Annotated in this window: 49 protein-coding genes (1 of these 49 running past the window's edge); 18 read left to right on the forward strand and 31 right to left on the reverse strand. The window is 57.7% G+C overall.

Features of this window, described 5'->3' with window-relative positions:
* Positions 1-259 (forward strand): helix-turn-helix domain-containing protein (locus QMG28_RS19590; RefSeq protein ID WP_281843930.1); only part of this gene is annotated, 259 nt, incomplete at its 5' end.
* Between the two features lie 18 nt (positions 260-277).
* Here the strand turns inward: QMG28_RS19590 and QMG28_RS19595 are convergent.
* From QMG28_RS19595 to QMG28_RS19635, 9 genes are all read right to left on the reverse strand, one after another.
* Complete coding sequence (locus tag QMG28_RS19595) at positions 278-784, reverse strand: hypothetical protein (protein ID WP_281843931.1); 507 nt, start codon at positions 782-784, stop codon at positions 278-280.
* A gap of 1 nt (position 785) precedes the next feature.
* A complete protein-coding gene (locus QMG28_RS19600) occupies positions 786-3,332 on the reverse strand; it encodes a DEAD/DEAH box helicase family protein (RefSeq protein ID WP_281843932.1) in 2,547 nt (848 codons plus the stop codon).
* A 1-nt stretch (position 3,333) separates the two neighbouring features.
* A complete protein-coding gene (locus QMG28_RS19605) occupies positions 3,334-5,133 on the reverse strand; it encodes a phospholipase D-like domain-containing protein (RefSeq protein WP_281843933.1) in 1,800 nt (599 codons plus the stop codon).
* Complete coding sequence (locus QMG28_RS19610) at positions 5,130-6,341, reverse strand: hypothetical protein (RefSeq protein ID WP_281843934.1); 1,212 nt, start codon at positions 6,339-6,341, stop codon at positions 5,130-5,132. Before QMG28_RS19610 ends, QMG28_RS19605 begins: the two co-directional genes overlap by 4 nt.
* Positions 6,341-9,541: a UvrD-helicase domain-containing protein gene (locus QMG28_RS19615; RefSeq protein WP_281843935.1), complete on the reverse strand. Its 3,201-nt coding sequence runs from the start codon at positions 9,539-9,541 to the stop codon at positions 6,341-6,343. Before QMG28_RS19615 ends, QMG28_RS19610 begins: the two co-directional genes overlap by 1 nt.
* Positions 9,542-9,543: 2 nt before the next feature.
* Entirely contained in the window at positions 9,544-12,090 is a 2,547-nt protein-coding gene (locus tag QMG28_RS19620) for a PD-(D/E)XK nuclease family protein (RefSeq protein WP_281843936.1), read from the reverse strand.
* Between the two features lie 126 nt (positions 12,091-12,216).
* A complete protein-coding gene (locus tag QMG28_RS19625) occupies positions 12,217-13,743 on the reverse strand; it encodes an ADP-ribosylglycohydrolase family protein (protein WP_281843937.1) in 1,527 nt (508 codons plus the stop codon).
* A gap of 75 nt (positions 13,744-13,818) precedes the next feature.
* Positions 13,819-14,805 (reverse strand): helix-turn-helix transcriptional regulator, encoded by a 987-nt coding sequence (locus QMG28_RS19630; RefSeq protein WP_281843938.1) that lies wholly within the window; start codon positions 14,803-14,805, stop codon positions 13,819-13,821.
* Positions 14,806-14,854: 49 nt separating this feature from the next.
* Positions 14,855-16,858 (reverse strand): AAA family ATPase, encoded by a 2,004-nt coding sequence (locus QMG28_RS19635; RefSeq protein ID WP_281843939.1) that lies wholly within the window; start codon positions 16,856-16,858, stop codon positions 14,855-14,857.
* 599 nt (positions 16,859-17,457) lie between these two features.
* Between QMG28_RS19635 and QMG28_RS19640 the strand changes: the two genes are divergently transcribed.
* Both QMG28_RS19640 and QMG28_RS19645 read left to right on the forward strand, forming a co-directional pair.
* The gene (locus QMG28_RS19640) at positions 17,458-18,165 is read left to right on the forward strand and encodes a hypothetical protein (RefSeq protein ID WP_281843940.1); all 708 of its coding nucleotides are present in this window, start codon (positions 17,458-17,460) and stop codon (positions 18,163-18,165) included.
* 104 nt (positions 18,166-18,269) lie between these two features.
* Complete coding sequence (locus QMG28_RS19645) at positions 18,270-18,965, forward strand: hypothetical protein (protein ID WP_281843941.1); 696 nt, start codon at positions 18,270-18,272, stop codon at positions 18,963-18,965.
* A gap of 120 nt (positions 18,966-19,085) precedes the next feature.
* Here QMG28_RS19645 and QMG28_RS19650 read toward each other — a convergent pair whose 3' ends face one another.
* The 3 genes from QMG28_RS19650 to QMG28_RS19660 all read right to left on the reverse strand — a co-directional run bounded on the left by QMG28_RS19650 (position 19,086) and on the right by QMG28_RS19660 (position 20,114).
* Positions 19,086-19,316 carry a hypothetical protein gene (locus tag QMG28_RS19650; protein ID WP_434784459.1) on the reverse strand — a complete coding sequence of 77 codons (231 nt, stop codon included), beginning with the start codon at positions 19,314-19,316 and terminating at the stop codon, positions 19,086-19,088.
* Between the two features lie 164 nt (positions 19,317-19,480).
* Positions 19,481-19,738, reverse strand: coding sequence for a helix-turn-helix domain-containing protein (locus QMG28_RS19655; RefSeq protein WP_281843942.1), 258 nt, complete (start codon positions 19,736-19,738; stop codon positions 19,481-19,483).
* Between the two features lie 124 nt (positions 19,739-19,862).
* On the reverse strand, positions 19,863-20,114 hold the full coding sequence (locus QMG28_RS19660; RefSeq protein ID WP_317963157.1) for a hypothetical protein: 252 nt from the start codon (positions 20,112-20,114) through the stop codon (positions 19,863-19,865).
* Between the two features lie 210 nt (positions 20,115-20,324).
* Here QMG28_RS19660 and QMG28_RS19665 point away from each other — a divergent pair, with 210 nt between their 5' ends.
* The 15 genes from QMG28_RS19665 to QMG28_RS19735 all read left to right on the forward strand — a co-directional run bounded on the left by QMG28_RS19665 (position 20,325) and on the right by QMG28_RS19735 (position 31,790).
* Positions 20,325-20,693, forward strand: coding sequence for a hypothetical protein (locus QMG28_RS19665; RefSeq protein WP_093363101.1), 369 nt, complete (start codon positions 20,325-20,327; stop codon positions 20,691-20,693).
* Positions 20,694-20,736: 43 nt separating this feature from the next.
* Positions 20,737-21,351: a lytic transglycosylase domain-containing protein gene (locus QMG28_RS19670; RefSeq protein WP_281843943.1), complete on the forward strand. Its 615-nt coding sequence runs from the start codon at positions 20,737-20,739 to the stop codon at positions 21,349-21,351.
* Positions 21,348-21,641, forward strand: a complete 294-nt coding sequence (locus QMG28_RS19675; RefSeq protein ID WP_012187323.1) for a TrbC/VirB2 family protein — start codon at positions 21,348-21,350, stop codon at positions 21,639-21,641. The genes QMG28_RS19670 and QMG28_RS19675 overlap by 4 nt, the downstream gene beginning before the upstream one ends.
* Positions 21,634-21,912 carry a VirB3 family type IV secretion system protein gene (locus QMG28_RS19680; RefSeq protein ID WP_281843944.1) on the forward strand — a complete coding sequence of 93 codons (279 nt, stop codon included), beginning with the start codon at positions 21,634-21,636 and terminating at the stop codon, positions 21,910-21,912. Before QMG28_RS19675 ends, QMG28_RS19680 begins: the two co-directional genes overlap by 8 nt.
* Positions 21,902-24,265: a VirB4 family type IV secretion/conjugal transfer ATPase gene (locus QMG28_RS19685; protein WP_281843945.1), complete on the forward strand. Its 2,364-nt coding sequence runs from the start codon at positions 21,902-21,904 to the stop codon at positions 24,263-24,265. The genes QMG28_RS19680 and QMG28_RS19685 overlap by 11 nt, the downstream gene beginning before the upstream one ends.
* A complete protein-coding gene (locus QMG28_RS19690; RefSeq protein WP_165198600.1) occupies positions 24,262-24,429 on the forward strand; it encodes a hypothetical protein in 168 nt (55 codons plus the stop codon). Before QMG28_RS19685 ends, QMG28_RS19690 begins: the two co-directional genes overlap by 4 nt.
* Positions 24,419-25,573 carry a lytic transglycosylase domain-containing protein gene (locus QMG28_RS19695; RefSeq protein WP_281843946.1) on the forward strand — a complete coding sequence of 385 codons (1,155 nt, stop codon included), beginning with the start codon at positions 24,419-24,421 and terminating at the stop codon, positions 25,571-25,573. Before QMG28_RS19690 ends, QMG28_RS19695 begins: the two co-directional genes overlap by 11 nt.
* Positions 25,573-26,382, forward strand: a complete 810-nt coding sequence (locus QMG28_RS19700) for a type IV secretion system protein (protein WP_281843947.1) — start codon at positions 25,573-25,575, stop codon at positions 26,380-26,382. The genes QMG28_RS19695 and QMG28_RS19700 overlap by 1 nt, the downstream gene beginning before the upstream one ends.
* A 14-nt stretch (positions 26,383-26,396) precedes the next feature.
* On the forward strand, positions 26,397-27,053 hold the full coding sequence (locus QMG28_RS19705; protein ID WP_075777193.1) for a VirB8 family type IV secretion system protein: 657 nt from the start codon (positions 26,397-26,399) through the stop codon (positions 27,051-27,053).
* Between the two features lie 2 nt (positions 27,054-27,055).
* Entirely contained in the window at positions 27,056-27,751 is a 696-nt protein-coding gene (locus tag QMG28_RS19710) for a TrbG/VirB9 family P-type conjugative transfer protein (protein WP_281843948.1), read from the forward strand.
* The gene (locus QMG28_RS19715) at positions 27,748-29,127 is read left to right on the forward strand and encodes a TraB/TrbI/VirB10 family type IV secretion system protein (RefSeq protein ID WP_281843949.1); all 1,380 of its coding nucleotides are present in this window, start codon (positions 27,748-27,750) and stop codon (positions 29,125-29,127) included. The genes QMG28_RS19710 and QMG28_RS19715 overlap by 4 nt, the downstream gene beginning before the upstream one ends.
* A gap of 4 nt (positions 29,128-29,131) precedes the next feature.
* Positions 29,132-30,115 carry an ATPase, T2SS/T4P/T4SS family gene (locus QMG28_RS19720; RefSeq protein WP_281843950.1) on the forward strand — a complete coding sequence of 328 codons (984 nt, stop codon included), beginning with the start codon at positions 29,132-29,134 and terminating at the stop codon, positions 30,113-30,115.
* Positions 30,115-30,303 carry a hypothetical protein gene (locus QMG28_RS19725; RefSeq protein WP_258095906.1) on the forward strand — a complete coding sequence of 63 codons (189 nt, stop codon included), beginning with the start codon at positions 30,115-30,117 and terminating at the stop codon, positions 30,301-30,303. The genes QMG28_RS19720 and QMG28_RS19725 overlap by 1 nt, the downstream gene beginning before the upstream one ends.
* Before the next feature lie 131 nt (positions 30,304-30,434).
* Positions 30,435-30,704: a hypothetical protein gene (locus QMG28_RS19730; RefSeq protein WP_281843951.1), complete on the forward strand. Its 270-nt coding sequence runs from the start codon at positions 30,435-30,437 to the stop codon at positions 30,702-30,704.
* Positions 30,705-30,710: 6 nt separating this feature from the next.
* Positions 30,711-31,790 carry a TrbL/VirB6 family protein gene (locus tag QMG28_RS19735; RefSeq protein ID WP_281843952.1) on the forward strand — a complete coding sequence of 360 codons (1,080 nt, stop codon included), beginning with the start codon at positions 30,711-30,713 and terminating at the stop codon, positions 31,788-31,790.
* 204 nt (positions 31,791-31,994) lie between these two features.
* On the opposite strand, the gene QMG28_RS19740 is transcribed toward QMG28_RS19735, so the two are convergent.
* The 19 genes from QMG28_RS19740 to QMG28_RS19830 all read right to left on the reverse strand — a co-directional run.
* Positions 31,995-33,224 carry a DNA phosphorothioation-associated DGQHR protein 1 gene (locus QMG28_RS19740; RefSeq protein WP_197918491.1) on the reverse strand — a complete coding sequence of 410 codons (1,230 nt, stop codon included), beginning with the start codon at positions 33,222-33,224 and terminating at the stop codon, positions 31,995-31,997.
* Entirely contained in the window at positions 33,224-33,766 is a 543-nt protein-coding gene (locus QMG28_RS19745) for a hypothetical protein (protein WP_197918489.1), read from the reverse strand. Before QMG28_RS19745 ends, QMG28_RS19740 begins: the two co-directional genes overlap by 1 nt.
* Before the next feature lie 125 nt (positions 33,767-33,891).
* Entirely contained in the window at positions 33,892-34,323 is a 432-nt protein-coding gene (locus QMG28_RS19750; RefSeq protein WP_281843953.1) for a DNA phosphorothioation-associated protein 4, read from the reverse strand.
* On the reverse strand, positions 34,313-36,364 hold the full coding sequence (locus QMG28_RS19755) for an AAA family ATPase (RefSeq protein ID WP_281843954.1): 2,052 nt from the start codon (positions 36,362-36,364) through the stop codon (positions 34,313-34,315). Before QMG28_RS19755 ends, QMG28_RS19750 begins: the two co-directional genes overlap by 11 nt.
* A complete protein-coding gene (locus QMG28_RS19760; protein WP_281843955.1) occupies positions 36,361-36,585 on the reverse strand; it encodes a hypothetical protein in 225 nt (74 codons plus the stop codon). Before QMG28_RS19760 ends, QMG28_RS19755 begins: the two co-directional genes overlap by 4 nt.
* 5 nt (positions 36,586-36,590) lie before the next feature.
* Positions 36,591-38,675, reverse strand: coding sequence for a DNA phosphorothioation system restriction enzyme (locus QMG28_RS19765; protein ID WP_281843956.1), 2,085 nt, complete (start codon positions 38,673-38,675; stop codon positions 36,591-36,593).
* The gene (locus QMG28_RS19770; RefSeq protein ID WP_281843957.1) at positions 38,675-41,686 is read right to left on the reverse strand and encodes a sigma factor-like helix-turn-helix DNA-binding protein; all 3,012 of its coding nucleotides are present in this window, start codon (positions 41,684-41,686) and stop codon (positions 38,675-38,677) included. Before QMG28_RS19770 ends, QMG28_RS19765 begins: the two co-directional genes overlap by 1 nt.
* 148 nt (positions 41,687-41,834) lie before the next feature.
* Complete coding sequence (locus QMG28_RS19775) at positions 41,835-43,838, reverse strand: hypothetical protein (RefSeq protein ID WP_281843958.1); 2,004 nt, start codon at positions 43,836-43,838, stop codon at positions 41,835-41,837.
* Positions 43,839-43,904: 66 nt separating this feature from the next.
* Positions 43,905-45,068: a cysteine desulfurase family protein gene (locus QMG28_RS19780; RefSeq protein ID WP_197918473.1), complete on the reverse strand. Its 1,164-nt coding sequence runs from the start codon at positions 45,066-45,068 to the stop codon at positions 43,905-43,907.
* Between the two features lie 4 nt (positions 45,069-45,072).
* Positions 45,073-45,447, reverse strand: a complete 375-nt coding sequence (gene dndE, locus QMG28_RS19785; RefSeq protein WP_258093605.1) for a DNA sulfur modification protein DndE — start codon at positions 45,445-45,447, stop codon at positions 45,073-45,075.
* Positions 45,437-47,389: a DNA sulfur modification protein DndD gene (gene dndD, locus QMG28_RS19790; RefSeq protein WP_258093604.1), complete on the reverse strand. Its 1,953-nt coding sequence runs from the start codon at positions 47,387-47,389 to the stop codon at positions 45,437-45,439. The genes dndE and dndD overlap by 11 nt, the downstream gene beginning before the upstream one ends.
* Positions 47,386-48,849 (reverse strand): DNA phosphorothioation system sulfurtransferase DndC, encoded by a 1,464-nt coding sequence (gene dndC, locus QMG28_RS19795; RefSeq protein WP_258093603.1) that lies wholly within the window; start codon positions 48,847-48,849, stop codon positions 47,386-47,388. Before dndC ends, dndD begins: the two co-directional genes overlap by 4 nt.
* Positions 48,846-49,952 carry a DNA sulfur modification protein DndB gene (gene dndB, locus QMG28_RS19800; protein WP_281843959.1) on the reverse strand — a complete coding sequence of 369 codons (1,107 nt, stop codon included), beginning with the start codon at positions 49,950-49,952 and terminating at the stop codon, positions 48,846-48,848. Before dndB ends, dndC begins: the two co-directional genes overlap by 4 nt.
* 289 nt (positions 49,953-50,241) lie before the next feature.
* Entirely contained in the window at positions 50,242-52,221 is a 1,980-nt protein-coding gene (locus tag QMG28_RS19805) for a type IV secretory system conjugative DNA transfer family protein (protein WP_281843985.1), read from the reverse strand.
* Between the two features lie 8 nt (positions 52,222-52,229).
* Positions 52,230-54,563, reverse strand: a complete 2,334-nt coding sequence (locus QMG28_RS19810) for a relaxase/mobilization nuclease domain-containing protein (protein ID WP_281843960.1) — start codon at positions 54,561-54,563, stop codon at positions 52,230-52,232.
* On the reverse strand, positions 54,550-55,143 hold the full coding sequence (locus QMG28_RS19815; RefSeq protein ID WP_281843961.1) for a helix-turn-helix domain-containing protein: 594 nt from the start codon (positions 55,141-55,143) through the stop codon (positions 54,550-54,552). Before QMG28_RS19815 ends, QMG28_RS19810 begins: the two co-directional genes overlap by 14 nt.
* A 562-nt stretch (positions 55,144-55,705) precedes the next feature.
* Positions 55,706-55,912 carry a hypothetical protein gene (locus tag QMG28_RS19820; protein WP_007120662.1) on the reverse strand — a complete coding sequence of 69 codons (207 nt, stop codon included), beginning with the start codon at positions 55,910-55,912 and terminating at the stop codon, positions 55,706-55,708.
* A gap of 539 nt (positions 55,913-56,451) precedes the next feature.
* Positions 56,452-57,468, reverse strand: a complete 1,017-nt coding sequence (locus tag QMG28_RS19825; protein ID WP_258093599.1) for a nucleotidyltransferase family protein — start codon at positions 57,466-57,468, stop codon at positions 56,452-56,454.
* Between the two features lie 132 nt (positions 57,469-57,600).
* Positions 57,601-57,671, reverse strand: the final stretch of a protein-coding gene (locus tag QMG28_RS19830) for a DUF2493 domain-containing protein (RefSeq protein WP_281843962.1). 859 nt of this gene lie beyond the right edge of the window; 71 of the gene's 930 nt are visible here — the last part of the coding sequence; its start codon lies off the right edge, out of view; it ends in the stop codon at positions 57,601-57,603.

The raw sequence follows: 57,671 nt of genomic DNA on the forward strand, positions 1-57,671 counted from the left end.
GACTTATGGGCTACGCGACAGCTGGCCTCTGGTCTCAGTACAGATGGCCGAGAAACTGACAGGCACGCATCGGGCAACGGTTCAGCGCAACATCGACTGGATGGACGAGCAGGGCCTCATTCGGGAGGTTACGGGGCAGGGACGATACCGAATGTGGCGGATCGTCGAGCCGCGCTCAACTGAGGCAAATTCGATGCCCGAAAGGCATGATGAGCTGCTGGCTGAAGATTTCTTCGATGTGCTGGCCGCGCGCCAGTGATCCCCGGATATTTTCCCTTCAGGCTTCCGCGTCCCGCAGCTCTCGCAGAGCAGCCAGATAGCGGTTCATGCGGCGCATGTCCTTTTCGGTCAGTGCCGACAGTCGCGAAGCGTTCAGGTTGTCGAGGATGTCGGCCGTTTTGACCCGGCGCGCGATCTTGTTGCCCTTGGCGCGTCGGACGAAGGCCACGTAGACGGCCTCGCTGTCGCCTTCGTCCTCGGGCCTCTTCGTGACAAGGCGTAAGGCGTCGAGCACAGTCGGCGAGAAACCTTCTTCCTCAAGGCGCTCGAATGTCCAGCCAGGGCCGTCTTCGACCACGTCATGCAGTACGCCTACGATCCGTTCGTCGTCGGTCTCCAATGACATCATCACCCGGAGCGGATGTAGCAGATACGGCGCGCCGGCCTTGTCGGTTTGTCCCCGATGGGCTTCCGCAGCGATTTCGATGGCGCGTTGAAGGTTCAATAGCTTCTCCTGGTGTATGAATTTGATCGTGACCATCCGTTGATGTTTTTGGAACTTCACATCACTCCCATGGCGCAAAGCTTGGCGTGGCTACTATGATACGGTTCCTAAGAGCTTCGAGTTCTGGGGAAATTGCCGCGTGGGTTCCCTGATGCGGCAAAACTTCCCCGTGTAATTGTGCACGCAGCTCCATCCAACGTTCCTTCAGGACCTGCCAGTTGTGATCATCATAGGTTCCGCTGACAACGACAGGATGGATGCGTATACGTGGGGGGTCGCCCTCGGCGTGCTCATGCCAATTATCCAAGTCTTTCAGCCAACAGCTACCCTTGCGGTCCACGCGACCGATCTGTTGTTCGACAATACCCGGGTTCCATTCTGCATGCAGTATGACCACGGTGCGGCAGGCTTCATGCAGGTTTAACCCCTCTCGCCCAACGCGGGACTGAGCGAGGAGTACCATTGGCCAGCTGGAGGCGCGGTTGAATGCGGACTGCAACAAGCGGCGTGTTTGAGGTAGGGTCGCGCCAGACATCATACGGGCAAAATTGCCCTCGCGCCCGGAAAAGTCCTGAAGATACGAGGCCAGCCTGGACTGCAAAACACTGTCGTTTTCTTGCTCTTCATCGGTTGATAATTCATCCAGCAGCCCTTTGAACAGCGCTAGCATTTCGTTGCCGGACCACGGTGCGTCAGCGCTCGCACGCCTGTCGCCAAGCGCCTCCAGTAGTGCCCCGATATCGCCTTGCAGCTCTTCACCATCGTCATCTTGGCGCAAATAGCCAACCAACAGCGCGGCGGTATCATCCTGCGGTGCTAGGGCTTCGATTTCACGATGCAGCCTTGCAAGCTCTGTTCGGCGCGCACTGGACCATTTTCGATATCGCTCGGTCAGTATCTGGTTGATCGAAGTGATACCGCCTGTCGTCACACAGAGATCAGGGTCATTCATGGCGGCAAGAACGGCGGGTTCGCTCTCGTCCCGTACCTTTGAGGCCGGCCAGTGCCGTCCATCTCTGAGCCGCCGGAGCATTTCGCGCGCGTCCAATAGGCGGGTCAGCGCATCCATCGGAGCTATGAAACGCCCGAAAACGAGAACCTTTTCGTGCCGTTCGACATAAGACTCGATCAGTCGAACCGCGGCTAGTATCGCAGGATGGGTGTAGATATCCGCGGGCTGGCCACGGAAGGCATCGAACCAGAATGACTGCGGGCCTTCTAACTCATCGTCCTGCGGCAGCTGTTCAGCAGTTTCGGATTCGGGCGCGAGACCAAAACCGTATCCTTGGGCGACCGAAAGTCTTACACGCTTCACGCGATGGTCATCCTGCGGCAGGATAGAAAGCGCTTCAGCGGCACAAAACCGACGCAGCCAGTCGCGCGTGAACCCCTCCGTTGCGGGAGATACTTTCAAGTCTTCGACGATGCGATAATCTCCATACGCTTCTTGAAATGCGCGAATCTGTGGGTCGTGGCGCTTGTCACGCCGCAGGACAAACGGGCGCAGGGCGTGCTGGAATCGCGAGGAAGTGCTCTCGAAACCTTCGGTCAACGGGTTATCCAGTTCCTCGATCTGGATGCGTTTGACCATGTCGACATAGCCGCTGATCCATTCGGCGAGTTCGGCGAGCGAAGTAACATCCTCGCCGTCGTCCCGACCGCTGATCCGGCCCAGTGTGTCAATCCATTGAGCAGAATCCAGTTCAACAGGCGTGGCCGTCATCCCGAGGCGGAATGGATCATCGGACTCCCAACTGACTGGCCCGAGAATGCGCGAAAGGCTGGAATCCTCCCCACGGGCCTTGTGGGCTTCATCAACGACGATCAGGTCGAACCGACCCAGGCCGTACCCTATGAGTGGAAGGATCTTGCGCTTGTATTCATCGGCCGCAAGCCATCGGTGGTCGCCGGCCAAATCATCGAGCACGCTCCGACACAAACCGTGTTCAATGATAGTGTCGGCAATCGTGCGGGCGGCGCGGCGGGTGGCATGGACCTGGCTGACCTCACCACGGTGAAAGCTGTTGCGCATGAAATTGCGCCGTTGCCCGGCCAGCAATCGCGCAACATTCGGAAGCAATTCACGCCGCCATCCACCTGCCGGACCGTCGCCTGCGTTCGGAAAGCGCATGGCTGCAAATGTGTGCGAGATCATCAGGACTTCTTCATTGGCCCAGCCATTTTTCGGCAATTCCCGCTGCTGTCTGCGATCCTTAAGCCAGTCCGCGTGTTTGATTTTACGTTTTTGGCTTCCTTCGGCATCTTCCTCGGTGAGGAAACCCGCGATAAATCCGTCATAGCTGCGCAATGGCAGCAGGGTCTGGTCATCAGGGTGAAATAACCTCAGTTCCTTCTGCCACTGCACGCCCAACCCAGCCGGAAGCACAATCGCAGCTCTTCCGCCCGCGTTGCGAACTGCTGAAATGAGTGCAACCGCTATTCGGGTTTTGCCCATCCCGACTTCGTCGGCCAGCAAAGCGGCCCGCTGACCGGATCTGATCCGCGCGGCAAGTTGCGCAATAGATGCGCGCTGTCCAGCGTCAAGCTTTTCATCCGTCTGTTGCGACGCGAGTTGCTCCAGATAATCGGCGGCCACAATCCAATCCATGTCAGATGCCCTCTTCGGCCCAAAGCGAGGGAAGGTCATCGATCTTCCATTCCCGAGCTACAGCTTTCAACGATTGTGCAAGCAGGGTCAGGTCGACATCCTCAGGACACATCCGCGGGTCCATTAGTGCCGGCAAGGGATTTGCCTTCGCATCGCGAAAAAAGCCAATCATCGGCTGCTCCTGCTTGCAGATCGCGCGCAAGGTGTGACGCAGTTCTCGACACCAACGCTGCCAATCTCGCGGGTCAAGTCTTGCCTGGGTCTCGCCAAGCCGCACCAGAAGGCTCATCATCCGGCGAATAGCATAGGTTGCGGGTGGCAAATCCGGGGTATCCGAGGCTTCCACCATTGGCTCACCGCCTTCGGGTCCGTCATCGGGCTGATCTGCGTCCAAGGGTTCTGGGAACGCCCGCAGGCCGGCCAAGACGTCTTCCACTGTCAACTCGGATGGCCGTGGCACAACAAGCACGCCCTCCGCGATCACGGGAACGCGCCAGCCACCATGTGTCAGCGTGACAACGGCTGGAGCAGGTGCAGGCCAGATGCAGGGCGTGGGGCACGATGCACCGTCCGGACCTATGACATCCAGAACAATCCCGCCTGGCGCACAAAGCGTATCATCCTTCCAGTTCAACCAAGACGCTGGCGGCAGGGTTTCAGGCTCTTCGGGGGGCACAAACCCGCTGCCAGACTGTAGTTTCGAAGGCTCGACGGTCTCGTTGAACTGGATTGGCAACAGGGTCGCAAAACCTTGCTTGCTGTTCTTTCGGCTGCGCCATTTCAAGCCTTTGGGAAGATCGACGACAACGCCCGCCTCAAGATTGCCACCCGCGCTGGCGGCCTTTTCAAATCCGTTCCGGCTGAGATTCCCCGACCCTAAATAGACGCGCCCAACGGCCTCGTCGTGACCTGCGCCGAGCAATACAAACTTAGCGTGAAGTCGCCCGTCCTCGCCATGCATAGCGGAAATCGGGCACCGGAGATTCCAACCGACCGCGGTCAGGGCCGGGCCACGCATGGCCAGACCTTGACAGGACATCGGGTTCAGAAACAGGTCCAAAGTCGCAGATTTCTTCAAGAGCTTTTCTTCGACCAGCTTCTTGCGAAACCTCTCAGGCAGCCCCGCGCCACCATCGCCTTCTGCTTCAAAATAACCGGATCCAAGGATTAGGCGATCTGCCTTTTTTCCTATTCCCAGTCGATCGACGACCTGAGGAAGCAAAGCCTTAGACCGGCTGTCGATGAAGCGTGGCTGCAAGGTAGAGGCCGGAAGGCGCTCAATCTCGTCCTCCAGCTGCGCATAGGGTAGTGCGCCGTCATATTCCCGTTCGATCAGCGTGCAATCCCCACGCTGGCGCAGCCATTCGAACATGTTCCAGGCCGCCCGAATATCTGCGATATCCTGATCTCTCGGATCATCGGTCTGAAGGTCAATTGACCAGAACAGGTCAATGCTGTCCGTCAACGGGTCTTGCGTCCAGTTTCCCGTGCTGACCGCGAGCCTGATGATATATCCATCTTCATCGCGCTTGCGAAATCCCAGCAAGGCAACCTTGGCGTGCAAGAGGTTGTAACCTCGATCCTGCGGCCGCATCCACATCCAGGCTAGACCCGATATGTCCGAAATTGCGTTCATTGTCGGGTGAATGAACGCGGCTAGTACGGGGCGCGCCATTTCGCCAGTAAAGCTGCGCCGGATCTGCCCCATCACCTTGGGCGTTGCCGTAAAACCGCAGAAGAAACCGAAATCCCCGAAACAATCCTTGGGCGGCATGAAGAGGGTGATAAGCGTTGTGTTCATGATGCCGGTTCTTCACCTGCTGAGACCCGACATCCCGGGTTCACATCGCCGTTCAGTTCGGTCGCAAGGCAATGAAGATTGAAAAGTCGGAATAACTGAGGCGCGAACTCGGCATCATTGACGGATTCGTCTGCATCGATGCTTGGCATCTCGCCGGCCGCTGGTCCCAGACCGATACGATCGTCTCGCCACCTGATCACCGTTCCATCGCGATCGGCCAGCTTTTGAAGAAGCTGTTGGTCGGGCAAATCCCGGACCTCTGAAAGGAATTTTCGGCTGCTTGACTCATCTGCTGCGTCAATTCTGGCGCCCAGCTGGCGGGCGCATTGGCGAAGCGCCGCGAGGGGCTCGCCCACGGTTTTATTGGCCTCGTCCAAGGGCAGCCAAGCAGCCTCATTGGCATCGCGAAGCTGAAGCAGACTTTCTTCCAAGCGATACAACACCGCCAGTGCGGCACTGCGTAAATCCATGAAAGCCACCCCCGCGCGCAGGTCCGTCCAATGGTCGGTAGTTATCCCGCTGAGCGGTTCGACGGCATCGAGCTGGCCTGCACTGGGCCCGGTCTTGAGTGCTACGAGAGCACGCCGACGCGACGTTGACGGATCATCACCTCCGACAAGCCGAGCCAAGATCAGCTTACGCACATCGGGTGGGACGGCAGCATTTGGCGACAGGTCTTCAATTACCTTATTCAAACCATGAGGGGATCCCCCATGTGCCCATGCGGCCAGAACACGACGGTAGTTTGCCATCACTGGCAGGTTTAGCATCTGCGCGCCTGCGGTGTGGATGGTGAAAGCACCAAAGCGACTGCCCCGCACGAAACCAAGCGCGACCAGCGGTTGCACCATGGCCATGCGGATGGGTTGAACCACATAGGTGCCGCGTCGTTTGAGATTCTTGAAACTCCAGTCTTTCAGCCCTTGCATCTTGCGTAGACCGCGCACGCGACGGTCCGCCAGGCCCTCTTCGGTGGCCTTTCGCATCATCAAAGCCTCGACGGCGTTGCCGACTGGCAAGGCCGATACACCTAGCTCCTCGGCAATGGACACCGCCAAAACCGACCAGAGAATCGGCATCGGAAACCACATGCCACCCAAGCCTGGTACTGAACGATCGTTGAAGTGCCGCACGGCGCTGGCAAGGCCCAGGTTCTGCTGCCTGCGCTGCGTAATGATGGTGTCAGGTGCGAGTATTCCCCAGGGCATCAAGAAGTACTTTCTTGATGCCCGTGGGCAGGAATAGAGGCCAGGTCCAGAAAATCCAGCCGTCCATGATCAACCCAAAGTACTGCCACGCCATTCAATTCGTACGTCGGGAATACGTTTCGGACCAAGTCGGCATATGCAGAAAGCTGCGGCCAGTAGAGGCCAAAACCCTCACCCGCACCGCCGGTCTTGTGGTCGATCAAAAGACAGCCCCTCGGCCCAACTGCCAGCAGGTCGATCATTCCGGGAATTTCCGCACCCTCTTTAGTACGTGCTAGAAGAGGGATTTCACAAAGCAGATCGGTGTAGCCATCGGCCGCAAGCCAGGCTTTCAGTGCAGCTGCTCGCTCCGCGACCAGCGCTAGGGTTGTATCGTCCAATCCGGTAGCCTTGGGCAGGGATTCAGTCAGATCAGGACGCGTCAGGCAAGTCCGCAAAGCAAGATGGATCGCTGTCCCACGGGCCGCGTCACTAACTGTACGGGACCATGGTGTTCCCAATTTGATACCCTGGCTTTCTGGTGCAGACAGGGCCGTGGTAGCTTGCGATGGCTGCAACCTCCAAGGGGTCAAGTCCACAGCAGGCAAGGGGGTATCGCGGCCGAGCCGTGGTGTATCCGTGATCTCGGCGTCCGAATACGCGGTGAAGCCCGCGTGTTCGGGCAACTGCCTGATGATGGCCGGACACTCAATCCCGCCGATGCGCAGTGTATCACCACCGATCTGCGGCGCGCAGGCATCCGTGAAAACATGGAACAGGCACTTGGCTTCCGGAGCTTCCTCATCACGCTCTTTTAGGAAGCCTGGCCACTCCAACACCAGCCGATCCCGTGCCCGGGTCATGGCGACGTAAAGAAGGTTCTTCGCATTTGCCTCGAAATCCGAGCGCCGATCCTCAATGAACCGCCGCTCGGCCTCCGGGGCGGCAAATCCTGGCGTGTGGATCAGTGCGGCCGAGGCCAGCACGGCGTCCATATCGTCGATCTCGTGAAGCGCGGTGAACCGGGTCGCGGTGCTGCCCGGCCAGTCTTCGATCCCGTGGTCGAATTCCGCAACCACGGTGATCGGCCATTCACGCCCCTTGCTGGCGTGCCATGTGACGATCTCGACCGCCTCGGCGCTGTTGGCGGCGGGGTCGGGACGGCGGTCGAAATCGCGCTCGCTGGCGCGGGCATCCAGCCAGCCAAGAAACACCTTGGCGCTTTCGCCATGGAAACCGGCTGCCGCCTTGAGATCACGGTGCGCGGATTCGAAGTCGTTTGCTTCGGCTTCAAGCCGCAGAAGGTCTGCACGCGCCTGTGCTGGGTCGGGCTGACGGTCAGCCCAGATACGCAGCCCAGAAGCATTGATAACCAGGTCCACTGCATCGGAAATCGGCAAGCGAGCAAGGCGGTCCGACAGCGCCGCCAGGCGCAGGAGGACCGGATCATCCTCCAACCGCCCTTGGATCTGCGCTTGCATGGCGGCTTGTAGGCTGAGCGGATCGGGGCCGAGGGTGCGCAGGACCAGCGCGGCATTCGTATCGTCTGGGTTCGCGGCATAGCTGAGCGCCGCGCGAGCCGCCTGAACAACCGGGCTTGTCGCCCAGCCATCCTCGGCAATACGGACAGGTACGCCGCGAGCGCGCAATTCCTCGGCATAGCGGGCTGCGGTCGCGTGCCGGCAGACCAGAAGAGCGATGTCAGAGGGGCGCACATTCCTCGGGGCCTTGCTGTGCCGGTCGGTGATCGTTTCCCCCACCTGCAAGATCTGGGCGATGCGCTCTGCAACATGCTCTTGCGGCTTCGAATACTTTCTTACCCCGCGGCCTTTGACGATGTTCAAAACCTCTAAGGCAGGACCGGACACAGGATCACGCGTCGGGGCTAACGGGTTGTAGCCTGCGCCAAACAACCCGGCGCCCATAGCATTGACGAAGTCCATCACCGCCGGTGTAGACCGCCAATTGCTGTCAAGGGGCTGCGTCGCATCGGGGTTGGCCGCCGCCAGCGCCTGAGACAGGCGCGGATCAGCGCCCTGAAAACCCATGATCGACTGTTTGACATCCCCCACCAGCAGGGTGCGCGGCGCGCGGGCACCGAGCTGCCAGAGCAGCGCGAATTGCACCGGGTTGGTGTCCTGGAATTCGTCGATGATGACGCAGTCGATTTCATCCAGCACGGCCTGTCGCACTGCCGGATCGGTCCGCAATAGCCGCTCGGCGCCTGCAATCATGTCGGCATAGTCAATCAGCCCAAGCGCCTTTTTGCGTGTCTCATAAGCTTCCATCACTTCCTGCGCACAGGCGATCAGGCACTGAAAGTGCAGCTTCGCATCGGCCAAGGGGCCGGGATGTGAAGGCAGCACCTCGGCAGCCTGCATGATCGCAAGAGCAAGGTCATCGTAGCCCTCTGGCGTTTTCGTACGGCTGTTCGAAGTGAAGAGACTGCGCAGGGACTGCCAAAGGCTCCAGTCCCGATCCAGCATCGCCGGATCACGTTCGACACGGCGAAACAGGGCCAGATTGTTTTCCAGCGTCTCGCGGGGGCCCTTGGCTGTGACGCCGTCCATGCCGCCGTCCGGAAAGGCTGTGAGCATGGTAGCAACCGCCTTCGCCAACGCATCACGGGCGGCTATGGGGTCTGCGATCACCTTGCCGTAGATTTCATCGAGCCGTGTTAATGCGGGTGCGATCAGCCCGGGATCACGGCCTTTGTCGCCGAGCCCCCGCAACAGGTCGATCATCGACAGAACCCGGCCCCGCAGTGAATCTTCGACCGTTTCGCCTTTTTGCCAGTTGGGCTGATATCCGAACCGCTCGGGTTCAGCCTTGATAGGATCAAGCGATTTCGCATGGGCCAGCGCCTGCCGGATCAGCAGCTCGCGTTCAGCATCGCCAAGGTGACGGGGTTGCAGCGATGCACCGGCTGCCAGCGCATGTTCCGTCAATAAACGCAGGCCTAAGCCATGGATGGTAGAGACATATGCGCGCTCCACGGCCATAGCCTCGGTGACAAGCCCGTCCGCCAGAAGACCCGCCCGGATACGTTCGCGCAATTCGCCCGCAGCGGCTTCGGTAAAGGTCACCGCAAGGATGCGTTCGGGTCGTACGATTTTGCGCTTCACCCAGTCAGAAAGCTGGGTCTTGATACGATGGGTTTTTCCCGCGCCCGCGCCGGCGGGAACGATGACCAACCCTCGGTCTGAATCTGCTCCGTCCATGGTCATACCTCCTCGATCTGGCGGATGAACGCGGTAACCAGGGTCGAGCCATCGGTCAGCGCATAGGGCGTGAATCCTGCTTCTTTCTTGAAAAAGCCCTCATCGGCTGAGGTATTCAGCACCACCCGGCCGGCCCCTAGCTGCGCCAGCCGTTCAGCAAGCATTGCGACAGCCGCATCGTTGACGGCGTCGCCCATGTCGCGGGCGGGAGATCCTTCTGCAGGCACATGCCCGGAGGTTAAGAGCCCACCATCATTCATAAGGTGATAGGCAATACCGACCTGTCGGCCAATCAGCGGGTCCATCCCGTCGCCGTCGCGCCGGATAGGACGGGCGAGCATGTCTCGGTATAGCCCTGCTTGCAGATCCCACCCGGCCTCCATTCGCCTGCGCCGGACCGATGTGCCGCTTTTCTTGTGATCGACGACAAGCAGCGTACCGTCTGGCAACTCAAGGATCGCATCGGCCTTACCGTGCAGGTTGATGCCATGCGCCTCACCCGCCAACCAGATCTCGTTGCCGATGATTTTTGCGCCAAGCGCCAGCAGATGTTCGCGCCAGCGCAGCGCCGCCTGAAGGATCTCACGCTCGAGCCCGCTGCGCTCCATTTCCCATGATGCGCTACGCAGAAACCCAGCATGGCGGGTCAGCGCTCGATCATAGGCCTCGGCAACTGCAGCGGTCAGTGCCGCAGGTTCTGGCAGGGGTTGGTCCTTCAGGAACACATGTTCAAACACGTCATGGGCAATGTTGCCTTTGGCCATCACATCGAGTTCCTCAGCGGACCAAGACATGTCGCCCGCGCCAACCTCGTCCAGAAGCCATGCCAGCGGGCTGACCAGAAGTGTTTCCAGCCGTGAGGGTGACTGAGGTTTGCTTGTTCCGTCATCTTTGCGACGGAGCGCCAACAGGTCGAGGCCTGGGAACGAGAGCGCCTCGGGGAGTTCGTCCGATTCCGGCAACGGTGGCAGACGGTGATGTGCCACAGGCCAGTCGCCAGGCGGCAGGCGCGACAGGTCGAGGATCAGATCATGAGCTTCTTCTACATCCGATATTGCGCGTGCGACCAGTGATAGCCCTGCTGAAGGTTGCTGCCGCACGCCCGACAGATCGCGCCACGGGACCAGACATGTCACAGACTCCGCAACCGCCTGAAGCTGCTGGTCAAAGAGGAAGAGGCTTTCAGCCAAACCCTCTGCCCTCCCGCGAAGCTGCAAACCGGTGGTGGTTCGAATTGCAGTGATTTCGCTGTCCAGAAAAAGTGGGTTGGCGCGAGGCCGGGTCGGATACCGACCGTCGGTGAAATCCGTGATGATCAGATGTCGGCATTGCCGCCACGGAGTTTCGTGCGCAGACCAGAGGCTGACACCTTCAAGGTTGCGCTCTGGATCGGCACTTGACGGGGATGCAATCTGGATACCGCGCAGGATAGCTTCCCAGTCTGGGCTACCCTCGCCGGGCGGGATCGACAGACGGGCTCGAACCTCGTTCCCTTGCGCAATGCGCTCACAGATACGGTCGATCAGGAAACGCAGTTGCGCAAGGCTGCCGGCTGAGGCGCGCATGTCCGTCCAGAGGTCTTTGTGCGCTTGGGTGGGCGACAGGACATCGCCGCGAAAGTCACCATTCATAATGCTTTCGGAAAGGTCGCGCCCGGTTTGGGCTGACCATGGCATCAGCGGTGACAATGCGAGACTTGCAAGGACCATCGCAGGTGTGGGTGTGCGCTTGGCTAACGCCAGTTGAAGTGCGGTTTCACCAACGATGTCGCGCTCTGGCAGGCAGGCGGGAAGTCCGGAAATCGGCACGCCCTGCTCGGCAAATGCACGCGCGATCTGGCGTGGGTCACCAGAGGCCAGCACAGCAATCTCCCGCGCCGCGATACCGCTTTCGATCAGGGCACCCGCGCGGGCGGCGGCCAAATCAGCGCAGGCAGCCACATCGCGCAGACCATAAAAGGCGAGACTGCCATCCTTTGGCCCGGCCTCGATTGCTGCCTCGGCTACCCCACCCTGCAAAGCGTGCAGCCGCGATCCTTCACGCGCCGCGCGCGCCTTGGCGGGCGCAGCCACAGCCCCGAATTCATCCTTAAGTCTTCCATAAAGTGCCTTCATCGCGGCTGGTGCATGCGGGTCAAGGGACCCTTCAACAACCGGCAATGGGTCAAGAAACCGCCCATGCGGCAGGTCCAGAACATGGCGGACCGCGGCCAGCCCCTCGGGCAATGCGTCACCCAGCTTGCGCCAAAGTGCGATCAGAGCATCCAGATGTCGTCCTGCACGGCTGTCGCCCATCGCGCCCCCTGATGGAACGCGCAGATCGGCAGTGGCCAGCACCAGACCTTCCAACGCCGCGCTGACGGCCGACATTGTCTCGACCGGTGCATTGGCCAAGCTCTCTTGCCACACCGGGTGAGGCTCTTCCGCTATCACTCGCCCCGGCGCCCATTCTTGGGCTTTGGGGGCAAGTGATAGCTCTGCAAGACCGGTATCGGTCAGACGGTAATGTAGGCCGGAGCGGGGATCGGCGACGAGAAAAGGGTAGAACATGGATTTCGGGCTCACTGTGCAAATTGATACTGTAATGGGAAATTATTTTGAATCAATGGCTTGTGTGGCTATTGTCATTCTCTTTCGAACTCTCAATCGATGCATTTCGGATATTTCCCCATGTGTCTAACCGCCCGGATAAACCTCGAAGAGGTCCTCTGCCGCACCACTGTCAGATGAAAGCTCCCTGTAATCCCGTACCAGCTGCGAGATAATGTCTGCCCCTTCAACGATTTCGGCCCAACGGTGTTGAAGCACAGCTGCAGGATTAAGCAGACCCAGCATATTCCCGGCAACCGCCGCTGTTGAATCGCTGTCTCCACCATGGGTAGCCGCAATCAGTAGAGCCTCTTCGAAAGAGCCTCCAGCAAGGCAGGCATAAAGCGCGATGGACAGCGCTTCCTCGGCGATCCAGCCGCCACCGAGAGATTCAACGGTTTCTCCCGAACCGTCCCGCGGCGCGCGGAGCGCAGCCTGGATTGCCCGCGCAGTCTCTTCGCCCCCGGTCAGTCGCGCATAGGTTTCTGCAGTCCGGGTCGCACTCTCCTCAATGTCGGCACCTGCCGTGACATCGGCAAGCATTTCCGCCCAGGCTGCAGCTGCAAGCTGGCCGGTTGGGTGGCCATGCGTCAGAGCAGATGTCTCGATAGCCATCGCACGGACCTGTTCGCGGGGGAACATCAAGCCGATCGGGGCCACCCGCATAATGGTGCCGCATCCTTTGCTGTTGTTTCGCGCAGGGTCCCCAAAATGCGCGCTCGCGGCCAAGGATGACAGGCAGGTATTGCCAGGCGCGCGGCAGACCCGCAGGCGCGGGTCATTAATCAGCCCCACATCATCTGTCTGAACCTGCGGTTCGCCACCTTGGGTTTTGAACCAACGCAGCAGCGCGTGATGGATCACGGACGGCGGGTGGCAGATACCCTTGAGAATGCCGCAGACCTGCGCTCGGATGATCCCTTCGACCGTGAACAGGGTCATCTGGGTGTCATCTGTGATAGCGCCGTGCAGCCCCATGTGTCTTGGCAACTCCGAAATGCCGGTCGGAAAACGACGGCGAATTTCGGTTAGAGAAAGGAATTCGATATCGGCACCCAAACTGTCGCCGATCGCCCCACCTAGAAGGCTGGCGTGCAGTCGGATAAGCGACAGCCCGTCATGTCGGGCGTAGTCGCGAACAAAGCGTTCCTGTACCGGCGTTTCAATGGCTCCTGACCGCGCGGCACGGACGAGGGCCATGGCCTCGCCTGCTGGATGCCCGCGATCAACCAGCAGAAGGGCTGCAACGGTTCCCGCACGCCCCAGTCCCCCTCGGCAATGGACCAGCACACGGCCGCCAGTTTCAAGAATGCGATGAAGGCGGGGCGCCAATTGGCGCCAGCGCGCCTTGGCCTTTGGCGTTGGTACATCCAGATCGGGGATCGGGAAGTGGTGCCAGTCCATACCTCGTGCCCTGGTCGCATCGCCAAGACCCGTGACAGAAAGCAGCTCTAACTCCGAGTCCTCGACTAGGGTCACAACGGCTTGCGCGCCCCAAGCCTTGATTGCATCGAGATCAATGTCCAGATCGCGGTCCCATCCCGCGCCGAAGACACTGTCGCCTTTCTTGCCAGGACACAGGGTCAGGCCGAGATGACCGTTGCCAACAGGCAAGCTGTCGATGCGAAGGGGGTGAGATGTGCTGTTCCGAAGCAAGCGCGATTCTTTCTTTGTTGATTCGACTTGAGACTACTGTCCGCACACGTCACTTTCGGTCGTATCAGACGAAGAGTTTTCCGAAATCTGCAAGAATTGCGCTTCAACCTGATCTCCCCATCTCACCAGATACCAGTCCATCTCCTGCCGTCCTCCGGCGCGGAAACGGACGATCAGTGACCCGTCACCCATCCGCTCGGTCAGCTGTTTGGGATGAAACAGATATCCCGCAGCTTCATCGGCAACGTCAGGAAGAAACCGCCAGACGACATCAAGTGGTTCCTCCCGCCACACACCAAAGCTCTCCGATAGCCATTCCTGCAGATCGAAACCTTTGGGGCGCTCGTAGACCTCGGGTACCAACGAAACCCGTTCAAACCCAGCAAGCGCAAACAGGCGAAGATCGTCCTGATATTCGCTCCAAGCCAAAAGGTATTGGCGCCCTTGACCAAATAACATGGCAATTGGGCCGAGCCGGGTGTTGCGTGAAAGCTTCGCCGAAGCACGGGCGCGATGATCAGCAGAGATCATGACCCCTGCAAGGATCGCTTCACGAATTGTAGATAAAATCTCAGAGGAAATTCTTTCACGAGGCCCAGGTCGAAAGGCAACTCCGTCTGCCAATAGTTGTGCTTCAAGGTCAGCAGCAATCAAACGGCGGCGATCCTCGCGAAACATTGCCTGCACCTTCACCAAAAGGCGCTCTAATATTTCCGCTGTTAGTTCATCGCCCTCACGCCGCGCAATAGCGGCGGCGCGGTGGCCGGCGGTCAGTTCATCCAGCGTGGGTTCAGCCATTCGGCCCAATGATCCCGGCGGAAAGCGCCAATATTTTCGACCACTCTCGCCGGAGATTTCCTCAATTTGAGGGTAGGCGTTGCGTACGGCATCACGCATGCGTTCTGCCGTGCGACGGGATACGCTGAATTCTCGCTCTATATCAGAAAGCGAAATCCCCTCGGCTGACCCCTGCATTATCAGAGCGAGACGTTGCAAATCTTCCTGGCGAGCGTAGCGCATAACTCCTCCTAGCAATACAGAGCAACCATTGTAGTGGAGCACTTTGGCGTCAACGGCCAAAGCCAATCGGTCGCGTTGTTCCTATCTTTGCCGCATCCTCAAGGGTCAGAGCGCGCAGAATTTCCTCTGGGTCCGCGACACCCAGTGCCTGCATTCTGCGGGCCACGTTCGCGAAATCTCCCGGAGTAAGCCGATCAAGCGTAGCCAGTTCCTTCGGGGGCGAACATGAGAAATGCGCAGCCCAAGCCAGAGGCAGTTGATCGACTGAGAGAAAATCGAACCGGATGCGGAAGGTAAACCGGCGCTGCGTTGCAGGGTCGAGCTTTTTGGCGAAGTTGGTAGTGCAGACGAAGGGCAACGGGTGGCTTTCCATCCAGGTCAGCATCTCATTAACCTGGCTCACCTCCCAGCTGCGTTCAGCGCCACGACGGTCAGCCAGCAGACTGTCAGCCTCGTCGAAGATGAGCATCGCACCGTCGGCGCGTGCGTCAGAAAAGGCCCGCGCGATGTTCTGCTCGCTTTCGCCAACCCATTTCGACATGAGGTCCGAGGCGCGCTTTTCGATCACCGGCATGCCGATGACCCGGGCCAGATGCCGTGCCCATGCGCTTTTGCCGGTGCCCGCCGGTCCCTCAAGACAGAAACTGACCCGGCGGGGTGCGCCTGACCGAGCTAGCTGCCCTTCGATCCGGGCTAGATCAACGTCAGCGCGGGCCAGACCTTCTTGCCAAGGCACATCTGAATAATGCCGCGGCGCGCTGTCGACTCCGCCCTTTGCCAGACGGGCTGCAGCATCCAGCACCTGCGAGACAACAGCCTGCCCACCATCGCAAAGCCTTGCCACCACCATCGCGTCCGAAACAAGCGCCGGGGCCTGATCATGCCGTTCCGCCATATCCGGCAGGGCGGTGTCCGGTATGCCGGCACCATGTCGCTCTTCGAGGCGTTGCCAGATACGCGCTCGCACACGGCCCGATGGCGGGCGCATCATCACCGAGTAGCTGATCCGCCGTAGAAAAGCGGGATCACAGGCGTGCACCGAATTCGTAGTCCAGATCACCGGGATCGGATTGGTTTCGAGAATTCGATTGAAATGAACCTTCGACAGTATCTCATGGCTAAAGCGGAAGCTGTGCCCACCAATCAGGTCTTCCATCTCGTCGAACAGCAGTACGGTATCCGATCTTTGCCCTAGCATGCGAGATGCCATTGTGAGCTCGGCCAAACGCTCCCGGCGCGACGGCTCGCCTCCGTCATCGTCCGTTTCGCCGACCGCGCGCAGTTCAGCGCCGACCTCATGCGCGAGCACCTTGGCGAACTCGGTCTTGCCTGTGCCGGGAGGGCCGTAGAGCAGTATGTGCACGCCTGGTTGGCGCTTTGCCAGCGCCTTGGACAGTAGTTCACGCATCAGGTCCGCATCTCGGCTTAGACCTTCGAAGTCTTGCCATTGAGCCTGCGGCGCAGCCGCACGCGGGAACATCAGGGCGATCAGGTCGGAAATGCTATCCACTTCGGCAAGTAGCGCGAGGGTCAGGCGATCAGACAGATCGAACGGCATCCGGCGGTGACGCCCGCCGCTGTTGCGCTGCACCAATCCCGAGCAAGTGAGGCGACCGGATGCCCGCATGGCTGTGCGGATTTCAGGCTCGGGCGCCGCGCAGAACCACGACAACAGCAGCGGCACCGAGACTTCTCTGGTTTCCAGCGCGCCATCGACGACATGCTCGAAGCCATCGAACAACTTGTAGAACGCGACGAAGGTCAGCATGGATGTTTCGGCAGGGGATAGCCCGAAATGCTCGCCAAGACGGGTTGCATTGCGCTGAACGATCTCGCCCTCACCGCCCCCGGCGGTCGGCACAAGGTCGTGCGCGATGGTCCTGATCTTGTTCCACCATTGCGAGCTTGGTCGGGTACGAGGCCGTTCGGGACATTCGACTTCGGTCAGGTACTCCAGCCAGCCGGGCAGTTCCTTGGCTATACGGCTGGCTGGACCGAAACGGTTGGCCAATCGGACGATCAGATCAAGGGCAAGGTGTTGTTCGTACGTCATTGTTCATCTCCGTCTTTTCAACAGAAGTGACATGGCAATGCGTCAGATATGGACATATGTGGGAAGAAGGTTCTGGACGACGGCGGCAGTGTGATGGAATGGTTCCAGCCGACTTGCGGCGCTACAGCAACGACTTCCGAACCCTCACTGCTATGGACTGGTTGTCCCGAAGAGCGCTGTCAGCTCTTTCCGTGCAGTCGATCAAGTTGGGGTGGTGCCTATCCACTCGAAAGGCAGGCGGAGCGCAGCCATCCGCTGCGAACTGTAGTAAAGGTCGCTAGGCGGCTCTCGCAACTTCTATAAAGCTTGACGCAGCAGCGACCTGCCGATCAATTAGAAGTCGTGCTACTGCTCTGTTATTTAAGAATTAAAGGGAGTAGAAAGTTATGACTTCGGTCGCATCCATTTTTTCTAGACGTCCAGAGACATGGGGGTATCGCGGTGACCCTTTTCTGTGGGACGCCCTAGGATGGGAACTCAGCGCAAGAGTTGCCCAAATCGATCGAACTTCTTCGAACCTTCGTAGTCTTGTACCGAAACTTAAAGAGGCATTCTGTTTCCTTATTGATGACGGTGCAAGGAAGGGCGACGGTGTAGAGTTGAACTGGCTTCCCACTGCGGGCATGTCCGGTGGCGTGATCCACTTGGAAACATGGAATGACAAACTGCTACCTGAGCTTGCTCGTCGGCTTCAAGAAGCTGAAGAAGTTGCAAATTATACGATGGAATACCACCCAGCTGAACATCGGTTCCGATTTGCTGCTTGGGCCGCTTCCACCGCCGCGCGGAGCAGTCGTCAGGTCTGTACTTTCCCTGTGTCAAAAGGCGCAAAACTGTTGAGAATGTCCGGGCTAAAATGGCTATCCCTGGGCAGCCATTGGTTACCGCGTACCAGAGAGGATTTCGATGTAGCACATGATCAATGGTGCGAAGAAATCCGACATCTCGCGCAAGATGAAATCTCAAATTCCTTCACATACGGCATCTCGGCGAAGTTGGTGAACTGTTTCTTGAAGGCTTTATTCCTGCAAACCATGGTGGGGCCACCGTTCGACCCGTACGGTGATCGCGGTGAGATGGGGTGGGACGAGTCTACTCGCTTCATTCATCCACCAATTGATAGAGTGCTCATGGAAGAAGCTGCCAGAAGATCTGAGCCTGCAATGAAAGAAAGATGGAAACAGCTTATTGGCGTCGGTTGGTCTAGATTTACTCGCGACGATTATATTCGTGCGATACGCTTAAGTCGCGAGATTGTTGGAGAAGATGTGGCGCAGATCGAGGCGTGTTGGAGTGGGTTTCAATGAGGTCTCGATGCCACACAAAAACTTCATTATTCGATTTTATACTTTGTGTTGTGATAGTATAATTTCGTATGTATACTGACCTCCTCTCACGGAGGTTCCTCAGCATGCGCCATTCAGTCAAGAAGCTCCTCCCCTCGATCGCAGTCGCTTTGGCCGTGACAGGTCTTTCGCTTCCGGCACCCGCCCGCGCGCAGACATACCCGATCGACTGCGCGATCCTCTTGTGTCTGTCTGGCGGCTGGCCTGCATCCGTCCCGTGCGCCCGAGCTCGCGCCGAATTCATCAGGCGGATAACGCCCTGGCCGGTGGAACCGCCGCTGCAAATCTGGCGCTGTCCCATGGGCGCCTCCTACGAGAGCGATCGGCCATCAAACAACGCTGGGCGCATCTTTGAAGTTTTGTACCGGCCCGACAACCGTCGGCCGCTCCAATCCTCGCCAGTCTACGATCTCGTTCCAGCCGACTGGGCCCTCCAGCTCGTTCAAGATCGCGCGGACATCGATATCAGCGGACCTGAATTCAACTTCGTGCGGTCCATCCGCGTCTTTGATGTTCGCTATGCGCGGCAGCATGAATCTGGTCGTGACGGTGACTGCAATCGCAGCGCGACCGTGGTCCTCGGCACTTACGGAACCCAAGGCGATTTCTCCTGGCAACGATCTTCCATAACTGCCCTGCCCGAGGCCCATGTCGGTCTCGAACGTTGGGGTCAGAATTGCCCGGGTATCTATCACCGTTCTGTCTTCGTCGATTGGCGTGACTATGAGGGCAATTATGGATTTGAGCAGGTAAACTACTGACCTGACAACACATAGGTTTGTCTCGGAAGACGAGTTCTTTGGCTTGTCCGACCGCACCGCGTACGCGTCGCGGTCCAAATGCTGTTTGGCGTTTCGGCAAGCACTGCGGGTTCGCTCTGTTCACCCGCCGTTACTTCTTCCGATCCGCGTGAGCGCATCGAAGTCGATTTCCTGCTTCTGTTCCGCAGTGAGATCCGGCCAGGAATGCGATACCGGCTGGGGCCCGTGGACGTCCCACATCACCGCATGCGCGTCCGTCGTCCATCGATACACCCAACCAACAATGCTGCATCCATCGGTCCCGATCAGATTGGCGATCGCGACGCCCTCACCTTTATCATCGTTCACCATTTACTGACTTCCTGCACTGTGGCTCTGATATTGCAGCGTGACGAACTGCGGTGCTCGCCTGCACCGCATGCCGCGCTTAGGAGATGTTGGCTAACTGCTCTTTCTTGAGGAGCTCACTTCACATGGGGACGCATGAAGCGGCGCGTCCAAAAATTTCTTTGCTTTCAAATCTTGTGGTCGGACTCCGTGGCGGCTTCGACGATCGCCAGAACCTCGGATAAGTCGAAGCCAAGCGCTCGGGACAATACGATGAACTCGACAACGTCGATCCGTCGCTGACCACTTTCGATGCGCGCCACCAGAGACTGGTGGCAGTCAAGCCTGTCCGCCAAATCCTTTTGCCCCAGACCCGCTCTATTTCGGGCCTCGACCAAAGATCGACAAAGGGCCAGATGCCCGGTACTCCAGATAGTTTTCGACACGCGCCACATACCTTTTGTGACGTCGCTAGCGGATGAAATCTGTTATCTAAAAAGTAGATATTTGAGGGTGTTATCGGCGTCTGGTTTTCACGGGCTGCTAGTCTGATGCTCCCGAGGCTGCCCATCAATCCCCTACCAATTGCAGAAATCGGCCATAGTCCTCGCTGACTTCCCGCGCTTCTTCGAAAGCGCGGGCGCGTTCGCTGTCAAGGCAACGGAAGTAGCTCTGGATATCCTGGATGTAATTTTCGAAATCGCCGCGGATGATAGCCGCATAGTCCCGCGCGGCCTGCGAATCACTTGGCAGGAAGGGGCGGGGCGGGGCGAAGCAGGATTCCGCCAAAACCGGCCCGGGAACGCAGATCAGAAGGGCCAGAGCTTGCAATGGGAGCAGGCATATCAACCTCGGGTTTCTCAAACCTGTTATCTCCTTGATCGCGGACACTGGCCGAGACTAGTGTTTGCGTGACCAAACTACAGCCAAAGCATGATATTACATCTTGCGGTTGATAATATACTATCGTAACTCTGGGCTTCAAGTGGGAATGCCTAGGGTCGCGCCATTGGAGAAAGCGTGAGCCGGGCCATGAACTGGGACATCGAAGCACCAAATGTGGTTACGGAAGCACGTTTCCGCGAACTCGTGGAAAGCGGCTATAGCGCAGAAATCCTGTGCCAAGAATCGGCACACAAGAAAGGCCCCAGCTATTACGGGGTCTGGATCATGCGTGTGGTCTCCAATGAAGGCGTGGAGAAGCTGCTGGTCACGGCCCGTACTCGGACGACCTATAACGACATCAAGATTCGCGAGTTCAAGACGATCTCTGGCGTGGTGTCTTTCTTCATTGGCCTTGGTTTTGCGCATGTCGACCTGCCGCTTGAGGCGGGGACAAGCCGTACGCACAAACTCGCCCCGCCAGACAAAGCCCCATCAGAAAAGGGCACTGGCAGCTAGCCTCGTCTGTCTCTGGCTGGTCACAGCGCCAGCTTCAGCGCAAATGGTCCTGGTCATGGAGAGCGACGGCTCCCTGACCCCGTCCCGCTCCCAAAGCAGCTTTGCTCGAAACTACAATGACGGGATTGGTCAGGGTTCGGCCTCCGATGGGATCGCAATCTTCGGCGAGGTAGAGGACGAGCAAGAGGGCGTCCAAGTTGCGGCCCTTGCCCGCCTGACTCCCCTGCCCCGCGCCGATGTTCTCTCTGGGATTCAGACCACGGCCTTGCGCTATGCCGGCCATCCGGGCCTGCGTCGCGCGGGGCTTTCCGTGACCGATTGGCTGGCTCTCTATCGGGCCAATATCGAGGTTGAGAGCGCCTATCGACAGGATGCGATCTCGAGCGCGGGCGCTATAGGCCTTGGCCAGCTGATGCCCACCACTGCCCGTGATCTCGGCGTTGACCCGCGTGACCCGCTGCAGAACCTCGACGGGGCCGCCCGCTACCTCGCGATGATGTTGGACACGTTTGGCGATCCACGCCTTGCCCTCGCAGCCTACAACGCCGGACCCGATGCGGTCCGCCAGTACGGCGGCATTCCCCCCTACCGAGAAACCCAGAACCACGTGGCCCGCGTCATGGCCGTCGTGGCCCGATTGGAAGGATCAAATTCATGAGACAGATTTCAAACCTCTTTGTCGCCTCACTGGCGCTATTCCTGCTCATTGCCGAGCCCGCCCTTGCCCAAAGCATCGATCTATCCCCGATCCAAAGCTTGTTGCAGGGCATTGTCGATGCTCTAACCGGCCCGCTCGGCGTCGTGATCGCCACACTCGCGGTCCTTGGCGTTTTCTTGAGCTGGTTCTTCAATATCATCGATCTGCGTCAGGCGCTCTGGGTCCTCGTCGGGATCGCTGGTGTTGCGGCCGCTCCCACCATCGTCGCCGCGGTTTTCGCCGGTGGCTGAGCGCTCGCCTCTCTTTCTGGGCCTCGTGCGCCCGCCGAAGCTTCTGGGCCTGCCCATCATGTACGCGATGGTCTGGCTTTTCGGCTCGGTGCTCTTGTTCGTCTGGGTCCAGCACATTGCGGTGCTGGGCATAGCCGCCCTGCTCTACCCGGTTCTCTGGAAGGCCGCGGACTGGGATCCGCGTTTCATCGACGTGATGATGACGGCGCTGCAAGAGACGCCGCCCACGCGGAACCGCTCCATCCACGGCGGGGACAGCTATGCCCCGTGAAGCCGCGCTTGATCTCCGCACGATGACGCCGGAGTGGTATGCGCGCGAGACCCGCCTCGCGCACATGCTGCCCTATGTGAGCCTCGTCGATCACCAGACCGTGCGGACCCGGGTCAACGAGCTTTTCCAGTGCATCCGGCTCGACGGGGTCAATAGCTATACGACCGATGACGCCTATCTCGACAAGGTGACCGCGCTCTTTGCCCGGATCATTGCGCAATTGGGGCCGGAGTTCAGCTATTACGTCCATAAGGTCTCGAAGGCGATCACGCCGGACCTCGAGCCGCTGCGCGAGGACAGTTTCGCGGGAGAAGTCGACCGGCTCTGGCGCAAGAAGCTAGAGACCAGCGGGCTGCGCGACAAGACGCTCACCCTTACGATCATCCATCGCCCGCCTCCAAAAAGCGTCCTGCCATTCCTGAACCGCAGCGCGCCGGATCGCCTCAAGGAAGCGACCGAGAAGCGCCTTCGCCGATTGGGCGAGGCCGTGAACGTGTTCCTGTCTGGCCTGACGGAGCTTAACCCACGTGTGCTTTCGGCCAAGTCCGGCGAGTTGATTGGCTTCCTAGGGGCCCTCAACACTGGCCAGGAACTGCCGCTCTATCCGGCGAACACCTATGGCTTCCTGTCCTTCAACGTCGCCAACACGCGAGTGACGTTTCAAGGCGATCACTTCGAACTCTCCGAAGGCGTCGTGGGACACCGCTACGGCAAGAGTTTCACCATCGGGGAATACTCGGAAGGCACCTCCTGCACCATGTTCGACATGCTGAACCTGCCGGTCGACATGATCGTCACGCATTCCTTCACGCCGATCAATTCGAACCTCATGGCGGGCCGGATCAAGCGCCAGAAGCGCCAGATGCAGGCCAGCCAGGACGCGGCCCTCTCGCTCATGGAAGCCCTCGATATCGCTGCCGATGATCTGGAGGCCAAGCGGCAGAGCTTCGGCGAGCACCACATGGTCGTGACGATTTTCTGCGATACTCTGGACGAGTTGCAGAGCTTGAGCGCCGAGATCGTGAACGCCGCGGCCGCCGAAGGCGTGAAGATGATCGGCGAGCGGGTCGCGGCCAAGGCGCATTACCTCAGTCAGCATCCCGGCAACCAGCCCAAGCGCGTGCGTGCCAGTGCGATCACCAATCGAAACTTCGCGGATTTCGCAGCATTTCACCGGACTCAGCTTGGCAAGCCTGCTGAGAAAACACCCTGGGGCAAGGTTATCACCTATCTGCCCACGCCCGAGCAGAGCGCATACCGGTTTTCCTATCACGAGCAAGGCTCGCCCGACAAAGAACCGACCAGCGGGCATACGCTGATCATGGGACGACCCGGGTCAGGCAAGTCGGTCCTCTCGGCCTTCCTCATGACGCAAGCCCGTCGAGCAGGGGCGCGGATCTTCGTCTTCGACTACCGTTTTGGTATGGAGATGGCGGTCCGCGCCAACGGCGGGCGCTACGCATCGCTCAAAGCCGGCCAACCCACGGGCCTCAACCCGCTCTGGACCGAGACCGATGCGCGCGGCACCGCCTGGCTCTCGGACTGGCTCACCACCCTGCTCTATCGTGCCGACAAGCCGCTGACGCCCGCGCAAACAAATCGCATTCAGGAGGTCGTGCGCCAGAATGCGCAGGCCACGAACCCAGCCTTGCGGAACTGGCGCGACTTCGCATCGCTGTTCGTTTCGACCGACGATGGCGGCGATCTGCACCAGCGGCTGCTCGAGTGGACCGAAGAGGGCCGCTACGGCTGGATTTTCGGACAGACGCTGGAAGACACTTTCTCGCTGAAGGGCAATGTGGTGGGCTTCGATCTGACCGGCATTCTCGACAGCGAGGCCGAGAAGGAACGCATGGCCGTCCTCTCCTATCTCTTCCGCCGGGTTGAGCGCGAGATCGAGGATCGGCGCCCCACCATCATCGTGATCGACGAGGCCTGGAAGGCGCTCGATAACGCGTATTTCGCCGAGCGGCTGTCGAACTGGCTGGTGACCGCGCGCAAGCAGAACACTGTCGCGGTGATGATGACGCAATACGCCAGCCAGCTCGAGCGCACCCGGACCGGCAAGACCATCATCGAAGCCGTGCCCACGCAGATCCTGCTTCCGAACATCCGCGCCCATGCCGCCGATTACGCGATGCTGAACCTCTATGAGAAGGAGCTGGACGTCCTTCTCAATACCGGCAGCGACAGCCGTCTCGCCCTCATCCGAGACGACCAGGGCTCCATCGTCGTCGATGCCGATCTGAGCGCGCTTGGGCCCAATCTAACCATCCTTGGCGGCATGGAAAAAGGCGAGGCGCTTGTCGGCGCCGATTACCGCAACCGCCCGGACTTCTGGAGGATTTCATGACCCGTATCTTGTTTTTGCTCGCCGCACTCGGCGCTTTGGCCTCCTGCACCCAATACCAGGAACCGCAGGCCAATTGCTTCACCTTCCTCGCTTCGACCGCCCCCATCGCGTCTGATTGCAGCTTCACGCCGATCGGCGCACCGGAGCGCGACATTGAAGTCTAGCCTGCCCCATATCTTGGCCCTTTGCCTGCTGCCCGGTCTCGCCTTGTCCCAAGGTGTGCCGACCAATGACAGCGGGCTGACCGCGCGCGATATCGTCGAGACCAGCGATCGCGAGGCCGATCTTGCGATCCAGGCCGACAAGCTTGCCGTGCGCGAACTCATCGCCGAGATTGAACGCGAGCAATTGGCCACCCTGCAGCGCATCCTCGATGCACAGACAAGCTTTGGCGGCCAGGGTCTGTCGGCCATGGTCTCCGGGCTCGAAAGCGGCAGCGGCGATCCGACCCGCTCCGTCGAGGCGGTCTATGGCACGGGTGAGATCGATCCCAATCCCGGCGGCGCACAGATGTTCGGGGATGCTGCGGAAAACATCGAGCAGCTCATCATCCGCGTCGCGCAGGAGACCAGCGGCTTTGCAGGCGTGGGCCGCGCGGGTCTCTCGCCGGTTCAATGGCGCGCACTCCTACAGGCGCTCATCTGGCAGGAAAGCCGGTTTACTATTGGCGCCCGCTCGCCCGTCGGCGCCTTTGGCCTCACCCAGATTATGCCCGGTACGGCCAGCGATCTCGGCATCAACCCAGAATACTACGACAGCCCCTACCTGCAGGTGCATGGCGGCGCGCGCTATCTCGCAACGCAACTCAACACCTTCGATGGCAACATCATCAACGCACTCGCGGCCTATAATGCAGGCCCCGGCCGGGTCTTTGAATATGGCGGTGTCCCGCCCTTTACCGAGACCCAGCACTACGTCCAGGTCATCCCCGAACGCTACAATCTCTACCTAAGCCGCATCGGCGGGATCGAAGCGCTTGGGACGATCGACCCCGCTCTGCTGGCCAATGCTAACCTCTCGATGACCGGGCATGGCGCGGCTTTCTATAGCAACAACTCGCCCGCCGCGATCAGGCAAGCTGCCCTGCGTATCCAAGACATCGTCACGCGGATTTCCGCGACGGAAGACGTGCAGGAAAGCGTCGCGCTCAACACCTATGCCCGCGCCGAACTCGTGCGTCTCGTCGCGGCCCGCATCCGGCTACAGGCGGCGCGGACCCGCGTACTCTCGGCCGAAGAGCTGGCACAGGCCAGCGCCCGCATGGCCGAGGGCGCGTTCATGGAATTCACGATCAGGGAGATAGACTGATGAGAGATTTACTCTTGAGAACGGCCTTAGCCACGACACTTGGGATTGGCCTACACTTGGGAACCCTCTCCCTTGCCCTGGCGCAAGGTGTGCCCGTCGTCGACACCCAGAACATCGCGCAAAACATCCAGCAGCTCCGGCAGATGATCGAAGACGAGATCCTACAAAACGAACAGCTGACGCAGCTCCGCGAACAGCTTGCGACACTCACGGACCAACTCGCGGAGCTGCAAAGAACCTATGAAGCACTTACCCGCCTTGCCGAACTTCCCGAGATTATCCGCACCGAGATGGAGGACGAGCTGAACGGCCTGCTCGACCAGGAGTTCGGCGATATCATCGCCACGATTGAGGCGATCAAGACCGGAGACTTCTCTGGCCTGTCGGGCTCCGGCGCGGGTGAGATCGAAACACAGATGGACCGGGTGCTGGCCGATCTCGGCTTTGATGACGATACCCTCACGGAAATGGCCACCAGCGGAAATCCCGGGGCCAACCGCGTGGCGACGCAGGCCACAACCGGCGCGCTCGTCTCGGCCGCTGCCCAGAACAGCTACGAGGACGCGGGCCAATCGCTGGAACGCGTCGACCGGTTGGTCGGGCTGATCGATGACATGGACGAACTGAAGGAAAGTATCGACCTCAACACGCGGGTGACGGCGGAGCTGGCAATTGCCCTCGTCGCCATGTGGCAGCTTGAGGCCGTGCAAACCGTGGGTGACGGCACAGGCGGCGTGATTGATGCCGCCACAATCGCCGAAGAACAGCGCTTCATGGATTTCACCTTGCCGGACCTTCGGGCCGAGTAATCGTGGGGGCATGAATGGTGGCGAGTGAACAAGAAATCATCGAGGAAGAACTGGTCTACGGTGCCTTGCGCCGCGAACGGCTCTGGCAACGCCTTGGCCTGACGGGCCTTGTCTTCGGTGTCATCGGCTGTCTGAGCGCCGCGGCGGTCTCGATCCTCGATGTCGACCCGCCCCCCGTCGTTGTTCCCTATGATCCCGCCACCGGCTTTGCACTCCCCGAAGCCTCGGTCGGCGCCTCCTCGGTGACCGCCAACCAAGCGATCATCGAGGCGGAGGTGTTCCGCTATGTGACCGACCGGGAGGTCTACAACCAGCTCGACAACGATCTGCGCATCCGCAACGTCCTGCGCCGCTCGGACGGAGCTGCCGAGAGCGGGCTGCGCCAGATCTGGAACAGCGCCAATGAGAACTACCCGCCGACGGTCTATGGCCCCAATGCGCGGCTCGACGTGGAGATCCTCAGCATCAACCGGATCGGAACCAACCGCGCGACGGTCCGCCTGCGCAAGCGCCTGACATCTATCAACGGCGTCCAAACCGGGCTTTTCACCGCCACGCTTCTCTTCGAGTTCCGCCCCGAGACCCGCCGCTCCATCGATGAGGTCTGGACCAACCCCTTCGGCTTCACGGTCCTCGAATATTCCATCCGCTCCGACAGATTGGAGAATTGAATTTGTTCCCTGTTCGACTTTTCATATTGCTGATTGCCCTGTTGCCCGGCCTTGCTTTCGCCGAAGCCATCCCGCGTGGCGGGCCCAATGACAATCGGGTGCGGCTGGCAACATATCAAGAAGGTCAGGTCTACCGCCTCAGCGTGTCGCTCACCCATGTGACCACGGTCGAGTTCGGGGAAGGCGAGAGCATCCGCTCGATCATTGCGGGCGACACGGAAGGGTTTGAGATCGATGGTGTGCCAGGCGGGCAGGCCTTCGCGATCAAGCCTGTGGCGCGCGGGGTGCATACCAACGTTACCGTCTACACGAACAGGCGCAGTTATTACTTTAACGTCCAGGAGACCCGCAGTCCGACCTTTTACGTGGTCCAGTTCCGCTACCCCGAAGACAATACGCGGCCCACACGTGCCATCGCGGCCCAAGCGCCGAACTATAATTACGGTGCCAGCGCGCGGACCGAGTTCACCCCCACCCGTGTCTGGGATGACGGGACCTTTACGTATTTCGAATTTCCGCGGAACGCGCCGGTGCCTGCGATCTTCCGCTACGCCAATGGCCGTGAGCGCACGGTCAACACGCAAGCCACCGAGGACGGCGTGATCCGGGTTTCAGGCGTGAACCGACAATGGGTGCTGCGGATCGGGGAGGAGGTAGTCTGCATCGAGGCCACACCACCTGCGGGGGTAGGCTCATGAGCGATACTGGAAACGCAGACCTCGAGAAACGCCTCGCTGCTCTAGAACAAGGTAAGGGCGCTGGTTCGCCCCCTGCCCCACGGCGCTCACCGCTGCTCGCTTTGGTCGTCGTCCTCGTGATCGGCGCGGGCGGTGCGTTGCTCTATCTCATGTCCCAACCCGAGGAAGAGGAAGCCCTTCCCACGGCCACGCCGGACGTGTTCCAGAACGAAGGCGACGGCTTCGGCGCTATCGAGACCTTGCCACCGCCCGAGCCCGAGGTTGTGTTCGTCGCACCCGATCCGGTGGAACCGAACGCCGAGCTTTTGGCGCAACTCGCCGCCCTTCAGGCTCAGATTGAGGAATTGCGCAACGCCCCCGAACCGGTCGTCGAGGAAGACACGGCTGCCGCCGAAGCCATCGATGCGCTGACCGCTCAGATCGCAGCGCTGCAAGCCGCCTCGGAAGCCGCACAGCAACGATTCCAGGACGAACTGACGGCGCGGGATCGCAGCCTTGAGCAACTCCGCATGGATCTGGAACTGGCCCAACTCGAGGCGAACCGCCCGCTTCCGGCACCCGTCGGTCCTACCGAGGACGAATTGCGCGCGCGGGAGGAAGAACGGCTCCGCCGCGAGGAAGAGGCACGGCGGCTGGCAGAACTCGAACGCCGCGCTGCTGAGGAGCGCGCCTTCCAAGAGCGGCGCATCGCCTCGCCCACCATCGCGTTTGGCGGCACGTCCGGAGCGAATGAGACGGCGCTGACCGAGCGCACCTTTGGCGAAGTGACGGATTTCGTGCTGAACGGCGCGCTGCCCACTTCGGTGACACAGGCAGAAGTCATCGCCAATCCCTCCAATACGATCATCCAGGGCACCATGATCCAGGCCGTCATGGAAACCGCGCTCGACAGCTCCCTGCCCGGCCAGACCCGGGCCGTTGTTTCCGAGGATGTCTACAGCGTCGATGGCGCGCGCCTCCTGATCCCGCGCGGGTCCCGTCTTATCGGGCGTTATCGCTCCGGCGTCGATATCGCGCAGCGCCGGGTCACCATCGCCTGGGACCGGATCATCCTGCCCGACAACCAGACGATCCAGATCAGCTCCTTCGGGGGTGATGAGCTGGGCCGCTCCGGCGTCACCGGCTTTGTCGACACGCGCTTCGATGAGCGCTTCGGCTCGGCAGCGCTGATTTCTCTGATCTCCGCCGCGCCAAGTGCCGCCGCTGCGAACGTGCAGGATGAGACCGCGGCGGATGTGCTCGAAGACGTGGGCGATGATCTTGCCGATGCCACGGACAGCGTGATCGGCGATTACCTTTCGATCGGCCCCGTCATCTACGTCGACCAGGGGGCCCGCGTCACGGTGATGGTCGACCGCGATCTGGAGATATTCTGAGCCCATGTCGCTGAGCTATCTCGAAACCTCCCTCGACCGGATCGAAGCCGCCGCCCGCGACGATGTCATCGAGATCTGCATCAACCCCGACGGCTCCTGCTGGGGAGAATTCCAGGGCGATCATTTCATGCGCAAGCTGGAACAGGCATTGACCGCAACCGAAGTGAAAGACCTCGGCAACCAGATCGCCTCTTCTGCCAACACCACGATGAGCAAGGACCGCCCCATCGTCTCGGTCTCAATCACCTACAAGGGGCGCCCGATCCGCGCACAGGTCATCACCCCGCCTGCCGTGCTCTCGGCCATGTCGATCAGCCTTCGGTTCTTTTCCAGCTTGCCGCTCGACGGGATCGCACTCGACTTTCTCTATGGCAAGGAACGCAAGCTTGAAGAACTCCGCCTCGAGAAAACCCGCGAACTGCGCGAGGTCGTGGCCGCGGGCGTCATCGACGATGCGCTGGCCTTTTGCGTCGACAACAAGCTCAACATGATCGTCTCTGGCGGCACCTCCACCGGCAAGACCGTGGCTGCGCGCAAGATCCTCTCTCACGTGCCATCAGAGGAACGGATCGTCACCATCGAGGAAGCCGCCGAGCTTCTGCCGACGCAACCGAATGCCGTGACTCTGATCGCCAATCGTGACGCGGAGTTCCAGACTGCCGATGTGCTGCTCACCGCGACGCTGCGGATGCGGCCTGACCGGATCATCCTCGGCGAGGTACGCGGCAAGGAGGCCATGACCTTTCTGGAAGCCATCAACACCGGCCATGGCGGATCCATGACCACACTCCATGCCGAAACCCCGCAACTTGCCGTGCAGCGGCTCGCGATCGCGGCACTCAAGACCGAAATCCCGATGACCTATGCCGACATGATCCAGTACATCGAAAATTCCATCGATGTTATCATCCAGGCCGGTCGCCATGACGGTCGGCGCGGCATTACCGAATTCTACCTTCCCGGCGCTAGTGAGACTGGAGCTTCCTAATGAAGACCTTTGAATACGACATCCTGTTTTTCCAGGTGAAGAAGCAAAAGGACTACGACGCGATGCGAAGCGCCTTGAATGAGCGCGGCGCGGAGGGATGGGAAATCATTACAGCTGAAGCAGGTGACTACGGCTACACCACGTTCTTGAAGCGAGAATCTTTGGCGACGAAGGCGGCTTCAGAATGATGCGGGTCCTTACGACTGCAGGCCTGCTCGTTGTCCTCGGCGCAACCGCTGGCGTCGCTCAACGGAATCTGATCCCAACTCTCGACAAACAGCCAGATGTCTGTCCCGACCAGCCCCCGGAGCCACAGTGGATGCAAGACATCGATGTGCGCGATTCCCACAAACGGCTCCTGATCCAACAAATTTATCGTGCGCAGAGCATGCAACGCATCGTTGAAGCCCGAAGCTGTGAATGTCCCACACGATATCCTTCTTGGGCAGCAGCCAAACAGGTCTACGTCGAGCATTTCGCCGCATTTGAATACTGGGACATCGTGGAAGCGGCGTCAGAATACAGACGCCAGGCAAATCAGCTTCGACGCGAAGCCATGCCAATCTGCGACGCCGCTGGAAACTGGTAGGGTTTCATGAGTGTCGTCACCTACTTCGTAGAAACGGCCGAAGGCTATCTCAATACCGCTGCTGAGACGCAATTCGGTGCGGTCGCCGCAACAGTCGGAACGACGCTGGTTCTCGGCACCACACTTGTTGTCATTCTCGTTTTCATCAACACTATCTACCAGTATCGCGCCATGGACGGGCGCACGGCCTTTTGGCTGGCCGTGAAAGTCGGGCTGATAGGTGTCTTTGCAACGAACTGGGTGCAGTTCAACATCCTTGCCGCGTCGATCCTGAACGGGATCGATAGCATTGCCGGGTCGCTCGTGGCCTCCGTCGGCGGCGGGTCACCTGGCCCATCTGGCACCTTTGCAGAGGAGTTCGATGACCTGATCGCGGCGCTCGGGGACTACCTGAATGCTGCGGGATCTGAACTGAACTGGATGGCCGGTGCCCTGTTGGACACCCTTGGGGTTTTGCTGCTCTCGATCCTCGGTGGCTTGGCTGCGTTCATCGTCGTTGCGTCCAGGCTCATGATCGCTCTGCTAATTGGGATTGCACCGATCATGATCTTCCTAACCCTCTTTGAAGTGACCAAGGATTATTTCGCGCGCTGGCTTTCGGCGCTGATTTCCTTTGCGATGTACCCGATTGTTGTTGCCGGCGTGTTCGCAACGATCACGGGTGTGTCGCGTGCCTTACTTGCCGAGCTCGGAGACCCGGAAGGCGCCTCCAATATCGGCGCGCTCATTCCGTTCTTCATGATGGTGCTGATGGCAAAGGGGTTCATCATAGCAACGCCCTTCCTGGTTCGGGCGATTTCGGGAAACATCATGATGCCAGCACTCTCAGCCGGCTTCGGAGGAAGCTATGCCTTTGCCCGAGGGCTTGCAGGCAGCCAACAGGTCTACAACCGCTACGCCATCGGAGGCGCCACCGGGGCCGAATACGCAGCTCTGCGCGCGCGTCAATTCTTTGGTGTGCAAGCGTTGCCAAGCCGACCCAATACTGCGGGCGGGCCAACCAAAGCCCCTCCCGGCGACGCGACCGGAACCGGCGCTCAGATGCTGGCGCAGCTTTCAAGGTTGGGTCGTCTCGGCAGACGGTGAACAGACTAGATGCGGACTTTTTTGCGCGACAGTTAAGCTCTGCAACTTAGCTCCTCCAAACGCACTAATCGCTACAACAGCGATAGGTTGCGCCGTTCAGCAACGGCAGTGCGGGAGATTGGCGGCCTTGTGCAAATGCAACTTGCGCTCGCAGACTGTAGAGAATGCTTTATTTTGGAGGTCAGGGCAGATTCTTAGGCTGTTTCAAATTCCTATAACCTTCTCAATTTCTTTACGTATGAAGGTCCTGCCAGAACCTGAGGCATTTTGGAATTCAGTTGAGGAGAAATCGATCTTTTTGGCCGGGCTCAGAATTTCTTCAAAGTAACCAGAGCTTATGTCCCTATTCTCAAACGCATCCGATGCTAGCTTTCGTAGAATGTCGAAAATGGCTTGCACACCTACGGTTCGAAAAATGTACGAGCCCTCATTCGCGTCTTCCCAAAAAACTCTGTCTGCCGCTTTTAGATAGTTTAGAACCATCTTGAAGATCACTGCGTCGTTACCTTCGATGTAAGCGCTTCTCAGGGGAGATTTGTCCTTTGGGCCTTGCAATAGAACATTTCTGGTATGGGCGTCGCCTTCTCGCATCAGATTGGCGTCTCGCTTCGGATTGCTCGAATAGAGCCTCATAATTCCGTCAACTGCAACGGCAGTCGAAATTCGCCATGTGGCTTCAGCGGCGATCTTCTCCAATCTCGAGTCCCGCTTCGGCGCGACCATGATGCGGCCTCGCAAGGGTGAGTCTGTGTCTGTTGCCAACTTTCGAGCAAAAAAGACGGCCAACTTGTCTGGCGTCCAATACTCCTCTGGTTCGTCAGAAACGTTATACCCGAACAGTTCAAACGTCAGACTGCGGTCTACCCGTTTCTGCGTGGAGTTAATGGTTGCAAAGATTTGGGCTTGCAGAGCTTTGGGCAGGTCAATGAAGATGGAACAAATCAGGTTCATGCTCCGCAGAGCTTCCGGATTAGCTTTTGCAAAAGAAAACAACCTGTGTTGACCATCAATCACCGCTGCAAGCTTTGCGTCCGATGGGATAGTTAGCTTGTGACAACCGTCATCAGATACCTGAACGGTCCATGCGCTAGAGACATCTTTGGACTCTTCGCCTTCCTCCTCCGCGATGTCTTCATTCTCGGTTTGATCGAATCCGGTCTCACGATCATAGTTAGCAGCGACTATGATTGAGTTTGGAAAGGCTGAATCTACACGGTTAATATAAGAAGCGATTTCGGACAGGCGTTTATCTTGTATCACCCGTTGTGTGCCTTCAAGCGAATAACCCACTCCGTCTGGATTAAGAGATGCGCTCATTCTGTCGCTTGCGCAGACACGAAGCAACATTTCAGCTGGGAGTACCGCAACATAAAAGCTACCCAGACGCTGGTCGACCCGCAATGCAGGAACTGTAAAAGGGAATTGAATATCCATTAGTCTACCTTGAATTCGCTCAGGTTTCCCTTCACCGCTCTGGTTGTGCTGCCACCTGAAGCGGCGTCGATGGGGGCGTTTTGATAGGTTAGTTCGTCACCGTTTGTGAACCACCAAAACCACACTGCAAAGATTCCAAACCAGACCGCAGCTCCGAGGGACCAGGCAGGATGAACCGGGTAAAATATCGTTATCAGAACCACGCCAAAAAACGAAACAAAGCAGGCAAGTAAAGAAAATGAGACCAGAACCTTGTCTGAATTACCGGTTGAGCTCAAAATGAGTTGGAGCGATGCTGAACCGATCAAAGCCGGGAAGAACGTGGATAACGCTGTGAGCAATCCTGAGTCATCCGCCGATTGTCCAAGCTGGCCCTTGATAATTTCTACCCAGATGCCGAGGCCACCTAAACATATGATCGCCAGAATGACGTAAAACACAAAGGGTACGTTCTTGAACGGTTGCCAAGTGCGGCGCCAGATCTCGCGACCTAGGTACTGCCAATCACCCAGTTGTTTAGGGTTCGTGTCTTTGCTACTCAAAGGGCTTCCCCTCGCTGATTGATGCGGCTCGGGATGAAACTGCTAAACGATACGAATGCTTCATCGAACTGTGGCATCGACACCAATATCGACGCATGCTCGACCTGAGTGCCGTGCAGCCTTGTTCAAAAATTCGCCAACTCTGTAATGTCGTCAAGTATCGTCTGATCGCCCTCTTCTCTGTGAATCAGGGAAAGCAGACCTTCCCGCCAGTCTTGTTTGCCGCCCGAGATCTCCCTTTTCATGATCTCAAGGCCGCCATTAGCATACTCTTCAAAACACAAGACACGCTCGGCTTCGTTCGAAGGAGCCAGCATCTTTGGATCGCTGTTTTCCTCGATTGCAATCATGCTCATGATGGTTCGATCAAAATCACCTCTAAACACTTCGAGATCGATGGGCTCTGAGCTCTTCTGGAATGGCTTCCGATTTCCGCGCCGGAACCCCAAAGCAGCCGCGAAGACAAGGACATCCTTGAAGGTTGGGAAAATGCCTTCGTCTCGTAGCTCACTGAGCATTTCTTCGAACTCGGCGGGGCGTCTTACTCTAGTGGCCAAGATAGCCCTCCTCAATTTTTGTGAACTCAGGACCATCTGTACGTTTTACGTAGTCGGTGTCTTCTTCGCGCCCTTTAGACTTTGGAGCGTGGTAGACCAAGCTATACTCTTTTCCGATAAACGGACGACACTTGTCATCGACTTCCTTGCTCCATTGAGAGTTAGAAGCAAAAACAATCACTTGGTCTGCGAGATCAGGAATGTGCTGCGCAATTTTCTCACGGTATTCGCGATCCAAAGCGCCAAACGGTGAGTCCATGATCAAAGGATAAACACCGCCCTTGAAAAAGGTTGTTTTTGCTTTGTTGCGTTCCTTCGCGAGATTAACCAAACTTGCGATGAAACTCAGGCTGATGACTTGGTTCTCGCCCGTCGACTTCTCAGATACGGGTTGCTTTCCTACCCCCGGGACGTCTTTGAAGATTCTTAGGGTGTAGTCTCGATCAATCTCTGCATAGAAGTCTTTGCGAAGGATGCTCTGGAAGGTGTCATTTACCTTGGAAGACAAGTGATGGCGTGTCTCTTCAGCCAGGGCCTCATGCAGGTTGTCTACCAGACTCTTACAAGCTTCGGCAAACTCAAGCTTCTGTCTTGCCAAGTCCTCCTTTTGAGATTTGGATTGGACCTTCTCGATCTCTTTTTTAACTTTGGCCAGGTCGTCGTTCAGCAGTTCGATCGAATCTTTTGCTTTGGCGATTTTAAGACGTTCGTCGGCTTGAAGTTTTGTCAGCTCGTTCCGGCGCTCTTCCAGTCGTTTGACATCTTCTATGTCAGAAGACCCCAAGCTGCTGCTGATTTCGTCGAGCTCTTCAGTGATCGCTTTTAAACGCTTGTTGTAGTCGCTCTCTTTTGATGACCAAGTTGATAACTGTGCATACAGCCTAGTCCTCTCACGAGGCATTGCTCTTAGGTTGCTAACGACATCTGTGAAAGCGGCCTCAAGATCCTCTCCAGTAGCTTGGTCACGATAGCCTTCGATCGCTGCTCTTGCTTGCGTGCCCTCTTCTAGTTGAGTTCCACAAATGCACTTCGCATCGTGTAGCAAGTCGTCTATGAACGTCCGCCTGATCTTGTAAGGTAACTCACCCCTTTTGCGACAGTCTTCAAGAACATTGGAGACAGACGCCACTGTATCGCTTAGAAAAGCCAGTGCACCCGTCTGCGAGACCAGCTCCATTCTCTCTTGGCTGAGCTTCTCGAGTTCGCCTTCGATTGTACCTCTCTCGGCCTCCAGACTTCGTCTTTGCTCAGCCTTTGCCTTTACATCGGCAATCTTCTCGTAAGATGCATTGATGGCGTCTAATTCTGTTTGGAAACCCTTGCTGGATTTCGACGCCGTGTCCCGTTCTTGTTTCCGTTGATCTATCTCTGAGTTGATCCGAGACTCTTTTTCAAGGAGATCGCGGTAGTCAGCTGAAGCCGTTTCACTTGCTTCCTTCCGAAGATCCTTGATCACCAAACGACCAAGATGATCGCTTGCCCGGTCTATGATTTCTAAGCCCATCAAGGTCTTGATAGCATCTCGGATTTCGCCAGAAGCAGACACGTTAGCCAGTTTTTCGATGCGCTCGCCGTTGAAGAAGAAGTACGAGTGCATCTGCTCAGGTATCAATTGATTGATCCGGTTGGCAGGATTCTTTGCCGTTTCGTATTTGCCCCGATCATCGATCCAGGACAGGGTTGGAACAGACTTTCCAATTGGTTCGGCTTCCAGCGCTTCTCCTGTACGCTTGAATTCCTGCTTTCGGTGCACAGTGTAGGTGGAGCCTTCATGCTCAAACTCAAGTTCTAGGCTGAGCTCAGTCACCGCTCCAGGAGAGATTTCAGACAAAGCAAGTTCGTTGAGGATTGTTTGCTCGCCAGTATCAAAATCTGTCTTGCCGTATAGAACCCATTTGAAGGCGTTCAAAAGCGAGGTTTTACCAGACCCGTTTTCGCCATGAATGACTGTAATTCTCGATGTATCGTCAGAGAGGAATTCTAATTCACACTCACCATAAAACTGGCGGAAGTTCCTTATTTTTAGACGTAGTATTCTCACCGTTTTACCTCACGCTCGATGAGTTGCTTGATCCGCGCGGCAATCTCTTTCTCAACACTGCCGACGGCACCAAGGTTTCGATAACTCTGATATTCATGTTCAATGGATAGGATCTCATTGACGACTTTTCGAGCTTTCGGAGATGCAGCTTCAAGAACTTGTTTTGGAGACTTGTTGTGCTCGCTCATTCGTAATGCCTTTTCTAGAAGCTTCTGGATCACACGCGCTAATGGTCAAGGAGGTTAAGGTACTTCTTAATTTCTGTGATCGTAGATAGCGCTTCACCATGGTTTTCTGCAAGGGTAGCAAATTCATTGAACCTCACCAGTTCACGTTTCATCAGAGATCGCTCCACGTTGGATGGAGCCTGATCTGACAATTTTTCCAAATCTGGCACAACGATAAAGTCGTAGATGTAAGCACGGGTCTTCCCTTCAGACCGCCGTAGTACCCGACCCCGTCGTTGGACAAATTCCTTTGGGTTTGCAGATGAAGCCAAGATGTACGCAGTCCGTGTCATCGGTACATCAACACCTTCATCTAGGCATCGGATGGCCAGCAGCGCCTGTATGTCACCGGCCGCGAACTGCTTCAATAATATCGACCTTTCGTCGTTGTTCTCTTCCGAAGTGAACGGGCTCGCTCTTAGTCCGAGCTCACCGCCTACCCTAGCAAGTGCTGTGTCGATGTATCGCTGCCCATCTTCCTTGCTGTCGCCGCAATATATCAGAGTATGAGAGACCTCTCCCTGCTGCTTGAGTAGTTTGATCAGCTCCGGCAGCTTGTTTCGCGCTTTTCCGATCAGGCGTGCCCGTTTGATCAACAAACGGTTTAGCTGTTCGCCTTTGTCGCTATCCGGCTTGGCTGCTTGGCCAAAAAGCCTACCGATCCGTACGGAGAGCTCTGCATACTCGTCTTGTTCGTCTTCGTCTAAGTGCACGAGGATCGGATAATAAAGATATCGGCAAAGGTGACCGCCGCTGATCGCCTTGTCTAAACCGTAGTCCAAAACGATCTCTCCGAAATACCTTTTGAGACCCTCGGTGCCTTCCTCATCCCCGTAGCGTTCAGGTGTCGCCGTCAGTCCAAGTCTAAACGCTGCGCGCTCCGGGAGGGCCTGTAGGTTGGACGGCGCGCCCAAGTTATGCGCCTCATCGCCAACAAATAGGATGTTCCCATCAAAGGAGTTCAAGACCGACTGGAACGGTTTATCTGCCATAGACGCATTGACCGCGATGAGCATCACGTGCTGCGTTGCCTTTGATCGCAGTTCATTCAGGCGCCTCTGGCACTCCTCCATCCAGCGATTGACGCCTCCGTAGCACAAAATGGGTTCGAAGCCGAACTCTTCGGCTTCCCGGGCCCACTGTTCTGCGAGATGTTGATACGGAACCGTAACTACGATGCAAAGCTGGCCGTTCTTTTGAGCGACAAAATCGTTCAGCCGCGTCACAGCAGTTAACGCAGTCACGGTCTTGCCGGTTCCCGTTGCCATGTGGAGGATTCCGCGGCCATTGTTCTTGAACCATTTGCGGATTCCCTCTTCTTGGTAGTCCCGTAGACGCCCGTCGGTGAGGAAGTGTGCTGGCACACGAGGACAGCTTGATTTTTCTGGCGGGAACAAATCGTAGTGTCGGGAGCTATCCCTGGCCGCGCTGACAAACCGCTCAAGATCTGCTGAAGAAGGGTCAAACAGTGCTAGGTTTGGATCCAGTCCTCTCCACATTCTGTCGAAGGACGCAGCGATGTGGTTGTTCCGCTCCTGGCTCTCGCTTGACTTCCAATCACAAAAGACGCTGAAAGCTTCCCAATTGGTGCCGGCTCCACCGGTCAAATTATAAGATCCCTGGAAGCCGACCCGGTTTCCAAACTCATCCGTGAAGATGCCCTGTTTCGCATGCAGAATTCCGGACAGCCTATTCTTCGGAATGCCTACTTTGAAGGTCAACACCCCATCATGAAGTAGCCATCCGAGTGCCTCACGCGTATGCTGCGAAAGGTGCCCGTAGAGGTCTTCATATGACCGAGAAATGAGTTCTCGGATACGCTCATCTGAAAACTGACCTTCAACCTGTAGGCTCTCGAAGTCTTCCAAAGACATTTCGGGTGAAATCACCCACCTCGCTTTGCCACCGTTGAGTGCAAAAGTTGCCATGCCATGGGCTGCATCACGCATCCACGCACTGCTAAAGTATCCGACAGCAATGTCATATTTCTGCGCATGCTCGAGAACCGGATCGAAAAAATCTGCCACCGGTTCATGCTCGCTTGTGGTGACATAAAAAGGGAGTTTCAGGGTCTCAAAGGACATCAATTTATACCAAAGTCCCCAAGTATCATCCCAAGCATTTCTTCACCTTCGCCCGGCTCTTCCTCCTTACTTGCAAACAAGTGGTCGAGCCGGGTCAAATCAGGCGCATCACGCGAGACGAGAGCATCTCGCACCGCTTCAACGTCCAGCACCCCCATTTCTGCAACCTCTTTGACACGATCACGAATGGCTACGTATTTTGCCACCGCTTCGGGCAGCTCAGTCACTGAAACGATCTTTTCATCCACATCAAAGATTGTGCGATTTTTCAAGAAGCTCAGTAGTGGTCTGGTCTGAATCTCACCCCAAACGGGGCTCAAGAGTTCTGATAAAGCAAATGCGGTTCTGGGGCCATTCGCTAAAGCGATAGCGCAAGCCAAAATTAGGTCTGTTTGGCGTTCGTCTGGACCGATGGCTCTGCCTACTAAGTCAAAGCGACCACGGCCGACCGAAACCGCCTCAGGTGAATTCTCCAAACCAATTGATATCGATGTTGTAAGAACATCTCTTCGGCCTTCGAGTTCCTGGGCGATCTCTACCAAAGTCATTGATCGCTGCGCTTCTGTTAGTACGGACATGACTTCTTCGCCCAGGCCGCGGAACTCGGACTTGTTTTCATCAGATGCCACACCGATCATCAGACCTCGTTTGGTCACAAAGCGATCGTCATCCTGCACGATGCCAAGCAGCATGTAAGGTCCGAATGCTATCCCAAAGCGCTCTGTCTCGCCTTGAAACAGGTCGGAGAACAAGACTTTGGCGCTTATAAAACCACCCACACTTTCCAGGTGGGAAAGCGTGCGGTCTCGGATTTCTTGAAGATCACCATCTGTCAGGCTCAAGTTCTCGTAGAGGTCGTATGTTCCTCGTTCAACGATCAGGGCTTCTTCCATTCCAGAGAGCGTACTTCCGATATGATGAATGCTCTCATCTTTTGCGAAGACTTCGTGCATTCGGGCTCGGATTTCGTCGCAATGCATCGCGTGGCCCGCTTCGCGAAGTATGAGAATACACCGTACCGTGCTAGGCAAACGGGAAGCAGCTCTAACGAAGTCACCCTCGATTGAAGCCTCGAAGCGTGCTGACAACTCACCCATGATCTCCGAAAGTGGGTAGTCGGGCAGCGCTGCGGCAATTTCTGACAATCGGATCGGCAGTTTTTGCTCGCGTATCGCGGAGACGATCCGCTGCCGCAATGAGCCAGATAAGTCTTCCGGCTCATGGCTCATCAAGAGCAGGTCTTGTTCCTGAATCCAACCTGCTTCGGTTCGAACGCTTTCAGCGTCGAGGAACGATCTCATGTCGCCAAAGGCTAGATCGACCGCAAGACGCTCCTGCGCCGTAAGCAGATTGCTTACAGCACTTATCTGTTCGTCAGAGACAATTTTCCGGTTCTTGAAGAGCTTTTCCAACGACCCTTCTTGCTCCAGCGCGCCGATCAAAATTTTCTTTGTGCGTTTCGTCTCGAGCTTTTGCTTTGCTTTTTTCTCAATCTGACGAATACGCTCGCGCGTCACACCATAGTCGGAAGCGACTTGTTCAAGCGTTTCAGTCTGCCCTCTGTTTATGCCGTACCGCCGCTGAAGAACGTCTTGCTGCCGATCGTTGAGGGTCAAAATACATCCCTCAATGATTTCGGTCACCGTCAATTCTTCGACCGAAGCACGTTCGGAGGCCTTAATGTCTTCAGGCTTAATATTGCCAAGTTCGAATATGCTTGTGAGCGATGTATGGGAAACAAATTCGCCTTGCAGCAAACGTCTAAGATCGGGCGCGATCTCGCTACGCACACCGCAAAAACAGAGACGCGCCTCAATCATCTTGGTTACGATCTCGTCCAGCTGTTCGATGCTTTTTCGTCCGCAGCCTGGCAGCGATCGAATGCGCAACGCGGTCTCATTGTATGTCTTTAGGAAATCCACAAAGCTCTGCCGGTGCTCTACCTGGTCAATTTTGAGAAGGTTTGTGAGTCTTGTAGGCGGCGACCATTCAAAAAGTTCATCAGGATAGATCATTCCAGAGAAGAACACTTCAGCGGCCCTAAGTGCTCGTTGGAAGTCACCTTCTCCGCTTGGGACCGCTTTCTGGTCACCTTGAAGATCAGTTTTGCTCGGTACAAAACTGCGCATGATTAGGTCGAGTTCATCTGCCGACTTGCGCCCGAGGTTCGGCAGTTTCAAGAAAGCTTGCCGGGCATGTTCCGGCGCTTTCATGTACTCTCTTACGGTAGCAACTGGCAGACGATGCGAGTGTGCAGAGATCGCATTCAAGAGGCGAACGGAGCAATCGGCTTCACGTACGACATCGACGATGCTGTCTGCTGCGGTCTGCCGGCCCTGATCGAGTTTGCGCGCGAACTTCCTCACAAGGTCATCAAGTTCCGTTGCGGTCTTTTCGCCAGAGTTTTCGAGCTGCCGGAAAGCTTCTCGCGCAGCGTCAGGCGCTCGCATGTAGACCGCGACCGTTTTTGCGGGCAACTCACCTTCGGCATTGCGCAACACATTAATAAGACGCGTTGACGCGAAACTCTGTATCGCCAGGTCCAGAAGACGTTCTTCTTCAGGATTATTTTGAGAAGCGGACCGAGCAGACTGATTTAGTCGACTGTTGGAGGTGTCTGCGGCTTGTTGTTTCGAAGGGATGCCCTGATGCGCCTCATCGATGGCCAAGCCCAATTTCATGACCGTCAAGTCATCGTCAGAAGTCGCCTCAGCTGAATCAATGTGGCCCGCGTCCATCGCTTCGGGCGTCACTGCAAGCTCGGTGACATGGTCTAAAGTCAGGGAAGGACTTTCCAACACGAGCACGGCCGCCGGTTCGGGATCGCCTCCTAGTTCGGCTCCGATCACACCGATTTTGGCTTCGGATAATAAATTTCTTGAGACGTGCTGGGCATCGGACACGGCGAAGGGACTTTGTGCGCGGGTTGCGGCGCCAGGTGCCTTTGGCACAGTCTTCACCGTTTCGCCGCTCACGAGAGCTTTCAGCTTCTTGCCCAGTCTTGACAGCATGTTGCCTGCTTGCCCCCCAGTAACGTACTAAGAACAAGGTAAAATACCCTTTGATGCTCGTTCAATCTATCAAGTGCGGTGGTCAAATGCCACTTGTTCCGCAGTTCGCTGAGCTCTTTTGTACCGGTTGAGTCATTGCGCGCACTTCTCAACTGCTGACTGCAATCGCCGGAACGCTCTCATCTAGGTCATCTCTAAGATCAAATTGCGGGGTCAACACTGCGAAGTCGCCCAATTTCAACACACGATGTGAGGTCTCTAAGCTTTCGGGGGCAATCAATAGCTCAACAGGATTCTGGAGCGACCACAGAATTCGATCGGTCGTCAGCTCTTCTTTTTTTGTGATCCAACGCGTGGAAACGACACGGCCACTCTGATCCGTGTAGTCGACTTTTGCTCCAGTCGTGATTGCCTTGCGGCCGACCTCGCCCATCACTGGTACTCCCTCAAATTGCCACCCATCAAGTAAGTCGTTATTGGTGAGAACTAGCGGTTGAATATGATGGACTTCCTCCGCCAACTGTTTTCCTGCAACTGAGACCAACCAGTTTTTGTTGGACTTTATGAACTCAGCAGCGGCAGCCGCTTGACGGCAGCCCCATTCGATTGTTTGGCGGCTGCGCCAATGATCGTAGCAAGTTATATTGGAGCCGATCAGTGCCTTTACTTCAACTACAAGAAGTAGGTCATTCTTCTTTAGCAGGAGGTCGACCTCTGTCGCAGTCTGACCTGCCACGCGCAGTCGCTTGTTCCGACCAATCAACTGCCAATCTGAGTCTTCGAACGACTTTGCTAAGAACTCCTCCCAAACATGGCCATAGGCATCCCCAACTTTTCCGCCCGAAAGCAATGCCTCTCTAACCTTGAGATTCCATAATTCTGGATCTCCATTGAGTAGCCAAAGTGTGTCATCTTCTGAGACGCTCAGGAATGGCCGACGTACAAGGTCGTGGTGGCTCTTTGTAGGAAGAGTGCTTGAGAGCGCTTTGATAGTTTCAGCTACCTGTTTTCCACCAACACTCGAAACAGCCGACTCAATCAGACTTGAGGGGATTGGAACGGATGTTCGTCGACGGAAAGATCTGGGAAAGGCCTTCTGTACGGCATCAGCCGCCATGCCAAACCAAGTCAGACACATTGAAGTAAGGTAGTATGTCGCATGATCCTGCTTTCCGGCGCGTGCCGATGCAACCACCAGAAGATCATCTTCTGCTTCCACTTGAGCAAGTCTGGCAGAGCTTTGACGTAGCAGGGATTCCATGTCGATCTGGCGAGGATTTTCGCCCACAAAACCAGCGTAGAATTCTAAGGCTTCTGTTAGTACCGAGGTTTCGGAGGCCTTCAACATTTCACGCACATACCGCTCATTGCGCGGTAGATGCATAACGCCAATGAGCTTGCGTCGAATAGCTAGGTTCAGCATCAAGCTTCGCTTTTTATCGGCGTATTCTAGGCGTGCTTCTATTGGTGAGCCTGTCTGAAGCTTCGAAACCACAAGATCACCATATGAAACAGAGTCCATAACCCAATCCAAGCTATTCACTTCAGAGGCGAGTTGAATAGCCTTGTAGAACCGTCGTATTGAGGACAAGCGCGTACTAGGTGAGAGCTTCCGGGCGCTAGGGTCGACGACTTTCCTAGAAGCGTAGTTGAGTGCTCTGAGTGCCGCGAAAAGTACGTCATTTGCGATTCCGTTCCGGTCGTGAATGCACTTCTCGTAATCCGCTACGGTTTGGTCTTCTTTGGGAGCACCGATAGTGAGCTTAGAGAAAAAGCGGTCTAGTGCTTTGTCGAATATTTGCAGAAGTTCTTCGATCGAGACCTTCGGAAAGTTGTTCAAGCAGCTTTTAAGCCGCGCCTCTGAGTGTTCCTTAGATTTTTGCCATGGCCCAATGAATGACAAATAGTTGGAGTACTCTGCGAGTTCTTCCGGGCTGAGAACTGTGGAAGCCACCGTCCTTACAATTTCGACTACAGGTTCATGTTCTGCTGCGTAGTTTTTAACAAGCAGTTTTTGTTCGCGAATTGCCTTAAGGAGGCTAAGTGTCGGTTGCGTTGCCAACGTGCGTTGGAAGCGTTGACTGTCACCCTCAGCAAGTGCTGAGCGCAGTTGTTTGACTGTCTTGTAAGTCTGCTTTCGCTCAGCATCCATGGAAGTTCGTAGCCTTTATTGCTATCCTACCTATACCTCTCGAAATTGTGGCGGATCGGCTGGTTTCTAAGCTGTTTTTAAAAGCAGGAGTTCTGATGACGCCTGTAAAAAGAGTCTGATGACTTTGGATATGTCTTTTTTGCTGGTTTGCCGGCCTAAACCTAGTCGGAAAGCATTACGCGCCCTAGGAGTGTCGCCGAACATGGTAAGTAGAACATGAGAGGTTTCGACATGTTCTGTGGCGCAGGCGCTCGATGCGGAGAAGCAGATGTCGTTTCTTAGCTTCTGCATCAGCGCTTGTGGTACAACGCCGTCGATTGTGAGCGACATCGTGTTTGGCAACCGCGCCTCTGTGTTGCCATTGACCTGCACCGCTAAGGTCTCTTTGAGTTCCCTTTCAAGCTGGTCTCGCAAGGCACCAATCCGATCCCGGTCATGGTCTATGTTTTTTGAGATGAGCTGAAATGCATGTCCAATACCCGCAATGCCAGGCGTGTTTAGGGTCCCCGCCCTCAAACCCTTTTCCTGCCCGCCACCAAACATCACTGGCGCTAAGTTCACCCGTGGTTTTCGGATCGACCGGTAAAGGGCCCCTACCCCTTTCGGTCCATAGGCCTTGTGCCCGGAAAAACTCGCCAGATGGATGGGTACGTTCTTGAGATCAACTGGCACAAAAGCCGAAGCTTGCGAGAAGTCCGTGTGAAACAGCGCCCCAGCCTCTTCGGCAAGCTGGCCTGCCTCCAAGATGGGTTGCAGAACGCCCGTCTCATTGTTGGCAGCCATGATGGACACCAATCCGGTCTCATCTGTCAAAGACAGGGCCAGCTCATCGAGGGAAATCTGGCCACCTTCATCTACCCCCAATCGCGTTACCCGCGCGCCTTGGGCTTCGAGATGGTCGAAACAGGCCAGAACAGATGGGTGCTCGATCTTGCTGGTGATCAGATGCGTGCGTCCTGCCTCTTTGAGCCGAGGGAACGCTCCAAGGATCGCAAGATTGTTGGCTTCCGTGGACCCGGCTGTAAAGACAAGCTCGGTTTCCTTGCAATTGAGATGGCCCGCAATCTGCTCGCGCGCAGTCTCGACAACCCGAGCTGCCGCTGAACCTTGGCTATGCTCAACACTTGATGGGTTCGCATATACGTCCCGACTGACACGTATGACCGTCTCCAAGACCTCCGGATCAATCGGAGTAGAAGCGTTGTGGTCAAGATAAATCGGTGCCGACATCGCTTCACGCACTCCCCGCGATCAGCTCGGCCGCATCCGCCGGGGATTTGAGGCGGACCGAGAGTTGCCGCACACCACGATCGATGTGCAATCGCAAGCGCGCCAGCAAATCACTGTCGTCGGTTTCGATCTCCTCAGCTCCAAACTCGACGTATTTCAGAAGGTCGATGAAGAGAGGCTGGAAATCTCCAAAGAGCGTATAGGCGTTGAATTCTTGGCCCTCTCCCGCGTCATCGGCTGCGCCAGATATGGACCCGGCTTCAAAGGATGACAACATGGCCATGCGGCAAACGAGGTTGGGTGTCAGACCTGATCTTTGTGAAATGATCCGCACCTGGCCGGTCGCCGTCGATGAGATCCGAAACTTGTTAATGTGCATCGGTCGTCTCCAGAACCTGTGCATCCGCTTCAGCACTCAACACCGTGATCTCCGTGCGCTGTCCACCGCTCACAGCACCAATCTCAAAACGTCGGCTCACATAAGGGCTTATGATTTTTGACAAATCCGGGGTCAACTCAGTGTCGGTGCACAGCATGACGACCTGCGCCGAGCTGCGCGGCACGTAGTTTGCCATCAAGTTTGTACGGTGCTTCCGGTCCAGACGTGACAACGGCGTGTCAATGATCATCGGCAATTCGCGCCCACTTGTTCGGCCAAGCGCCCAAAGCATCGAGATCGCAAAGAGTTGTCGCTCGCCGGCGGAGAGTTCGGATGGGGTAATCTCTCTGCCCTCTTTGCCCATAAGCTTGAGCTGAAAACTGTTGGGGTCGACGATCACGTCATGCACCAGCGACTTCCGCGTGACGAGGCCGCTGAAAGCCTCAATGAAATGCTTAGAAAGCGAGGCGAGGCGCCGCTGAACAATTCGCTCCTCATACTCATTGAGCGCGGCCTGCGCTCGCGTCGCCAGGTCTCGTTTCTCTTCGGCCTTTGCAAGCGCGAAGACGGCATCCTGGGACTTACGCAACTCGCGCTCCAGCCGTTCGATCAGCGCACGAGCCTTTGTCGCCTCGCCTTGCTTTCGATTGAGCTCAGTTTCGACGGCGCCCAGTTCGAACTCTGCTTTCTTCAACTCCTCAAATGCGCCCGAGGCAGCACCGGGACGGAAGTTCTTCAACTGATCCTTCAAGGTTGCACGTTGCTTTTGCAGCTCAGCCAGTTGCGCAGCCATTGTGGCCACCTTCACCCGTTCGTCCGCAACCTGAGAAAGTTTCGCCAAGACCCAGTCCGGTTCCGTGCTCAGAGCCATTCTAGGCCCGTTGCTTTGGCTGGTCTTAGCGAAGTCTTTGAGCTGCGCAAAATGCGTCTTCGTCCATGTCTTGTCGTCTTTGCCCACGGCCGCCTGAAAACTCGAAACAAAGGCTTCGATTGCTGTCGCGCTTTGCTGCCCGCGCGCCTTCTCCAAGTCTGCTGAGAACCGTTCGAGAAGTTTAGGAGCCAGGGCAAAAGGCGCGACGCCGTTTACAAGCGACTTTAACGCGTTGGTTTGTTTGGTCAGGTCAGCTTCGACCCGCTTTAGCTCCTCTGATAGGGTTTCACGGCTGAGCGCGATACTTCCCCCCTCTTGTTCAAAGACTTTCTGTGACGCCTCGCTTCGGCGCGCGAGCTGGGTACGCTTTACTGATAGCGATCCAATCTCCTCTTCAGCCAAGACCAGATCAGACTTTGCGATCTCCAAGTCGCGCCGGAGACCTTCTAAGTCGGTGTCACCGCCCCGGTCCATGCTGCGTGATTTGTAGAGGGCGAGATCGCCCCGAAGCTGATCGAGAATATCGATCCCCAGCAAGGATTTGATTGCATCTGTCAGCCCAGTGTTTTCCTGATCGTCAGCAATGTCTTGGATCTTCTCTCCATCGAAAAAGAAAAGCTGCGACACCCCAGCTGGAATGATGTCTTCAAGATAGTGGTTCCAATCCTCGCTGGGGATATCTTCCACCGGTGCGCCATTGCGTTCAAACTCAAGGCTTTCAATGACGCTGGCACCGCGAGCAGCCCAAGATCGCCGCACGGTGTAGAGGTCCTCATTGCCGAGGTGTTGGCTCTTGAATGCCAGTTCGACGGAGGCTCTGCGGTCCTTTGCGAAGTTGTTGATCCGTTTAAAGAGATGCCGCTCATATTCGGCCTGCCCAACACGCGCGCCAAGGGCGCGTTTGCCATAGAGCGCCAAACGTACGGATTCCAGGAACGTTGTCTTCCCTGCACCATTATGGCCAACGACCAAAACCACAGTTTTTTGCTCGTCTGGCTCGGGTGCAAGATCGAAGCGGTGCTCACCGCCATAGAGACCAAAATTGATGAGGCGTAGAGACTGTAAGATCATGATTCAGTCTCAAACAGGGGGTTGGACGAAGATGCCTCGCGATCTTTCAATCGCGCTTTGCGCTCGTTTAGCACTATTGTTTCGTCTCGCCACTCTTGCTCCAGGATCGAAGCGATCTTTCGGTGAATAAGTGTCCGGCGTTTCAGACCCCGCACAGAACGCTCTGCCTCCAGGAGCTGAGCCAAGAGACGTGGCGGCAAATCATGCGCGGCGCAGACATCCGCTAGGACCTTTGCGTCATCGGCTTGGAATTCAAATCCGTCGGTCGCATCGGCCGGGAGTTCCTTTCCCGTCACAGCTTTGAGGGTCTCTGAAACAGCGTCTCCCCAGTCACCCTGTTCGCTCCGCCAGATCCGACGGATTTCCCGCAGCTCTTCCACCTGAATAAGGTCGGTCTTCTCTCCTGGCGGTGCATTGGCATTCACCTGCTCTTGCGCCTCCAGTAGTTTTCTCAAGAGCTCTTTGCGGTACTCGAAAAGATAGGGCCCCGGAATGGATGCCTCTGCATCGCCCACGAAGGTCACAGAGCCGTCCCGTCTGCGAAAATCTCGAAACTCCCGTTTCCGCTCGGGATTTTGTGTTTCAGCCAGCTCGTCACGTAGATCAAGCAAGGGCTCAAGCCATTCCTCGCCATTCTCAACAAGCGCCTCCATGGCCTTGTCTTTTGTCACAACCGTGCACACCCAGCAGCCAAAGCGGGAATTCCCACAGCTTTCGGTTTGCTTGTCGACCACAAGTGGGCACTCGCCAGCTTGCGCGTTTCGATACATCGCAAGCAAATCGCGGTTGTCCGATCCCCAAGGTGACTGATTTTGCAGCAAGAAAGCCCAGACATCATCCACACTAAAGGTCTCGATCGGCGTGAAGACGAAAGCGCCGGGCAAGGTCGAGTGGCGAGACAAAGACGTCCCGTCGATCTTGTGCAGCGACATCACTTGCGCGCGCGTTGCGCTTTCTGATGACCGGACGCCCAGAACCATGACAACTTCGCCATATTCGGCAACGCGGTTCTTGATGAAGGCATTGGCCGGGTCGATCTTCAAGCGCTCCGTGCACCAGCGAAAGCGTTTTGATGGTGCAGGATATCCGCGACCAATCAGGTTCACCCAGAAGCTATCCGAGATCTCCGGAACCACCTTTTGTGCGGTGATAGGCATGTTCTGGTCTGCCGCTGCCGCGTTGATCGCAGCCAAAGTCTCGTCGATGTAGTTTACGATCACTGGCGTTTCGACAAGGGTGTCGGAGCTCAAGACGAAGATTGGCTTGCGTCGCGCATCTTCCGGGAGCGTACGAATAGCACTCCAGATCAGCTGCAACGCACAGGTTGAATCCTTTCCGCCGCTATACCCGATCACCCATGGCCGGTCGTCCGCTGCATAAACGGTGCGGATATGTTCCTGCAGAGCGCCAAGATCGAGCCCTGTTCTCTTTGTTTGGTTGGTTTCATTATTCGATGTCATGCGACGACTTTCTCCTCAGCCAATGACGCCAAGTAGTCGTCTTCATTCGCTTGTTCTTTTTCATTGAGTGGCAAACCCACTGCCCCAATTAGGACGTTGGCCGCCAGATGTACGGATTTCACACTTCCATCCATTCCGCGCGCGCCCATGACGCGTGGACGCCAGAGCTGGGCGTTGCGCTTGCTCCAATTGATCTCCGCGAGCGGCGCCAGGCTTTCCGCCCACCCATCAGGTTTAGCTCCAATCAGTCTTGCCCCCAGGACACCAAACGCCTGCAACATGACGCCATGCGCATGAACGGTTTCTTTGCGCAAATCACCTGCCGTTGTCGCGCCGCGCATCAGTTTCTGCCAGTCCGGGATGACCTCAGAAACCTGACGCCAATATGCGATCACGGTGCTTTCAGTGTTTTCACCGAACCGATCGGCGTCTTGCCCGGCCAGCCACTTGTTGGCTTGATTCAGGCTGGACAAGGTAAAGAGGTTTTTGGCCCGGTTTGAAAGAGATGTTTTTTCGAGCTCGGTGAATTCTTGGAAAAACGGAATGTCCTCTAACACACGCGTGCTCAGACGCGCCAAAGGATTTCTGCGGTCATAGAGGACGTTCAACGACCCAGATGGACGTACGGCATTCTTGTTGAGGTCTGCGAACATTTGTTGGCAGCGCTCCAGCCCCTCATCGACGAAAAGCACAACCGAGATGGTTTCGTTTTCCAGTTTGGGTCGCGTCTTGAGGGCTTCTGCGATTGCAGCGCGCCGATGCTGTCCATCGTTTAGGATGATGCGCGCTGTCATCGAAAGCCGTAGCTCGCCTACATTTCGGAACTGAAGACCATCGCTGGCTGGGGAAAACTCAAGATCACCATCCACAGACGCGCAGAGAGACGAGAGCGTATATTCTTCGAAGTTTTCCGAGAGGTAGGATGCGATTTGCGGAACGCGGACATTTGACAGCACTCGTTGAGCGCGCAGGTCTGCTGGCAGTTCCTGACTGTCGAAATCGAAAATCTTCGGCACCATCTTAAGAGGAACCATGATCACATAATATTCGGTTCCAGCCTGGACGCCGCGTATGGCTGCAAAATTATAGAAATTACCGCTCATATGACCCCCTACTGCTGGTGGAAGTCTATGGAAGTCTCTCCGGAAGTCAACCCCCCCCTAAGGGCGTCTGTAGCGGCTGCTTCCTTCTAAACAAAACGTCACGGCCAACTAGCGCAATTCTATGTTGAGGACGAGTAAATTCGGCATCTGGCTCGATGCGCAGCAAATAGCCCAAAAATGTGGGCGGTCGACTTCAATATGAGGGCCGCGAACCCTTCGATATGAGGCTTAGTCTTGTCCAGCTTTCCTCTTCGATCAAATCTCTAATCCGACGAACCGGTAGGTCGCCTCAAAGGCCTTGTTTCAAAATCGTCTCAAACTCGCTTAGACCATCCACAGCCGTCCGTACATCCTCATTGACTTCGCCTCGCGGCAGATAATCCGATGATACCTGCGCCACAAAATTCATCTCCATCTGCCGCTGTTCCTCGGCGACGACGGTTTGAACGACAGGCGCGGTCTTCTTTGGAGCGACATCAGTTTTCCCTGACGATTGGCCATCAGCAGCCTGGAGTGCGGCCTCAACATCGGCCTCGGGTCCGCCCGACTCGTTCGCTGGCGGTGTCATCGGCATCGCGCGCATACTCAACGGCAACGTGCCCTGCGACCCACCTCCCCCTGGTTCCGGGAACGGCAACTCGCCCGTCTGCGCCGCGTGGATCGCCTTGAACAGCCGATCGTTAAAATACTGGATCCGCTTCGCGCGGACCGGCATCTGGGCATCGATGACCATGACGATCTCGTCGAGCGGCAGGCGGCGCGCCTCATCTTCCGGCAACAGCGAGCTTTCCTCAGTCCGTGTCGATTGGCTGCGGCCTTCGAATGGGTTCTTGCCGATTGATTGAGATCGCGTGACCACGGTCTTCGTGGTCTTGCCGACCGCCTTGCTCAGCTCCTCGACTGTCTTCTCATCCGAGGGCGTCAGGTACAGCTTCACGCCGGCGTTGCCCTGCAAGGCGCGGCGGGTGTTCTCGCCGTAAATTTCATCGAGGGCGGGGATGGTTTGTGTCACCACGGCCAAATGACCGCGATAGGTGCGCAAGGTCTCGATGCTCTCAACCACGATGGGCATCTTGCCGAGGCGATTGAACTCATCGAGCATGATCATCACCGGCCAAGGCTCGTCTGGCCCGGGATCCTTTTCTTGCATGGCGGAGAGAAGGTCAGAGAAGAAGAGCCTGATCAGCGGCGCGAGCGGCTTCACCATCAGCGGCTGGACGACGAGGTAGACGGAGAAGGGCTTCTTGCGGATCGTGCGGAAATCAAAGTCCGACACCGCCGTCGCCTCATCGATGGCCGGATTCTGCCATTGATCGAGCCCCGAGGTCATCAGAAGCGAGACGTAGGAGGTCAGCGTATCGTTGTTGGTCGAAGCGAGCCGCGTGAAGATCAATTTGGCGGCCCTGTTGTCGACCTCGTGACCCCGCGCGAAGTATTCCTTCTGCTTGTTCCCGCCCGAGGCGGCGATGCGGTAGATTTCGCCTAGGGTCGGGCGCTTACGCTGGAAGGCCAAAAGCCCTGCGGCGACGAAGAGATCGATCCCGCCCTTCAGGAGACCCTGAACCCGGTCATTGTCGCTTTGCAGGAAGAGCGTCGCCAGGAGCTGCAATTCCATCTGCTGGCGCGCGGGATCCTTCAATTGATAGATGCGCAGGAGCGGATTGTAGCGATGCGTGCGCTTGCCCTCCCAATCGGTGGGGGCAAAACGATAGACCTTGTCGCCCTGGGCTGCGCGGTGCCGGGCTGTTGCCTCGAAGCATTCCCCCTTCACATCGAGCGTCACGGCGGAGCCTTGCCAGGTCAGCAAGTTTGGAATGACGAAGCCCGTGGTCTTGCCGCGGCCCGTGGGGGCCACGATCAGCGCGTGCGGGAAGACTTTCGAGCAAATGTATTTCGCGCTGGATTTTGGAGAACCCAGCTTGCCGAGGATGAAGCCGGTGCCGGGCGCGCCGAAAAAACCATTGGACTTCATCTCGCGCGCAGTCTGCCAATGGGTCTGGCCAAAGCGTGTCAGAGCGGACCCCGAGAGGGCGAGGCTCAGCATCATGCCGGCGGCGGCGAAGCTGCCGATGATCAGGTGGATCAGCTGGGCATCCTCGGGGCGGCGATCGAGGATCGCCAGATAGTTCTGCGCGATATAGGCAAAGTCGATCTCGGCCCCGAAGCCTAGATCCTGGTAGGTCAGTACCGCCGAGGCGATGGTATAGCCCATGGCCCCGGTCACCAGCGTCACCAACAGGACGCCCGTGGCGATCCGCGCCTTTCCCATGGCGGCGCTCAATGGACCTGACCCCGCTCGGTTTCGCCATCCACGTCTGTCGCGCGGTGTTTTTCAAATTCGGCATCGGCCAGTTCATCGACCACCTGACGCAGGGCCTCCGTGTTGGCCGTCGCGGCATCGGATTGCAGGTAGACCTTGGCGACATAGAGCCGGTCGAGGCGGTCCTCGAGAACCTTGTCCAGCGCATCGGCATCGCCGGATGTGAGCCGGTCTAGTTGGCGAACGTCCAGCACCCGCGCGATCTCACCGCGGAAGGCGTCGCGCTCCGCGTCGGTCTCGAAGGGCGCGGACAACTCCCCCGCCCGCTCATGGTCCAGAACACGCGCAATCTCCTCTGCGAGGCGGTCGGACCGGTCAAACTGCGGTGCAGTTTCATCGCGGGTCGCTAGACGTTCGTCACGCTTGCCCAACCCGAGCCCGTCGCGCATCTCGGTTTCGCGGCGGACCTGATTGATGACCTCCGTATCCCGGATCTCGACGACGGCGGCATAGGTCGCGCCGAGCCCACGGGCGAGGTGGGACGGCATGTCCGGATAGCGCGCGCGCAAGTCATCCGTGACAGCATCGGCAACAGGGGTGCGGGCATCGCGACCCTCCATGATCCGGTCGACCTCGCGGGTGATCTCGCTGGCGCGCGTCGCATCGGTGATGGTCTCCCTGTAGGGCTCAGACCGGTCGATCACATCGCCAGGGCGTGCGAGCAGCTCCGGATGTGCCTCAAGATATGCGCGCTGCTCCGCCTCGATCCGGCGCTCCGCCCTTGAGACAACCTCCCAGTCCCGGTCCTCGATCTGCTGCGCTGTCAGACCCTCTGCGCGCATTTCCTGACGGATTGTCCCTTCCATCTCCCGGACTGCGTCCCGGTGATAATGGAACCCCTCGCTGACCGGTTCCGCTTCCACGATGCCATCCCGGCGCAGCACGTTCTCCCTTTCTAGAAGCGTGCCAAGCGCGACATGCACGTCATTCAGGATGTCACGCGCCTGTTCCAGATCGGCACGGCGTTCGAGGTTCAGATCGCGCGCCTCGGCCACCTTGGAGAGATCATTGGCGATCCATTGATGCTCGAGCGCTGCGTTTGAGGCGCCTATCTCGATCCGGGCGACCACTTCCGATGTGCTGATCCCGGTTCCGCGCAGGGCTGCGTCGATCCGAGAGCGCAGGCGCGGCTCGGCAAGGCGTTCGAGCTGGCTCTCCTGAATGTTTGCCTCTGAGTAGACCCCGCCCTCCGATGGGGACTCTGACAGCGTGGATGATCGCAATCCGAGAGGCTGCATGTGCTGGACCTGCGCCTGGATCTCGATGAGGCGCTTTTCCAGTACGGGACGTTCCGCATCGGACTTCTCTGCGATCATGCCCTGCACCCGCGCGAGCTTCTCCGCATATTGACTTCTCAGATCCTCGAAACTCTGATCCTCGGCCATATACACATCTCCTGTTCGGTCCACCTGCCCGCCGCGCGCCAGCACCTCGCCCGCGCGGAAGAGTGCCGCGGCGATGTCTTCCCGGGCCTCCCGGGAGGCCTCTGCGGCAAGCGAATGGTAGACGGTTCTGGTGTTGGCGATCTCCGCCAGCGTCCGCGTTAGGTCAGTCCCCACGCGTTCCCGCTCGCGGGGCGCGCGACCCTCTTCTTTCGCCGCATAGACCTCACTGGTCCGGGCGGGGTAATGCACGACACCGCGTTCCACCCGGCGCGTAGCCTCCAGGCGCACGCCGTACTTCTCGGCTTCCTCGACCATGGCGAGGCGGAAGTCGTCATAGTTGAAGCGATGGTTCCGCCCCAGAAAGAAGAACTCGCCTTCCTGCGAGCGGCGGTTCAGCACCAGATGCGCATGGGGGTGATCGCGGTCTTCGTGCACCGCGATGATGTAATCGAAATGCCCCGCGTCTGTCTGGAAGAACCGCTCAGCCACATCCGTCGCGATGTCGCGCACGTCCTCGCCGCGGGTGCCGATGGGGAAGGACATGAGCATGTGGGTGGTCTGCCCGAGCTTGGGCTTGAAGCCCGCATCCCACCGCTTGGCAAAGCGCTCGGTGAGGTCCTTGATGTCCTTCGCTTCGAGCTTCGTCTTGCCATCAAGGAACCCGCTACTGTCCACAATATGGGTGGACTTGGTGGTCAGATACTCGAGCTGGTTTGCGAGCTGCGATTTGGTATGCGTGCCCCCGCCCCGGATCGCCTTGAAGACCGCCGGCCGATGCCCTGCTGCCGCGCGTACAAGCTGGCTCTGCTTGGCGACATGCAGGCCCTGCATCGAGCCGCGGATGCGGCTCCAGCCGTCCCGGAAGACCTCGCCGGTGACGGCGTCGACAGCATCATTCAGCCGCATGGGCAAACCCCCTCAAGGCGGCCGTGGCTTCGAGCTTCATGGCGTCCCGACGGCGGCGCAGGAGCAGATCGATCTCGTCAGCGGAATCGAGGATGAATCGCGCCAGCCCGCGCATCTGCGCAAGGCGCAACTCGGTGAACTCGGCACTCGTGCCACCATCAGCCCCCTGCCCCTGCCGGTTGGCCTTGGTCATCTGCTTGGCGATCTGCGCGACCCCATTGCCAACCTCGTGCAAAGAGGCCCTGTATCGCGCCATCTCGGCCGCCATCTGCGCGTCCGGAACGAACACCCCGCCTGCCGCCTGAATGAGCCGCCGCAGCCCCTCGGCACGGCTCTCGACCCCGGCCTTCGCCAGCACCTCGTCGAGCGCCGCAAGCTCCGCAGCCGTGACCTTCACACTGACCGCCGAGACCGGGATCGCGGCATCCATCTGACGCTCGGCATCGGCTTTGAGCGTGTACTGGATCGCTCGCGGCGACACGCCGAACCGCTCAGCAAGGGCCGATGTGGTCACACCTTCCGCAGCCTCGCGAACGATCTCCATGCGGTCCGCATCTGTGAGACGTTTTGAGCGCGACATGCGAAGAAAGACCCCCTATTTCCTGCCACCTTCCACCAAGGCTGCCACCACCTTACGATAATATACCTAGCTGTCAATTATATACTTACGTTGCCTTCAGTCTCAGGCAGCCTTGGTGTCCGCTTCCCCCGCGGCCCGCAGGGACGCGGCTCTGCCGCCCTCACCACCGGGCGACCCACCTGTCCAATGGGTCCCCTTCCCCAAAACCGCCCGAAGGTCTGGCCGAACACGCATGTGTTCGGACGGAACCGCGGGCGGGCGCAAACCCCACCGACAGGGCGGACAGGCAGGGTCAAGGAGGGCCAGATTTGGCTTGCCAAATCTCTGCCGCAAAAACCGGGAGGCCCTGGCCGATAGGTTTTTGTGGATGGCCCCCTTGAGGCTGACTGGCCGGTCTGTCGCGGCCTGATCATTCCGGGCGGCGATCGTCCTTTGAGCGCGAGGATACCGACACCAAGCGGAAGTCGCTGTGGGCGTTCACACGCGCCGGTGACGGCATCCCTGGAACAGGGATCGGGCCACCCCAAGATCGTCCTGGGGCGGCCCATCCTCTTGAGAGGATTCAGTCCTGGGGATCCTTCGCGCTCGGCGGGAACATCACCAGCTCCGAGACCGCGACCGGGAAGTCGAGCTTGAGGCTGAAGAACTCCGAGCCATCCCCATTGCGGGTGTTGCGGAACATCGCACCCACGCGCTGAAAACGGGTGCGCTCCTGGCCATCGGTATCGGTGAACTTGACGGGGACGGTGGCGACGTAGTGGTTGGTCATTTGGGTTACTCCTTATTGCGATGAGGATCACCCAGCACGGGGGCAAGAGGACCGGTCGCAAGCGCAAATGCGGAGGGTCCGCGGCCCCGCCGTGGAAGCCGTATTTGTGCTTGCCGAAGCGTGAGCTGAGGGCACGAACGGGCCGACCCCGTGCGATCCACATGCATAGCAAAAAGGAGGGACCCGATTGACCTGTGCCATCACGCAGTCGCCACCATCCGCGTCCACGTCCTGCCGAACCTGGCCGGGGTGCTGATGACGCCCGCCCGCGTGGATGCGATGTTCCGAAACACCACCCGAGGGTTGTGCAGGTCTTCAGCCTCATGTGCGACGTCTCGCCCCCTCGGTCTTGCGCTGCTGATGATGTGCGAGGTGCGCACCATCCCCAGCCCGTACCGATGTGGATGGGCCGAACTCTGACGGGCTGGGTAGAGGGATGACGGTGCTGGCCGCCGCGAGTTGCTGAAAAAGTGTGACCGATCGCACGCGCCATGAGACATGACGAAAGGGCCGCGCCAAGCACGACCCCGTTACGGCCATCACGCGCCCAAGCTGTCGAGCAACCCGCTGGTATCAGGCATTCGCTTCAGCGAGTTGCCGATGTGCTCCCGCCAGCGCGGCCCAACCTCCATTGCGGTGGCATAGGCCCGAGCCAGATCATCGGGCCGGTCCTCGGCCATCGCTTCGATAAGGAAAGCCGCCTGCTCGCGGTCCTTCGCGGATTTCAGGCTCCCTGCCCCATCGCGGCGCCGGTCGGCAATGATCAGTTTGTGGATCGCATAGCGTTCCGGGCGGGGCACCTGCACCAGAACGCCGGATCTATAGATCGCCGCCGCGTGGATCGGCTCAGCGATCAGGAAGTTGAGATAGTTCAATCCTTGGGCGTTCACGCCCAAGGCTGGCAGATCACGGATGGTCTCATCTCCGAACGCCGGTGTGAGAAACTCGACCAACTGGCCGCTGCCACCTTGGGCCCATCGCCATGTCCGACCTTGGTCAAGAGCTGGCAGAGGATCGAATTTGAGCGCTGAGAACGTCTCCGCAAGACCCGGGTCGACCTGATCCTGCAACGCAACGCTGAGCTTCTCGAACTGCGCGATGTCGATGTCGCCAGTATTGGCCATACCGCCAATTGGCAGACGGATACCAAGCTCGCCTTCATAGAGGCGAAATGCATTGGTTCCGACGATGGTGCCACCCAAACGGAAGGTTCCGGCTGCGGCCATGGCCGACAGGATGGACCCGGTCGCCCGGTCGATGGGCGTCATGCCTTCCGCACGCAAGAGCCGAACAAGCCGCGACCGTTCCGCCTGCCGATCCTTGGCCGTTGCGCGCAGCTCTTCGATCCGGTCGATGCGCGCGCGCGTCTCGTCGCTGTCTTCGCCGATATAGATGAACCGCATCTCCGTCCCGACACGGCGCGCGGCATACCAATAGGCCTTATCCCCACGCTCCTTGAGCGTGGGCTTGCCTTCGACACCGGACAAGGCGTCGTCCTTCAGAAGACGCACCAAGTCGGTATAGGCGCTCATCGCGATGCTGCTGAGGGGGGTCATGCCTATCATTTCCAAGTTTTGCTTGGCATTCGTATACCTATCAAAACAAGAAATTGCTAGGCAAAGTGATTTGGAGAACGTCCACACCCATGAGAAACGACGAAAGGGCCGCCCGAAGGCGACCCTCTCTCTTCAATCCTGCGACGCCTTCTTCGCCGGGTCGGCAACCCGCATGACCGTCAGGCCTTTCGCTTCCGCCTTCT

The organism is Sinisalibacter aestuarii (assembly GCF_027923545.1).
Classification (GTDB): domain Bacteria; phylum Pseudomonadota; class Alphaproteobacteria; order Rhodobacterales; family Rhodobacteraceae; genus Sinisalibacter; species Sinisalibacter aestuarii.

Coding starts and splice junctions, on each gene's coding strand:
- QMG28_RS19600 (WP_281843932.1), bottom strand. CDS start 3,332: ATGGATTGGATTGTGGCCGCCGATTATCTGGAGCAACTCGCGTCGCAA.
- QMG28_RS19605 (WP_281843933.1), bottom strand. CDS start 5,133: ATGAACACAACGCTTATCACCCTCTTCATGCCGCCCAAGGATTGTTTC.
- QMG28_RS19610 (WP_281843934.1), bottom strand. CDS start 6,341: ATGCCCTGGGGAATACTCGCACCTGACACCATCATTACGCAGCGCAGG.
- QMG28_RS19615 (WP_281843935.1), bottom strand. CDS start 9,541: ATGGACGGAGCAGATTCAGACCGAGGGTTGGTCATCGTTCCCGCCGGC.
- QMG28_RS19620 (WP_281843936.1), bottom strand. CDS start 12,090: ATGTTCTACCCTTTTCTCGTCGCCGATCCCCGCTCCGGCCTACATTAC.
- QMG28_RS19630 (WP_281843938.1), bottom strand. CDS start 14,805: ATGCGCTACGCTCGCCAGGAAGATTTGCAACGTCTCGCTCTGATAATG.
- QMG28_RS19635 (WP_281843939.1), bottom strand. CDS start 16,858: ATGACGTACGAACAACACCTTGCCCTTGATCTGATCGTCCGATTGGCC.
- QMG28_RS19645 (WP_281843941.1), top strand. CDS start 18,270: ATGCGCCATTCAGTCAAGAAGCTCCTCCCCTCGATCGCAGTCGCTTTG.
- QMG28_RS19650 (WP_434784459.1), bottom strand. CDS start 19,316: ATGGTGAACGATGATAAAGGTGAGGGCGTCGCGATCGCCAATCTGATC.
- QMG28_RS19665 (WP_093363101.1), top strand. CDS start 20,325: ATGAACTGGGACATCGAAGCACCAAATGTGGTTACGGAAGCACGTTTC.
- QMG28_RS19670 (WP_281843943.1), top strand. CDS start 20,737: ATGGTCCTGGTCATGGAGAGCGACGGCTCCCTGACCCCGTCCCGCTCC.
- QMG28_RS19675 (WP_012187323.1), top strand. CDS start 21,348: ATGAGACAGATTTCAAACCTCTTTGTCGCCTCACTGGCGCTATTCCTG.
- QMG28_RS19685 (WP_281843945.1), top strand. CDS start 21,902: ATGCCCCGTGAAGCCGCGCTTGATCTCCGCACGATGACGCCGGAGTGG.
- QMG28_RS19690 (WP_165198600.1), top strand. CDS start 24,262: ATGACCCGTATCTTGTTTTTGCTCGCCGCACTCGGCGCTTTGGCCTCC.
- QMG28_RS19700 (WP_281843947.1), top strand. CDS start 25,573: ATGAGAGATTTACTCTTGAGAACGGCCTTAGCCACGACACTTGGGATT.
- QMG28_RS19705 (WP_075777193.1), top strand. CDS start 26,397: ATGGTGGCGAGTGAACAAGAAATCATCGAGGAAGAACTGGTCTACGGT.
- QMG28_RS19715 (WP_281843949.1), top strand. CDS start 27,748: ATGAGCGATACTGGAAACGCAGACCTCGAGAAACGCCTCGCTGCTCTA.
- QMG28_RS19720 (WP_281843950.1), top strand. CDS start 29,132: ATGTCGCTGAGCTATCTCGAAACCTCCCTCGACCGGATCGAAGCCGCC.
- QMG28_RS19725 (WP_258095906.1), top strand. CDS start 30,115: ATGAAGACCTTTGAATACGACATCCTGTTTTTCCAGGTGAAGAAGCAA.
- QMG28_RS19730 (WP_281843951.1), top strand. CDS start 30,435: ATGCAAGACATCGATGTGCGCGATTCCCACAAACGGCTCCTGATCCAA.
- QMG28_RS19735 (WP_281843952.1), top strand. CDS start 30,711: ATGAGTGTCGTCACCTACTTCGTAGAAACGGCCGAAGGCTATCTCAAT.
- QMG28_RS19740 (WP_197918491.1), bottom strand. CDS start 33,224: ATGGATATTCAATTCCCTTTTACAGTTCCTGCATTGCGGGTCGACCAG.
- QMG28_RS19765 (WP_281843956.1), bottom strand. CDS start 38,675: ATGTCCTTTGAGACCCTGAAACTCCCTTTTTATGTCACCACAAGCGAG.
- QMG28_RS19770 (WP_281843957.1), bottom strand. CDS start 41,686: ATGCTGTCAAGACTGGGCAAGAAGCTGAAAGCTCTCGTGAGCGGCGAA.
- QMG28_RS19775 (WP_281843958.1), bottom strand. CDS start 43,838: ATGGATGCTGAGCGAAAGCAGACTTACAAGACAGTCAAACAACTGCGC.
- QMG28_RS19780 (WP_197918473.1), bottom strand. CDS start 45,068: ATGTCGGCACCGATTTATCTTGACCACAACGCTTCTACTCCGATTGAT.
- dndE (WP_258093605.1), bottom strand. CDS start 45,447: ATGCACATTAACAAGTTTCGGATCTCATCGACGGCGACCGGCCAGGTG.
- dndD (WP_258093604.1), bottom strand. CDS start 47,389: ATGATCTTACAGTCTCTACGCCTCATCAATTTTGGTCTCTATGGCGGT.
- dndC (WP_258093603.1), bottom strand. CDS start 48,849: ATGACATCGAATAATGAAACCAACCAAACAAAGAGAACAGGGCTCGAT.
- dndB (WP_281843959.1), bottom strand. CDS start 49,952: ATGAGCGGTAATTTCTATAATTTTGCAGCCATACGCGGCGTCCAGGCT.
- QMG28_RS19805 (WP_281843985.1), bottom strand. CDS start 52,221: ATGGGAAAGGCGCGGATCGCCACGGGCGTCCTGTTGGTGACGCTGGTG.
- QMG28_RS19810 (WP_281843960.1), bottom strand. CDS start 54,563: ATGCGGCTGAATGATGCTGTCGACGCCGTCACCGGCGAGGTCTTCCGG.
- QMG28_RS19815 (WP_281843961.1), bottom strand. CDS start 55,143: ATGTCGCGCTCAAAACGTCTCACAGATGCGGACCGCATGGAGATCGTT.
- QMG28_RS19820 (WP_007120662.1), bottom strand. CDS start 55,912: ATGACCAACCACTACGTCGCCACCGTCCCCGTCAAGTTCACCGATACC.
- QMG28_RS19825 (WP_258093599.1), bottom strand. CDS start 57,468: ATGACCCCCCTCAGCAGCATCGCGATGAGCGCCTATACCGACTTGGTG.